This window comes from Lysinibacillus sp. ZYM-1 (assembly GCF_001308875.1).
Taxonomy (GTDB): domain Bacteria; phylum Bacillota; class Bacilli; order Bacillales_A; family Planococcaceae; genus Lysinibacillus.
In genome coordinates this window covers 115343-173013 of the sequence record NZ_KQ465112.1, presented here as the reverse complement: position 1 = coordinate 173013, position 57671 = coordinate 115343, and the positions used below count along the sequence as shown (strand labels likewise).

General features: G+C 38.0%; 53 protein-coding genes and 1 pseudogene (2 of these 54 running past the window's edge). 12 read left to right on the top strand and 42 right to left on the bottom strand.

Annotation, left to right across the window (positions count from 1 at the left end; all coding sequences use genetic code 11):
* The 4 genes from AO843_RS08060 to AO843_RS08045 all read right to left on the bottom strand — a co-directional run.
* On the bottom strand, positions 1-517 hold the 5' portion of the coding sequence (locus tag AO843_RS08060) for an ABC transporter ATP-binding protein (RefSeq protein ID WP_054610604.1). 173 nt of this gene lie to the left of the window's left edge; 517 of the gene's 690 nt are visible here — the first part of the coding sequence; its start codon is at positions 515-517; its stop codon lies beyond the left edge, outside the window.
* The gene (locus tag AO843_RS08055) at positions 514-903 is read right to left on the bottom strand and encodes a GntR family transcriptional regulator (protein ID WP_054610603.1); all 390 of its coding nucleotides are present in this window, start codon (positions 901-903) and stop codon (positions 514-516) included. The genes AO843_RS08060 and AO843_RS08055 overlap by 4 nt, the downstream gene beginning before the upstream one ends.
* A 662-nt stretch (positions 904-1565) precedes the next feature.
* Positions 1566-2558, bottom strand: a complete 993-nt coding sequence (locus AO843_RS08050) for an LLM class flavin-dependent oxidoreductase (RefSeq protein WP_054610602.1) — start codon at positions 2556-2558, stop codon at positions 1566-1568.
* Positions 2559-2633: 75 nt separating this feature from the next.
* Positions 2634-3059 (bottom strand): hypothetical protein, encoded by a 426-nt coding sequence (locus AO843_RS08045; protein ID WP_054610601.1) that lies wholly within the window; start codon positions 3057-3059, stop codon positions 2634-2636.
* 215 nt (positions 3060-3274) lie between these two features.
* On the opposite strand from AO843_RS08045, the pseudogene AO843_RS08040 reads away from it, so the two are divergent.
* The 5 genes and pseudogenes from AO843_RS08040 (at position 3275) to AO843_RS08020 (ending at position 8352) form a co-directional block, all read left to right on the top strand.
* Positions 3275-4041 (top strand): annotated as a pseudogene (locus tag AO843_RS08040) (TSUP family transporter).
* Between the two features lie 155 nt (positions 4042-4196).
* The gene (locus tag AO843_RS08035) at positions 4197-4715 is read left to right on the top strand and encodes a sigma-70 family RNA polymerase sigma factor (RefSeq protein ID WP_054610600.1); all 519 of its coding nucleotides are present in this window, start codon (positions 4197-4199) and stop codon (positions 4713-4715) included.
* Positions 4708-5601, top strand: a complete 894-nt coding sequence (locus AO843_RS08030) for an anti-sigma-V factor RsiV (RefSeq protein ID WP_054610599.1) — start codon at positions 4708-4710, stop codon at positions 5599-5601. Before AO843_RS08035 ends, AO843_RS08030 begins: the two co-directional genes overlap by 8 nt.
* 145 nt (positions 5602-5746) lie before the next feature.
* Entirely contained in the window at positions 5747-6871 is a 1125-nt protein-coding gene (locus tag AO843_RS08025; protein ID WP_054610598.1) for a GerAB/ArcD/ProY family transporter, read from the top strand.
* Entirely contained in the window at positions 6871-8352 is a 1482-nt protein-coding gene (locus AO843_RS08020; RefSeq protein ID WP_054610597.1) for a spore germination protein, read from the top strand. Before AO843_RS08025 ends, AO843_RS08020 begins: the two co-directional genes overlap by 1 nt.
* A gap of 38 nt (positions 8353-8390) precedes the next feature.
* On the opposite strand, the gene AO843_RS08015 is transcribed toward AO843_RS08020, so the two are convergent.
* Together AO843_RS08015 and AO843_RS08010 are read right to left on the bottom strand one after the other, a co-directional pair.
* Complete coding sequence (locus AO843_RS08015; RefSeq protein WP_054610596.1) at positions 8391-8810, bottom strand: SRPBCC family protein; 420 nt, start codon at positions 8808-8810, stop codon at positions 8391-8393.
* A gap of 172 nt (positions 8811-8982) precedes the next feature.
* Complete coding sequence (locus AO843_RS08010; protein WP_054610595.1) at positions 8983-10743, bottom strand: ABC transporter ATP-binding protein; 1761 nt, start codon at positions 10741-10743, stop codon at positions 8983-8985.
* Positions 10744-11158: 415 nt separating this feature from the next.
* Here AO843_RS08010 and AO843_RS08005 point away from each other — a divergent pair, with 415 nt between their 5' ends.
* A complete protein-coding gene (locus AO843_RS08005; RefSeq protein ID WP_054610594.1) occupies positions 11159-11920 on the top strand; it encodes a TerC family protein in 762 nt (253 codons plus the stop codon).
* Positions 11921-12475: 555 nt separating this feature from the next.
* A complete protein-coding gene (locus AO843_RS08000; RefSeq protein ID WP_054610593.1) occupies positions 12476-12985 on the top strand; it encodes a ferritin in 510 nt (169 codons plus the stop codon).
* A gap of 111 nt (positions 12986-13096) precedes the next feature.
* Here the strand turns inward: AO843_RS08000 and AO843_RS24505 are convergent, their stop codons facing one another.
* The 18 genes from AO843_RS24505 to AO843_RS07915 all read right to left on the bottom strand — a co-directional run bounded on the left by AO843_RS24505 (position 13097) and on the right by AO843_RS07915 (position 35976).
* A complete protein-coding gene (locus tag AO843_RS24505; protein ID WP_156313944.1) occupies positions 13097-13243 on the bottom strand; it encodes an RNA polymerase sigma factor in 147 nt (48 codons plus the stop codon).
* Between the two features lie 114 nt (positions 13244-13357).
* Positions 13358-14530, bottom strand: coding sequence for an iron-containing alcohol dehydrogenase (locus AO843_RS07995; RefSeq protein WP_054610592.1), 1173 nt, complete (start codon positions 14528-14530; stop codon positions 13358-13360).
* A gap of 17 nt (positions 14531-14547) precedes the next feature.
* Positions 14548-15393 carry an AhlS family quorum-quenching N-acyl homoserine lactonase gene (locus tag AO843_RS07990; RefSeq protein WP_054610591.1) on the bottom strand — a complete coding sequence of 282 codons (846 nt, stop codon included), beginning with the start codon at positions 15391-15393 and terminating at the stop codon, positions 14548-14550.
* A 21-nt stretch (positions 15394-15414) separates the two neighbouring features.
* Positions 15415-16836 (bottom strand): aldehyde dehydrogenase family protein, encoded by a 1422-nt coding sequence (locus AO843_RS07985; protein WP_054610590.1) that lies wholly within the window; start codon positions 16834-16836, stop codon positions 15415-15417.
* Positions 16837-16930: 94 nt separating this feature from the next.
* A complete protein-coding gene (locus AO843_RS07980) occupies positions 16931-17929 on the bottom strand; it encodes a LacI family DNA-binding transcriptional regulator (protein ID WP_054610589.1) in 999 nt (332 codons plus the stop codon).
* A gap of 56 nt (positions 17930-17985) precedes the next feature.
* Positions 17986-19221, bottom strand: a complete 1236-nt coding sequence (locus AO843_RS07975) for an RtcB family protein (protein WP_054610588.1) — start codon at positions 19219-19221, stop codon at positions 17986-17988.
* Positions 19222-19323: 102 nt separating this feature from the next.
* A complete protein-coding gene (locus AO843_RS07970; protein ID WP_054610587.1) occupies positions 19324-21174 on the bottom strand; it encodes a dynamin family protein in 1851 nt (616 codons plus the stop codon).
* A 286-nt stretch (positions 21175-21460) separates the two neighbouring features.
* Positions 21461-22345, bottom strand: coding sequence for a ribokinase (gene rbsK, locus AO843_RS07965; RefSeq protein WP_054610586.1), 885 nt, complete (start codon positions 22343-22345; stop codon positions 21461-21463).
* A gap of 435 nt (positions 22346-22780) precedes the next feature.
* A complete protein-coding gene (gene leuD, locus AO843_RS07960) occupies positions 22781-23371 on the bottom strand; it encodes a 3-isopropylmalate dehydratase small subunit (protein ID WP_054610585.1) in 591 nt (196 codons plus the stop codon).
* A 35-nt stretch (positions 23372-23406) separates the two neighbouring features.
* Positions 23407-24816 (bottom strand): 3-isopropylmalate dehydratase large subunit, encoded by a 1410-nt coding sequence (leuC, locus tag AO843_RS07955; RefSeq protein WP_054610584.1) that lies wholly within the window; start codon positions 24814-24816, stop codon positions 23407-23409.
* A 17-nt stretch (positions 24817-24833) separates the two neighbouring features.
* Complete coding sequence (leuB, locus tag AO843_RS07950) at positions 24834-25934, bottom strand: 3-isopropylmalate dehydrogenase (protein ID WP_054610583.1); 1101 nt, start codon at positions 25932-25934, stop codon at positions 24834-24836.
* A 177-nt stretch (positions 25935-26111) separates the two neighbouring features.
* Positions 26112-27650 (bottom strand): 2-isopropylmalate synthase, encoded by a 1539-nt coding sequence (locus AO843_RS07945; RefSeq protein ID WP_054610582.1) that lies wholly within the window; start codon positions 27648-27650, stop codon positions 26112-26114.
* The gene (ilvC, locus tag AO843_RS07940; protein ID WP_054610581.1) at positions 27637-28671 is read right to left on the bottom strand and encodes a ketol-acid reductoisomerase; all 1035 of its coding nucleotides are present in this window, start codon (positions 28669-28671) and stop codon (positions 27637-27639) included. The genes AO843_RS07945 and ilvC overlap by 14 nt, the downstream gene beginning before the upstream one ends.
* Positions 28672-28714: 43 nt before the next feature.
* Complete coding sequence (gene ilvN, locus AO843_RS07935; RefSeq protein ID WP_036123293.1) at positions 28715-29230, bottom strand: acetolactate synthase small subunit; 516 nt, start codon at positions 29228-29230, stop codon at positions 28715-28717.
* Entirely contained in the window at positions 29227-30993 is a 1767-nt protein-coding gene (gene ilvB / locus AO843_RS07930) for a biosynthetic-type acetolactate synthase large subunit (protein WP_054610580.1), read from the bottom strand. The genes ilvN and ilvB overlap by 4 nt, the downstream gene beginning before the upstream one ends.
* Positions 30994-31455: 462 nt before the next feature.
* Complete coding sequence (gene ilvD / locus AO843_RS07925; protein ID WP_054610579.1) at positions 31456-33126, bottom strand: dihydroxy-acid dehydratase; 1671 nt, start codon at positions 33124-33126, stop codon at positions 31456-31458.
* Between the two features lie 364 nt (positions 33127-33490).
* Positions 33491-34813, bottom strand: coding sequence for a D-arabinono-1,4-lactone oxidase (locus AO843_RS07920; protein ID WP_054610578.1), 1323 nt, complete (start codon positions 34811-34813; stop codon positions 33491-33493).
* Positions 34801-35976 (bottom strand): amino acid deaminase/aldolase, encoded by a 1176-nt coding sequence (locus AO843_RS07915; protein ID WP_054610577.1) that lies wholly within the window; start codon positions 35974-35976, stop codon positions 34801-34803. Before AO843_RS07915 ends, AO843_RS07920 begins: the two co-directional genes overlap by 13 nt.
* Before the next feature lie 801 nt (positions 35977-36777).
* Between AO843_RS07915 and AO843_RS07910 the strand changes: the two genes are divergently transcribed.
* A complete protein-coding gene (locus AO843_RS07910; RefSeq protein WP_036123271.1) occupies positions 36778-37035 on the top strand; it encodes a GlsB/YeaQ/YmgE family stress response membrane protein in 258 nt (85 codons plus the stop codon).
* Between the two features lie 35 nt (positions 37036-37070).
* Here the strand turns inward: AO843_RS07910 and AO843_RS07905 are convergent, their stop codons facing one another.
* Positions 37071-37769 (bottom strand): lytic transglycosylase domain-containing protein, encoded by a 699-nt coding sequence (locus tag AO843_RS07905; protein WP_054610576.1) that lies wholly within the window; start codon positions 37767-37769, stop codon positions 37071-37073.
* A 193-nt stretch (positions 37770-37962) separates the two neighbouring features.
* On the opposite strand from AO843_RS07905, the gene mscL reads away from it, so the two are divergent.
* The 3 genes from mscL to AO843_RS07890 all read left to right on the top strand — a co-directional run bounded on the left by mscL (position 37963) and on the right by AO843_RS07890 (position 40979).
* On the top strand, positions 37963-38352 hold the full coding sequence (mscL, locus tag AO843_RS07900) for a large conductance mechanosensitive channel protein MscL (RefSeq protein ID WP_054610575.1): 390 nt from the start codon (positions 37963-37965) through the stop codon (positions 38350-38352).
* Positions 38353-38699: 347 nt separating this feature from the next.
* Positions 38700-39815 carry a methionine biosynthesis PLP-dependent protein gene (locus tag AO843_RS07895; RefSeq protein WP_054610574.1) on the top strand — a complete coding sequence of 372 codons (1116 nt, stop codon included), beginning with the start codon at positions 38700-38702 and terminating at the stop codon, positions 39813-39815.
* A gap of 3 nt (positions 39816-39818) precedes the next feature.
* Positions 39819-40979 carry an aminotransferase class I/II-fold pyridoxal phosphate-dependent enzyme gene (locus AO843_RS07890; RefSeq protein WP_054610573.1) on the top strand — a complete coding sequence of 387 codons (1161 nt, stop codon included), beginning with the start codon at positions 39819-39821 and terminating at the stop codon, positions 40977-40979.
* Positions 40980-41031: 52 nt separating this feature from the next.
* Here the strand turns inward: AO843_RS07890 and AO843_RS07885 are convergent, their stop codons facing one another.
* A complete protein-coding gene (locus AO843_RS07885) occupies positions 41032-41460 on the bottom strand; it encodes an NUDIX hydrolase (RefSeq protein WP_054610572.1) in 429 nt (142 codons plus the stop codon).
* 66 nt (positions 41461-41526) lie between these two features.
* On the opposite strand from AO843_RS07885, the gene AO843_RS07880 reads away from it, so the two are divergent.
* Positions 41527-42018 (top strand): GNAT family N-acetyltransferase, encoded by a 492-nt coding sequence (locus tag AO843_RS07880; RefSeq protein ID WP_054610571.1) that lies wholly within the window; start codon positions 41527-41529, stop codon positions 42016-42018.
* Between the two features lie 30 nt (positions 42019-42048).
* Here the strand turns inward: AO843_RS07880 and AO843_RS07875 are convergent, their stop codons facing one another.
* The 16 genes from AO843_RS07875 to AO843_RS07805 form a co-directional block, all read right to left on the bottom strand.
* Complete coding sequence (locus AO843_RS07875; protein ID WP_054610570.1) at positions 42049-42918, bottom strand: YwqG family protein; 870 nt, start codon at positions 42916-42918, stop codon at positions 42049-42051.
* A gap of 121 nt (positions 42919-43039) precedes the next feature.
* Positions 43040-43378 carry a cupin domain-containing protein gene (locus tag AO843_RS07870; RefSeq protein ID WP_054610569.1) on the bottom strand — a complete coding sequence of 113 codons (339 nt, stop codon included), beginning with the start codon at positions 43376-43378 and terminating at the stop codon, positions 43040-43042.
* Positions 43379-43398: 20 nt separating this feature from the next.
* Positions 43399-43935, bottom strand: coding sequence for a hypothetical protein (locus tag AO843_RS07865; RefSeq protein ID WP_054610568.1), 537 nt, complete (start codon positions 43933-43935; stop codon positions 43399-43401).
* A 142-nt stretch (positions 43936-44077) separates the two neighbouring features.
* Complete coding sequence (locus AO843_RS23950) at positions 44078-44230, bottom strand: YpzG family protein (protein WP_082389415.1); 153 nt, start codon at positions 44228-44230, stop codon at positions 44078-44080.
* A gap of 113 nt (positions 44231-44343) precedes the next feature.
* Positions 44344-45519, bottom strand: a complete 1176-nt coding sequence (locus tag AO843_RS07860; protein WP_054610567.1) for an amidohydrolase — start codon at positions 45517-45519, stop codon at positions 44344-44346.
* 16 nt (positions 45520-45535) lie between these two features.
* A complete protein-coding gene (locus AO843_RS07855) occupies positions 45536-46723 on the bottom strand; it encodes a hypothetical protein (protein ID WP_054610566.1) in 1188 nt (395 codons plus the stop codon).
* A gap of 365 nt (positions 46724-47088) precedes the next feature.
* Positions 47089-49071, bottom strand: a complete 1983-nt coding sequence (locus AO843_RS07850) for an ABC transporter substrate-binding protein (protein ID WP_054610565.1) — start codon at positions 49069-49071, stop codon at positions 47089-47091.
* A gap of 135 nt (positions 49072-49206) precedes the next feature.
* Complete coding sequence (locus AO843_RS07845) at positions 49207-49521, bottom strand: DUF3784 domain-containing protein (RefSeq protein ID WP_082389414.1); 315 nt, start codon at positions 49519-49521, stop codon at positions 49207-49209.
* A gap of 11 nt (positions 49522-49532) precedes the next feature.
* Positions 49533-50822 carry an alpha/beta hydrolase gene (locus AO843_RS07840; protein ID WP_197278890.1) on the bottom strand — a complete coding sequence of 430 codons (1290 nt, stop codon included), beginning with the start codon at positions 50820-50822 and terminating at the stop codon, positions 49533-49535.
* A 13-nt stretch (positions 50823-50835) separates the two neighbouring features.
* Positions 50836-51915: a DUF1648 domain-containing protein gene (locus AO843_RS07835; RefSeq protein WP_054610564.1), complete on the bottom strand. Its 1080-nt coding sequence runs from the start codon at positions 51913-51915 to the stop codon at positions 50836-50838.
* A gap of 7 nt (positions 51916-51922) precedes the next feature.
* Positions 51923-52300, bottom strand: a complete 378-nt coding sequence (locus AO843_RS07830) for a GntR family transcriptional regulator (protein ID WP_054610563.1) — start codon at positions 52298-52300, stop codon at positions 51923-51925.
* A 458-nt stretch (positions 52301-52758) separates the two neighbouring features.
* A complete protein-coding gene (locus tag AO843_RS07825) occupies positions 52759-53136 on the bottom strand; it encodes a carboxymuconolactone decarboxylase family protein (RefSeq protein ID WP_054610562.1) in 378 nt (125 codons plus the stop codon).
* Positions 53137-53340: 204 nt separating this feature from the next.
* Positions 53341-54723, bottom strand: coding sequence for an argininosuccinate lyase (gene argH, locus AO843_RS07820; RefSeq protein WP_054610561.1), 1383 nt, complete (start codon positions 54721-54723; stop codon positions 53341-53343).
* 80 nt (positions 54724-54803) lie between these two features.
* Positions 54804-55997 carry an argininosuccinate synthase gene (locus tag AO843_RS07815; RefSeq protein WP_054610560.1) on the bottom strand — a complete coding sequence of 398 codons (1194 nt, stop codon included), beginning with the start codon at positions 55995-55997 and terminating at the stop codon, positions 54804-54806.
* Positions 55998-56271: 274 nt separating this feature from the next.
* Entirely contained in the window at positions 56272-57093 is an 822-nt protein-coding gene (locus AO843_RS07810) for a CPBP family intramembrane glutamic endopeptidase (protein WP_054610559.1), read from the bottom strand.
* 83 nt (positions 57094-57176) lie between these two features.
* A protein-coding gene (locus tag AO843_RS07805) for a MerR family transcriptional regulator (protein ID WP_054610558.1) crosses the window boundary here: on the bottom strand, positions 57177-57671 show its 3' portion. 300 nt of this gene lie beyond the right edge of the window; the window shows 495 of its 795 coding nt (coding positions 301-795); its start codon lies beyond the right edge, outside the window — the gene reads right to left on this strand; the stop codon is at positions 57177-57179.

Below are 57671 nucleotides of genomic sequence, written 5' to 3'. Positions count from 1 at the left end.
CAATTAAATGGCTTGTAAACACTTCTGTAATTTGTTCACGAGAAAAAATATCGATACCAGAAAAAGGTTCATCCATCAGTAAATAATCTGCATCCAGTGCCAAACCTAATAGCATATTTACTTTAGCAGTATTCCCTTTGGATAAGTTGGCAATCCGTTCCGTTGGATCTAGTTTAAAAAATTGCAGTAACTCTTCTGCCCTTTGAAAATTCCAGTTTTTATAAAAATCCGCCATGAACGCAAAAGCTTCACAAATTTTCATCTGCGGCAACATCGTAATCGTATCTGGGATAAAGGTAATTTTCTCAAAGCTTTCTTTTCGGATCTTTTCCCCATCAATCAAAATTTCGCCACTATTAATCGGAGTAAGCGCCATAATAGCTTTCATGATTGTCGTTTTCCCCACTCCATTTACCCCAATTAAACAAGTAATTTCACCTTTCTCCGCCGTAAAAGAAAGTCCTTTTAAAACCTGTTTCCTGCCGTAGTTTTTCTTGACATTTTTTACTTCGATCATTTCGAATCCTCCGCTTCTCCGCTTTTGACCTCATGTTTTTTCTTAACTAGCTCCAACACTTCTTCTAACGGCACATTGATGGATTGAATCGAACCTAAAAATAAGTCAACTGCTTCCATAATCAACTCCTCGCGGACACTTTTGAGAACCGCTTCATCTTTCGTAATGCAACTTGGCATATTTCCTTCAGTAAAAATCAATCCTTGTTCCTCCATTTCCTTATAAGCTCTTTGTGCTGTATTGGGGTTAATTTTCAGCTGATTGGCCAGCTCTCTCCTTGATGGCGTCTCCTGACCAGGCTCAAAATACCCTTTTGCGATTTGTTCTTTAAAATGCCGGATCACCTGAACATAAACTGGATCCCTATTATTAAACTTTACCGTCAATTAACTCAACTCCTAGAAAATCATATTTTGTGTATTAAACACTTAATACACAATAAGCAAAATGATGGATTTACCTAAAACATCTATAATTGTGACTAGTCATTCTATCGCTAAACCCATCTAGTGTATTAATACCTTAATACACTATTTTCAAAAAAATGTATTGAACAGTTAATAAGCTTCTTGAAATGTATTATATGTTTAATACACATTTTAAGTCAATCAATTCCATGGAAATAAATATAAAAAATTAAAATCGTAACCAATTTTTAACTTAACTTTTTCTTTATGTACATAAAAAAGAGCTATCTGGCAGCAATAAAATTTATTTTTTTATAAGACGTATAAAAATTTTTCACTGGTCTATACTATTAAAGATTTCACTTCCAAATCCAATGACTAGGAGGGTTAACCCGATGAGTGCGATTGATCGATAACTCAGAAGGACCATCAAAGCAAAGCTAAAGTACAGAATTCTTAGGAATATCTTAAGATCCTATGCGGAAGCGAGGCAATGTGTCATGGAGTATTTAATGTAAGTGGTAATCGAACCCGGAAAATTATTTCCGGGTTTTCTTATTTTGTGTACAATAAAACAAAGAAAAAACAGTAAGGCCTCATAAAAAATCACCTCGAAGAATAACAACGAGGTGATTTTCGTTCTATAATAATTCCTTCGCTAGGAATTTATAGGTATTTAAACGACTTGCTAATTCATATTGATTACAGTTCAGCATGACTTCATCAAAGCCATAGTGCTCTTGTTCTTTCATTAAAAATGCTGCAATATCCTTTGGTGTACCGACAAGGTTTGCTTTGCGATTATTGTCAATCGTCATTTTATCCATTTCTGTTAATGGATAATCCTTTGCTTCTTCTGGTGAAATCGTTTGAATGATTTGCCCCTTCATAAGCTGAAGACGAGAAATATCAATTGGTTTTGCCAAATATTCCGCTTCTTCTAAAGTTGGTGCAACCGTTGCTGCATAGGTCACAATGATTTGTGGTTTTTCCATATAATAAGAAGGCGTAAAATAAGATTTATAGGCATCAAAAATATCCTTCGACATATTGCCAGTGAAAAATTGCGCATATGAATAGCCTACGCCAAGCTGCCCTGCCTGCATAGCACTTTGACCACTCGAACCTAGTAACCACGCCTCAGGTAATGAAATATGAACAGGTGCTGCAACGACTTGATCATAGACATGTTCTCCTGTTTTTTGATTATTCATCAGCTTTAAAATAATTTCGAGCTTATCGTATTGCTCTGTGAAGCGTTGTCTTCTTCCCTCTGCTAGCGCATAAATAGAGGCATGATCACCACCTGGCGCTCTCCCTACTCCGAAGTCAATACGATTAGGTGCTAAACCTGACAATGTCTTAAAAACCTCTGCTATCTTATAAGGTGAATAATGCATCATCATAACGCCACCTGTTCCAATGCGAAGTCGTTTCGTTTTCGCAGCTAAAAATGCAGCGGTTACTTCGGGAGCCGAACTTGCCAGCGACTGACTATTATGGTGTTCAGCTAGCCACATACGATGATAGCCTAGTTCTTCCCCCAGCAATGCTAGTTGTTCTGTACGTTGGAAGGCTTCCTCTGCCGAATGACCTTTTGGTATAGGCATTTGATCTAAAATACTTAACTTCATTCAAAACATCCTCTCTGTCTGTAAGCTCCCCCTTTTACTGTAATATAGTTCGGCTAAATTACAAAGCAAAAAACCTTACTCATAAGCTAGTTGTTTCATTTCCCATGTATGATAGACCATGCCAACCAGCTTCTGTTTTTGTTCGGCATTTAAGACGACCTCATTAAATTTCATCGCTCGAAGGGAAAATTGCTTCGTTTGTTCGTCAACGACAAATTGTAAAATGGCATGTCCTTTTTCACCTTGAAACGTAATATCACCTGATAATTCTACAACTTGCTCCTTTGTTTTCGCTTGATAATATCGCCAATAGGGTTCAAAAAATGCGTAGTTAAACGCATTACGAACTGTGACATCTGAAAAATTCTCCAAATAGCCTTCTTTTACGATATCTATATACTCATGATCTGTTATATCTTTTTTTGCATTATAGACATAGCCTACAAGCACCCCCATAAATACAACACAAAGAAATACACGTATATGATTTCCTAAACTCATGTCATCACGTCCCCTTTACGTAAAAACACCATCAATTACATAATACATCAAAATACTAACCCCAAGTAGAAAATATTTGATTAATGTAGAAATTATACGAATATCCTATCCGCTTCAACTAAACTCAAGAGTCACAAAATTATTTGTAGAGTATTTACAGCCTATCTTCAGTTCGCTACTATCAGATTATTACAATAGAAAAGAGATGACCTGTTGTGCCTTTTGATTTAGATCTAAATATACTAGTAATTCTTATTCTTTTTGGTTTTTTAGCAGCATTTATTGATTCGGTTGTTGGCGGAGGTGGGCTTATTTCTTTACCAGCACTCATGTTTGTAGGTCTCCCTCCTTCTACAGCTGTAGCAACCAATAAATTAGCAGGTACGATGGGGTCGTTCACGAGCACTTTGACATTTTATCGCTCTGGCAAGCTTGATATTAAAGCCGTCTATAAGCTATTTCCATTAATCTTTTTGGGCTCCATGCTCGGAGCGTGGATGTCCACTTAATGGACCCTAGTGTCCTAAAGCCACTGATGCTGATAATGCTTGCTGCCGTAGCTATCTATACGATCTTCAAAAAAGATTGGGGAAGCATCACTACCTATAAAAAGTTAACACCAAAACGTTATCTATTTTTTGTGGTGGCCATCACACTCATTGGTTTTTATGATGGTTTCTTAGGTCCAGGTACAGGTTCATTTTTACTCTTTGCTTTTCTTATGGTTGGTTTCGATTTTTTACAATCGGCAGGTAATGCGAAATTTTTAAATTTCGGTAGTAATATTGCCGCCCTTATTATGTTTATATACTTAGGGCAAATCAATTATGCCTATGGTTTATCAATGGGAATTGCCCAAATTGCGGGGGCCATTGTGGGCTCAAAATTTGCGATTAAACGTGGTAGCAGTTATGTACGTAAATTATTTATCATTGTGACCATTCTATTACTCTTGAAAAATACATATGACTATTTCTCCTAATCATCTGTTATTCTGACGTATGCTAACACTATAGAAGGATAAAACTTATCTCATATTGGGGTAAGTTTTTTTAATAGCATCAACTTTTTCCCTCTCTTCGTACGTCTAGTAAGTGTATACAATTTGACAATGTAAAAAAAGGAGCTTCTTTGGACATGAAAACAAGAAATGCATTTCAACATGAAGAGGTGTTTGTCCAATTCATTCGGGAACAAAAAGAGCGTTTTTATTTGCTCGCGTATAGCTATACAAAAAATGAACAGGACGCACTAGATGTTGTACAGGACAGTATTCAAAAAGCCATGCTGTCATTAGATCGACTTGAAAATGTTGACTATATGAAAAGCTGGTTTTACAAAATAGTCGTTCGTACAGCCATTGATTTTTTACGAAAACACAAACGATTACAAGTAACTGATGATGATACTTTGCAATATTTAACCCCTGCTCAAGAGGATGTCTATGAAAACGTCGACTTAGAGCATGCATTGGATGAACTCCCGCAAATGTATCGAGAGGTTGTGATTCTCCATTATTTTGAGGACTTAAAGCTCGCAGATGTTGCGAATATCCTCGATATTAAGTTAAGTACAGCCAAATCGCGTCTTTATAAAGCATTAAAACTATTGAAAATACAATTGGAAGATGTGAAGGGAGAATCTGCACATGGATAAAAAATTACAAGATTTAGAAAAACAATATACGGAAGTTTCGATTCCTAAGGAATTAGACTTTGTGGTAGAACGCGCATTGAAGCAAGGTCGAAAAAAGAGAAAAAACCGTGCGCCTCAATGGTTGCTTGGTTCGGCAGCTGCAGCTATTCTATTTACTGCTAGTTTAAATGTGAGCCCAGCAATGGCTCGAACACTGTCAGACATTCCTGTTGTAGGAAGTGTTGTCAAAGTATTAACTTGGACAGAATATGAGGTTGCAGAAGATAATTATGATGCCAACATTAAAGTGCCTTCTATTGAAAATTTAGACAATCAAGATCTTGCGAATACATTAAATGATAAGTATCGTGCGGAAGGGAAAGCCCTCTACGATGAATTTATCACTGAAGTGGGTGATTTAAAGGCTAATGGTATTGGTGGTCATTTAGGTGTTGATAGTGGCTTTGAAATTAAAACAGATAATGACCAAATCTTATCGATTGGTCGTTATGTGGTGAATACTGTCGGTTCTTCCTCCACTGTAATGGAATACGATACCATTGATAAAGAAAACGAAATTTTAATTACATTACCTATGCTCTTTAAAGATAAGCATTATATTGAAGCCATTAGTGAAAATATTAAGGAGCAAATGCGTACGCAAATTGCCGAATCCAATCAGGATAAAGTCTATTGGGTGAAAGGTGCTGGCATGGCTGATGAAGATTTGATGGAAGAATTTACAGCCATTCAACCTGATCAGCAATTCTATATTTCAGATAAAGGTAAGCTTGTGATTTCTTTTGATAAATATGAAGTAGCACCAGGTTTTATGGGCGTTGTGGAATTTGAAATCCCAACTGATGTCTTAAAAGAGGATCTTGTTAGCACGAAATATATTCATTAAATAAATTTCAAATAACGAGGTATTTGACGATTGAATCATCAAATACCTCGTTTTTTTTCGTGGAGGTCATACCATTTTCTGCTTATAAAGCTAATCTTTTTTGTCTAAGCTAATATGTATCAATCAATGTTAGAGGGTTTTCATCATGAAAGGTGTAGGATCAATCAGTATTTTACATGTAATCTTCCTATCAATGACCGTTATTGGCTTAAAAAACCATGTAACTATTATTCCTCCTCTGCTAGATGCAGCCAAAAGAGATGGTTGGCTATCTGTACTATTTGCTGGGGGTATTATTTTCTTTTGGTTGTTTCTGTTAGTTTACATTCAAAAGAAGTCGAAACAGGAACCCATTCGAGACTGGTTACACGAAAAAATGGGGAAAATCGGCTCTTCTATCGTCATCTATATCATCGCTATTTTTTTAATGATCATAGCAGCTTTTACCATGGTTGAAACATTACAATGGGTAAATAGCACATTTTTACCACAAACGCCCGTCCTTATATTGTTATTTATTTATACCATCCTTTGCATTTTACTAGTGACAACTAGCTTACAGACCATTGTAATAGTCAATGTTTTTGTGTTATTCGGTGTTGTGATCCTTGGCTTTTTTGTCGCTTTTACCAATTTACAAGTAAAAGATTACAATTTGTTGCGCCCTTTTTTTGAGCATGGTTTTCAGCCCATCATACATGGTATGATTTTTCCAGCATCAGGGTTTATAGAGCTATTGTTGCTGTTATTTTTGCAGCATCAATTTAAAGAACGACTTCGTTGGTATCATTTTGCAATTATGCTGGCCATCTTAATTGGCCTTACATTAGGTCCGTTAATAGGGGCCATTACAGAATTCGGGCCAAGTGAAGCGTCTAAACAACGTTATCCTGCTTATGAAGAATGGGGATTAGTGACAATCGGACGCTATATTGAGCATCTTGACTTCTTCTCTATTTACCAATGGTTAACAGGAACTTTCGTTCGCGTTAGTTTCCTACTATATATTGTGGCAGATTTATTAAAAATGACGGGAGATCCGAAACGTATATGGCAAATGCTAGCTCCTCCCTTCTTCTTCATTTGTTTACCGTTAATTATGTTAAATGAAAGCTTATTTTTAAAGGTGAAAGGACATTATATATTAACTGCTTCTTTTGTTTTTTTATTAGCATTATCAATTTTTTTCATTGTCGTGGCTTTCTTATCGGATAAATCTTCTAAAAAGGGGAAAACTGAAAAACAAGACATGAAAAGTGGTGAATCATAATGTCTCAGCAGGAGCAGTCGATAGATCTAAATACAATAAAAAAACTATTTCAAAAATCCGCAGATATACAATTTCAGGAATTTACCTTTAACGAACAGAAAGTACAATTTATTACTTGTGATGCCATGATTGATCAACAAATGCTGAATGGAGTCATTATTCAGCGTATTCAGTATTTATATGATCATTTAGATGAAGTTCCGTTTGAAGAAAATATGATGAGGCATCTCCATATTCCAAGCCTTCAAAAGATTCAAGACAAGGAACAGCTGATTTCATCCGTCTATAGTGGTTTCCTGTTACTTTATTTTGAACAAAGTAATCTTTTATATGCTAGCAATATCGCTAAAAAACCTAATCGCAAGCCTGAAGAAACTCGTATGGAGGTTCTTGTTAAAGGGCCAAGGGATAACTTTATTGAAGATATTCGCGTCAATATCGCTTTAATTCGAAAACGTTTGCCGACGAATTCATTTTGTGTTGAAAAGGTGGAGCTTGGGAAACGATCGAAAACAACTGTAGCTATCCTGTATTTTGATGATATTGTGGACATGGACATTTTGCATGGTATAAAGAAGCAACTAGCAGCAGTCGATACAGATATCGTTTTTAGTGGGGATTTACTGATGGAACGCGTCAATAAAAATTCGAAGTTATTTCCAAAGTTCGATTATACAGGGCGACCCGATTATGCCGTTCAAGCATTAGCAAGGGGACGATTTGTTATTTTTGTAGATGGTGTCGCTTATGGCATTGTCACACCTGTGAATCTGTTCTTATTATTGAAATCTGCCGAAGATAATGAATATCCAATCATTTTTAGCTCTGTGGAACGAATATTACGGATAATCGGTATTCTTATAGGATTACTACTGCCTGCCTTTTGGCTTGCTTTAACGACCTATCATCAAAATCAATTACCATTACAGTTACTGGCGACCGTTGTGCAGGCCAAAGCTGGATTACCCCTCCCTTCTTCACTTGAAATGTTACTGATGCTTCTGATGTTTGAATTGTTCCGCGAAGCAGGCTTACGCCTTCCTTCTGTCATTGGTGGAACCATCAGTGTTGTAGGTGGAATCATTATCGGAGATGCTGCCATTCGAGCAGGTGTAACAAGCCCTGAAATGATTGTTGTCATCGCCATTTCTACCATTGCTTCATTTACATTGGTCAATCAATCGCTCGTTACATCGGTCAGTATATTACGCATTGCCTTTATCCTAGCTAGTGCCTTTTTGGGCTTGTTTGGCTTCTTTGTTTCTTTATATCTGACACTTCTTTACTTAAGTAATATTCGCATTTACGGTTATTCTTACCTGATCCTTGCGACAGATTTAAACTGGTCCACCATCAAAAAATCTATTTTCCGTCTATCACCCAAAGGTTATACGGAGCGCAATAAAGCCCTTGCTCCTCAGGATTCAACCCGTTCCGCCGATGCCCATAAAGATGAATATAATGAGCAAAAAAATAACTAGCATCCCCTCAACCGTTGAGGAGATGCTAATTTTTTTTGTTACAATTTTTGTATGCTATCCTTAATGGTCTCTAAAATATTTTCCCAATATCGTTTCATTTCTTCTCGATCTTGCTGATTGGCAAGATGTTCTTGATGAAAACTAATGGTCGTTTTATTATTTTCTTTGGATAGGATACGAATTTGTACGGTAGAAGGTCGTTGCCATTCTTCTTTATGCCAAGTAAGGCGAAGTTGATGCAGCGGTTTAACAATCCGAATTTCTCCAGTTCCAGTCATTGTATGGTACTGATGACCAGGCTCAAGAATAATATTGGCGCCTCCACCTAACCATACATTCAAACCTTCCTCAGCCGTAATAAGTGACCAAGCCTGTTGTTGTGATATTGCATACGTTCTTCTAACCCCTACTTGGTAACCAACTGTTTTCGTTTGTCCAATACTTTTTTGCTTGTCCATGCCTCAACCTCCATCTTTAATATGTAAATGTGATTTCTATTTCAATACTAATAATTCCTGCCTATTTAATAAATCCTTGTCATTCTTTCCATTTTTATAAGTATATGAAAATAGTAAAAGGCAGAAATGCTGTCACACATTTCTGCCTTTTGCTGATTCAAATGAACCTATTTTACGTTAGTTCAACATAATCATTTTGAATGCTTTCTTCGGTTTGTCCCTTACGAAATTGAATGTGATGGAGCTTCGCAAAGATACCGTTATGAGCCACTAACTCATCATAAGTCCCATCTTCCTCAATACCTTTTGGCGTCACCACCATTACACGGTCTGCGTTACGAATGGTTGCCAGTCGGTGGGCAATGACTAAAGTAGTACGATTTTCAGCTAGCTCTGTTAAAGATTGCTGAATGATCATCTCTGTTTCCGTATCTAAAGCAGAAGTCGCTTCGTCTAAAATTAAAATCGGCGGGTTTTTCAGGAACATACGAGCAATAGCTAATCGTTGTTTTTGACCACCTGATAATTTTAAGCCGCGTTCCCCAATTTGTGTATCATAACCATCAGGTAGCTCTGCGATAAATGCCTCTAAGTGGGCCTTTTTCGCTGCTTCTCGAATTTCCTCTTCACTTGCGTGTAGCTTTCCATAGGCAATGTTTTCACGAATTGTCCCTGTAAATAAAAAGACGTCTTGCTGTACGATACCGATTTGAGCACGTAATGAAGCCTGGGTCATATTACGAATATCAATACCATCAATAGAAATAGCACCTTCTGAAACCTCATAAAAGCGAGGAATTAACGAACAAATTGTCGTTTTACCAGCCCCCGAAGGACCAACAAAAGCAATGGTTTGTCCAGCTTTTACATCAAAGGAAATATCATTTAAAACCCGTTTCGATGAATCGTAATTAAAATGAACCTTATTGAAGGAAATATCACCATCTAAATGTTTAATAATCTTCGCATCCTCACGATCTTGAATTTCAGGTTCCTGCTCAATTAGTTCACGGAATCGCTTAAAGCCAGCCATTCCCTTTGGATAAAGCTCTAATAAAGCACTAATTTTATCAATAGGTTTAATGAGGACATTTGTATATAAGACAAAGCTCACAAGTTCCCCGTAAGATAATTTTCCATTAAAACTTAGCCATGCACCAACAACTAACACCATTAATGTGAGGAGACGTGTCATCATATAAATACTAGAGTGGGTACCAGCCATAATTTTATAGGCATATAATTTAGCAGTACGGAAAAATCCATTCTGCTCCTTAAAGCGTTTGATTTCAAAATCCTCATTTGTAAATGATTTCACGACGCGTACACCAGACACACTATCCTCTACACGTCCATTAACATCAGCAATTTTACCGTACATCGTTTTCCAAGCCTTGTTCATTTTAATATTACTAAATGTCACAAGCCATGTTAAAAATGGCACCATAATTGCTGAAATTAAAGCTAATGTTGGGTTCACATTAAACATAATGGCAAAGGCCCCAACAAAGGTCATAATCGCAATAAATAGATCCTCTGGTCCGTGATGGGCAAACTCACCAATATCAAATAAATCATTGGTGATGCGGCTCATAATATGACCAGTTTTAGTATTATCAAAGAAACGGAATGATTGCCTTTGTACATGCGTAAATAATTCTTGACGCATATCTGTCTCAATATTAATCCCCAATTTATGCCCTAAATAGTTCACGATAAAGTTCAAAAATGTACTTATTGCATAAACTAGCAGCAATAATACACTTACTTTCACAATCATACCCCAGTCACCTGTTGGTAATAGCTCATCGATAAACCACTGAACGGCTAATGGAAATGCGAGCTCTAAAACGGCTACAATGATTGCACTCGAAAAATCGATGACAAACAATCGTTTATGTGGTTTATAATAGGAAAAAAATTTTCTATACATGTTTGTCTCCTTTCTAAGTTGTAAAAATTTCGCCTATCTTTTAATAGTACCATTTGTGCAAACGTAACGGAAAAGTATTTTTTCTCCATAGTAGTATATTTTTATTTACTTTCATTTTGCCACATGCTATTATGGGTGTAAGAATTGAATAGCTTTTGACTTTATTGTCAAAGGGGAGTAGCTAGCAGATGCGACCGATGCATCTGATTCACATTCGTCATTACATGGTATTCTACCATCGGGTGTGATGGCATTTTTGTCTCACAGAATACTTCTGTGCAACGAACAGTAAATTGCTTAGCAAGACCTTTGCCTATTTTTTAGGCAGGGGTCTTTTTCTTTTGCTTAAAATTGGGAAGAATATGTTAGAAGCAAACCATTCATTTCTGTTCAACAATTAAAGGAGGAAATAAATTTGGAGGCAATTTTTTTAGAATACGCATGGGTACTCGTCGTATTAATCGTACTAGAAGGTTTGTTGGCAGCTGACAACGCAGTCGTAATGGCAGTTATGGTTAAGCATTTACCAAAAACGCAACAACAAAAAGCTTTATTGTATGGATTAGTGGGGGCATTTGTTTTCCGCTTTGCAGCACTATTCCTTATTACAACGCTCGTTAATTTCTGGCAAATTCAAGCAATAGGTGCTGCTTATCTATTGTTTATGTCTATTAAGCATATTTATGATTCACGGAAAGCATCGCAAAACTCCGAAGAAATTCAAGAGCCAAAAAAGCAATCAGGCTTCTGGATGACGGTTGTAAAAGTGGAACTAGCTGATATCGCGTTCGCGGTAGATTCTATTCTTGCAGCGGTTGCCATAGCAGTAACGCTACCACATATCGGCGATTTTGATATCGGTGGCATTAACGGAGGACAATTCGCGGTTATGTTCTTAGGTGGTATTATCGGTGTCATCATGATGCGATTCGCGGCTCGTTGGTTTGTGAAAGTCCTTGATAAATTCCCTTCACTTGAAACAGCTGCCTTCCTGATCGTTGGTTGGGTTGGTGTAAAATTAGCAGTGTTAACATTGGCACATGAAAAATTAGGGGTCATCCCACACGAGTTTCCACACTCAACTATTTGGAAAGCTACATTCTGGATTGTCTTAGTGGCAATTGCACTGGGTGGCTACTTAGTTGGCGTTAAAAATCAAAAAACTCAGGAACAATAATAATGAGGAAAAAAATCGCTACGACCTATGTCGAAGCGATTTTTTCTAATCATGGAAGCTCTGTTGCTAATGTAAGAATTCATTTCACAAGAAAACCGAACTAACCAACGAACATTGCTTTAGATTTTCTTTGAAAAGGTCGATTTCGAACCCATTATTACAGGTGCAAAGTTAGGCCACTTTTAAAATTGAGTTAGCACATCATAACCAATGATTTACATAAGCAACTAATCCTACAAACGCTCCTACTCCCATACCAATAAAAACAGGCAAAACAAAACTTGATTTCTTTGCTATCTCCCTAGTTTGTCCCATCAACATCCTCCTATCTAAGCACTTGTCTATAAACTATACGGAAAAAATAGGAAAATGTTTCAAAATTCTTATTTTTTCAGTTGTCGAGACTAACTACTAAAAGTATAAATTTTCTAATTGAGAACGAATATCAATTATTTTTTGCGCATTTTACCCTGAAATTTAAAATTTTTGTATGAAGAACCTTTAACACTGTATACTAGTGAGGAAGGTATTTACTGCAAAAGGAGGAAAACTTTTATGTTATCTGAAAAACTACACACAGCACTCAACGACCAAATGAATTTTGAATTTTACTCGGCTCATGCTTACATGGCAATGGCGGCCTATTGCACTGATCAAGATTATGATGGCTTCGCTAACTTCTTTTTAGTCCAAGCTGAAGAAGAACGCTTCCACGCTATGAAATTTTATAATTTCTTAAGTGATATGGGCTACCGTGCAACAATCCAAGGCTTTGAAAGCCCAGGCAATCATTTTGAATCGATTTTAGATGCCTTTAAAACGGCCCTATCGCATGAAAAAGAAGTAACACGACGCATCTACAATTTATCAGACATTGCTTTAGATGAGCGTGAGCATGCGACAATGGCATTCTTAAAATGGTTTATTGATGAGCAAGTAGAGGAAGAATCAACTTTCGATACATTAATCCGTAAAATTGAACGTATTGAAAATGACTCCAACGCTATCTTTATGCTAGATGCAGAATTAGCTACGCGTACATTTACGCCTGATGCTGAAGCATAAAACATAGTTTTAAATTATATCATGACAAAAGCAACGAAGTTTCATCATAGAAGCTTCGTTGCTTTATTTTTAAAATTCGAACAAGCTACAATCCAAAATAAGCTGGTTCTTTTAAAGAATATTTCTTTTTAAACTTCGATAGGTAGCTTCTTGTACTGCTTCAATAGCATCATGCTCATTTTTTAAATAGGCAAAGGCCATTCGATACATGGTCTGTTCATAATGCTTAAGTAAATGTAAAAAGTCTTGTTCATCCATCTTTCTCGCTCCTTCTACATATTAGACTGTTGAAATGACAGTATCGTTCATTTTAATTTTAGATTCCTTCATAAAAAAAAGAGAAACGTTAAAAATCAACGTTTCTCATCTCACTTAAGGTTCACGGACCTCGCCATCAAAGGCAGCTTGATATATTTGATAAATATCATCTCGCTCTAATGGCATTGGACTACGAGCTAAAATTCTTGTTTGCTTTGTTGCATCATCTGTTAATTGTTCCAAGGCTTCTTCTCGTATATTAAATCCCTTTAATGTTGAAGGAATATTAACATCTTGAACGAGTTGTTGTAATGCGTCAACACATTTATAGGAAGCCTCCTCTTGCGATAAATAAACAGATGATATACCCATTGCATCTAAAATATCTTTCATACGTTTTTCACAGCTTTGACGAATATACCCCATGACATATGGTAATAACACTGCGTTGGAATCGCCATGCGCTATATGGAATTGACCTCCCAATGGATAGGCTAGAGCATGAACACCTGCTACGCCAGCATTAAAGAAGGCCAAGCCAGCTAAATAACTACCATAGCTCATATCTGAACGGGCTTGCTTATTTTGCCCTTCCTGCACAGCTGTGCGAATAGAGCCACTGATTAAGCGAATTGCCTGTAGTGCAAGGGCATCGGTTACTTCATTTGCATTGATTGAAACATATGCCTCAATTGCATGTGTTAAGGCATCTACGCCCGTTGCAGCTGTTATTTTTGGTGGTAATGAAATTGTTAGCTCTGGGTCTACAATAGCAATATCCGCCAATAAGTAGTCATGTGTCACAACGTCTTTTGTTGTTTCGAGTGATAGCACAGAAATATTTGTCACTTCTGAGCCTGTTCCAGATGTAGTGGGGATTAAAATTTTGGGTAATCCTTTTTGTTCAAGTGTTTTTGTACCTGTTAAATTTAAGTAATCCGCTACCTTCCCATCATGTACTGCTAAAACGGCAGCAAGCTTTGCTAAATCTAGAGCACTTCCGCCACCTAAGCCGATGACTAGATCAAAGTGATACTTTCTAGTAAAGTCAACTAGCTTTTCACCAATAGCAAGTGGTGGCTCTGGGGCAATATCTGTATAAATCGTAGTCGCATATCCTTTTGAAAGCAAGGGTTGTTGAATTTTATCTGTTAACCCTAATTCTTTTAAAAATGGATCTGTGACAATTAAAATATTTGTAGCTTTCAATCTTTCTACTTCAGGTAGAAGCTGATTTAAACATCCCCAGCCAGTATAACTTGCAGGCGTAAAGGTTAATTTATGCATGGCTTCTCTACTCCTATCTATTCATAATAACCTTCTGTTGATTTTCTAAATGATTTAAACTGGACAGGATCATGACCAAACCAAACCTGTGAATTCGTTTCATTGGCAAATCGGCGAATTCGTTCAACAGTAGAATTATAGCCTACTGAATCATAAATAATGCCTGGTGGCTTGACAGGTGGGCCAAAGCTTTCTGCAGTGTAAATGGCGTCTGAAGCTAAAATAATACCACCCGTTTCAGGCATGTTAATATGCAGACCGAGCATACCCCAAGCATGGCCACTGCCAAAGTTTAATACTTGAATTCCATCTGCAAGCTTCACGTTATCTTCACCGCGTTTAATGAGGCGCCATTGTAGATTATTTTTAATCCACATATCAATGTCTCCCCAAATATAGGCACCATCTTTCACATTTCTTGCATAGGTTTGTAATGTTCCATTAAACTCATCTTCTTGCACAATAATCGTCGCATTAGTAAACAGTTCTAAGCAGCCTGCATGGTCGAGATGCAAATGGGAAGCCACTACATATTTGATATCTTCAGGACGAACATTTAATTCTTCTAATCGATGATGTAAATAGCATTCTTCTGGCATATTAATAGGGAACGCTTTTTGTGTAAATTCCCCCCAACGTCCATCAGGTCCCATAGCGTTTGGATTACACGCGGTATCAAATAGAATTTTACCCTCTGGATGATCAATTAGTACTGTATATACAGGGAATTCTACAAATTCATTTGGTTGATTTGGATGATCGATGGTAGCTGGATTATGCATGGCAATCATATAGTTTTTATCCATTCGCATCGTACCATTGTCCATCACATACAATTTTGGGTGTTGTTTGATGATCTTCATTTTTCCCATCTCCATTCATGATTATTGGTTATTCCAAATAACTAGCTTCATTTCCGTCATTTCTTCTACAGCGTATTTAATCCCCTCACGACCCGTACCACTTTCCTTCACACCGCCATAAGGCATATGATCTACTCGATAAGTAGGTACATCATTAATAATGACACCACCAACCTGTAAAGCTTTCGTAGCCTGAAAAGCTGTCTGAATAGAGGGTGTAAAAATGCCAGCCTGTAAGCCATAATGGGAATCATTAACGGCTTCAATTGCCTCCTGTATAGTTGATACTGAATTCACAAAAACCACTGGTGCAAAAATTTCTTCACATGATACTCTGCTATGTGATGATACGTTAGATAACACAGTTGGCAGTAAAACATGATGATCAATATGACCACCTGTAATTATTTTTGCCCCTTCAGCAATCGCTTCTTCAATCCATTGCTGGGCACGTTGTTGTTCTACTTCTGAAATCATCATTGCTATATCCGTTGTTTGCTCAAGAGGATCGCCAATGATAAGCTGTGCAACTTTTGCACTTAACTTTTCTAAAAACTCATTCAAAATACTTTCCATTACATAGATCCGTTGCAGGGAGATGCATACCTGACCTTGATTTGAAAATGCCCCCATCACAATTCGGTCCATAATCTGATCAAGTTGAACCCCTTCGTCAACAATTACCCCAGCATTTGAGCCTAATTCTAACGTTACCTTTTTTAAACCAGCACGATTTCGTAGTGAGATACCTACAGCAGGGCTTCCCGTAAATGTGATCATTTTTACATGAGGATGCGCTAAAAATACATCCCCTACTAATTTCCCTTGTCCAGTCACTAGATTAAATGCGCCTGCTGGTAAATTAGTTTGTGCCAATAATTTTGCTAGAAAATGAGCGGATAAAGCCGTTTGAGTAGCTGGCTTTAACACAATTGTATTGCCTGCAGCTAAAGCTGGGCCCACCTTATGCGCTACAAGATTTTGTGGAAAGTTAAATGGTGTAATAGCTGCAATAACACCAATTGGTTCTCGAATCGTATAGGCAAAGCGTCCTTCCCCATTTTTTGAAGCGTCCATCGGAATCATTTCGCCAGACAATCGTTTTGCTTCCTCTGCTGCAAATTTATAAGTTTCAATCGTACGATCAATTTCAGCATAGGAATACTTTAATGGTTTTGCTGATTCTAGTGAAATAATGCTAGCTGCTTCCTCACGATTTTCCAAAAACAATCTGGCTAGATGCTCCAATATTTCTGCCCGTTGAAAAGCGGTTAAGTTTGCCATACTCGCTGCAGCTGCATGTGCACTTTCAATGGCTTCTTGTACATCTTGTTCAGTGGCCATTGCAAAATGTGCAATCACCTCTTGTGAATACGGGGCTTGAACCTCCATATATTCAGCAGTCATCTTCCATTCTCCGTGAATCCATAAGCCCCTTTTCAAGACCTATCTCACTCCTTTCTTAATGGTTACGTATTCATTTCTGAAAATAAAGAAATGAATACGTAACCATTTTGGTGTAAAAAACAAACTGATGTTAAATCAGTTCATTTTTACACGTTGTATTTCTTGGGAAAAGTTTAACAGACTCTGTTTGCTGGATGCAAGTACTTTTTTTCTCCATGACCTCAAATAATTTTTCAATCGCTAAAAATCCCAAGTTTTCTTCTGCTGTTATACCTACTGTTGTCAAAGAAATGGAATGATGTTTACTAAGCTCAACATTATCAATGCCGATCACATTAAAATCCCTAGGAACTTGAAAGCCTCTCTCTAAACAAAGGTTCAATATTTCTATAGCGATTGCATCTGTTGCTGCACAAATTGCTGTAGGTCTTTTGTCAAGTTTTAGTAGTTCCTCAAAAGCACTTTCAATATCTTGCTTATTCGTATTGGTAAAAAAAGTAGGAACGGATTTAGCGTCTATTCCTTGTTCTTTTAATGCCCTTGCAAAACCCTGGTAGCGTCCATAAAATGTACTCATTTGATGTGGACCACCAATCCAGCATAGTGATTGATGCCCTAGAGACAAAACATGATTGGTCGCAAGATAACCTGCTTGCACATTATCAATTTCTACAAAGTGTCTATTTTCTTGATGCTTACGATTAAACATAATAAATGGGATTCCCAGTTTTTCTAATTTAAAAAATAAATCATCTTGATAGAGCATGGAAGATAAAATAATGGCATCTGCCTTCGTTTCTAGAACTGCATTATAGATCGAATGTAAATTATCTTCTGTGCCAAAATAGACGTTGACTTTATAGCCACGAGCATTGACATAATTAACAATTGCTGTTGTTGTATCAACAAAGAAAGGATTGTGTAAAGGCCCTGATATCAATGTGATAATGCCTGTTTTTTTCTGAACAAGCGATCTTGCTATATCATTAGGAATATAATTTAGTTCCTCAATCGCTTTCATCACTTTTTCAACTGTTTTTGGCTTTACTAACTCTGGTGTATTCAACACTCTTGACACGGTTGTTTGAGATACACCAGCATGTTTCGCCACGTCTTTCGAAGAGACCAAAAAACCACCCATTTCATCATTGTAAAGCTATATTATACCATTAATTGCATGAATGGTTATAGTGAGTTGGTTGATCCCCTTTTCTCATAGGGCTTTGCCGCTTCACTCGCTTTAAAATTGTAGACAGGTTTAATAACTTTTACAATATCCACCGTTTCTCCAATAACAGATGTAATTTCCGCCATTGGCTTATAGGCCATTGGTGCCTCGTCTAATGTTTCTTCATTGACTGATGTTGACCAAATCCCTTGCATTGTCTCTTTAAAATCTTCCATTTTCAATGCTTCTTTAGCGGCACGGCGTGAGAACATACGCCCTGCTCCATGTGGGGCAGAATAATTCCATTCAGCATTGCCTTTTCCTATACAAATAAGTGATCCATCTCGCATATTCAAAGGAATGACAAGCTTTTCTCCTTTATTGGCGCGAACTGCTCCCTTGCGAAGCGTCATTGTCTCTGTCTCAATATAGTTATGGATTGTATCAAATGTATCTGTCAGCTGCCAATCCATATGGTTTGCAATTGTTTCAGCAATCATCCAACGATTCATCTGCGCAAACTGCTGTGCAATTTTCATGTCATGAATATAGTCATGGAAATATTCACCCTCTAAATAGGCTAACGCTTTCGGAACCACCGGATGTTGTTCTTTATAGGCATGGATCATCGCTTGGATTTCCTTTTCTCGCCCTTGCTGTTTATAGTCCTCTATTTTTCTAGTCAAATCTTGCTGACGTAAATTTTCATATGCTCTTTTCTGGTGCCAATTAGCTACTTTTGCCCCTACATAACGTGAACCAGTATGAATCAGTAAATAGTGCTGATTTTCCTCATCTTTAGCCAATTCGATAAAATGATTGCCACCTCCAAGTGTCCCTAATGATAAATTAGTATACTCATCCTTGAAGCCACTTGCTCGAAACTGTTTACCTTCAAACGCTAAAAAATGTCGATCTGGCGATAGTTCCTTATGAATCTCTTGTCCGCTTGGTACATACGTTCGAATGATGGTATCGAGTTTCTCATAATCAACTGTCGAAACATCTAATTGCGCTACAAATACACCACATCCCACATCCACACCGACTAGGTTAGGTACAACCCGCTCCTGTAGATGAATGGTCGTGCCAATAACACAGCCTTTCCCCGCATGATAATCAGGCATTATACGTACCTTTGTACCTGCCATAAAGGCTTGATTGGTCAGTTCTTGAATTTGATCGATGGCTGATTGTAAGGCTGTTTCGGCATAAATTTTAGCATCCGTGTACTGTCCCTTAATTTCAATCATTTCTATCCCTCCTTACCATTTATACGTACAAATGGAATGATATGTTTCAGTCATTAAAAAAACGCCCTAAAAGATTCATTCTTTTAGAACGTTTTGTGAAGTCTATTCTTCGTATTGTATAGCTAATTTATTTTGAATTTCTGGAATGTCGTTCGATTTGACATCTTCTTCTTTCAAGGTAAGCATTTGTTTCGGATACATTTCTTGTACATCAAAAGGAATAGCAATACTCTCCATTTTATTATTCATTTGACTTCTTGCTAGTAAGCCATTGTTAGAAAGGTCGATGTTAAGAATAGCCTGTATCGTTTCATTAAGCATTTCCAGGTCCTTCGTTTTCAAAGGCATTTGCTCATGCATTAAGAAAGGTTGAAGATGGTCTTTAATATAACCCTGTGCTTCAATTAAACATGAAAATTCATTTAGTTTTTCTGCATAGCGCTTTAATTGTCGCTTCTCTTTCGCACGTTGTTGATTTAATTCCTGTACTTTTTGTTCAATACGACTTAAACGTTCCTTTACTAAATTGACTAAATATGGTTGAATACCTTGAAGTGCTTGCAACATAGAAGCTTCTGCATGCAGTACTTTGTCGTATTGAGCAACACAAACTACTTGCTGCTCATTTAATTTTTGCACACGCTCTTTGAAAAATTCATTTTGGGTATGTTGTCCAAAGATGGCTTTCATGAGTCCTTTGCCATGAATTTTTTTATGCTGCGCATCTAATCGCTCATATTCTCGTGAATATTCACTGTGCATATTACGATATTCACGCAACATTTGTTGATAGTAAACAGCTATTTCGGTAAATTCCTCCACCTTGTCATCTTGTAAATAATCATGTTGCGAAATAGTTTGTAATAGCTGATACAGTGTTTGAACATGTTTAAATGTATTTGCCACCTGTTCGTATTCTTGCTCATACTCCTTGACTATAGCTAAGTCACGCTGATAGCGAGAAAATTCATATTGGGTATCGCCTGCATATTTTTCAATATTCTCAACAGCAGATTGAAATGGATCACGTCGTGGAATAACAGTTAATTCGAAGCGGAATCGTTCAAGCCATTGTAAGAAGCGAATTAATATGGCATAGGTTTTTTTTTCACTATTTTCTGCAACACGATGTATGTTGGCAATTAAATGGTCGTATTGACTTTTTTGCCAAAGCTCATGGTTGTCTGTTTGCTTAGCTGCCAATGCATTTGTTGCGGAAATAGCTACAAAATCACTCATCAAGTGACCAATACGTTGTCGTTCTGAGGTAATAAATGCCTCTGCATCGTCATGGGCATCAATTCCATTAATAATACATAAAGGTTCGACTCCTTTATGTTTTAACGCATCTATTAATAATAGCTCAGCATCAATCGCCATTGATCCAGCACGTAAAACCCAGAATATTTCATCTACTCGATTCATAAGTGCTTCTGAGAAATAGGCCATTTCACCTCCCCCTGCTTCTAATGAAACCGAGTCAATGATTGTCACCGATTTTAATAAATCACTTTTTAAATATACTTCTAGGTAATCCAAATGTTCACGTAAAATCTGAGAAGCAAACGTATCACCAGTTGTTAGCAACTCTAATTTACTAAGATCAAATATGGCCACAACGCCATCTAAAAAATAGGCTTTAATCTCTTCATGTTCGCCATATCGAATAAATGTATTGACACTAGTTGGATGTTGATCATTTACAGATAAAACCTCACGTCCAAGGAGTCCATTGACAAGTGTCGTTTTACCCACTCGTTCTTTTCCGACGATTAAAATCATCGTTTGGTTATTAGCATCTTGAATAATACGATTTAAATGTTTTGCCGTATCTTTCACATATGTATTTTGGACAATAATACCGTACAATTGTCGCAGTTGATCAACAAATTGTGGCAATATATTATTCGCTGAGGTTGTATATTCGATTGGCGTGTTGTCAATGTTCGTCATCCTCAAAACCTCTTTTCGTATGTATCTATAAGACCATTATAAATGAAACTAATGCTTTACTAATACATGGAATGACGAAAAGAGGACAATATACTTATGCATTTATTCGGTAAATAGGAATTCATCCTTACACTTATTCAATGTTCATTTCACATATCATTCACAATTCAGACTAAAAGGAATAGCTAATTCTATGAATTTTACTAAAATTCTAGAATAATTTGCGATGTCATAACTACTCAGACCAGCTACTCAAATGAAAATGACCTTTCTCCTATATAGCATACTATGCCTCTGTGCCAGCCATACGCGCGTAAACCTCTCCAAGTGTAGGCATGCCTCCCTGTGCACTAAATTTTTCAACAGACAATGAGGCAGCAATATTAGCAAAGTAAACTGCCTCATCCAACGATTGACCCTCTACTAAGGCATGAGCTAATGCACCATTAAAAGTATCGCCAGCACCAGTCGTATCCACCGCTGTCGTCATATAGCCTGGGATATGAATCGGAAATGTACCATCAAAATAGCGTGCACCATTACTACCCAGTGTTATGATTAGTTTATTAGGATACTTTTCTAATAGCTGATCGAAGGGCTCATTAAAAATTTCTGCACATTCTGTTTCATTTGGCGTTAAATAGGTGATATCCTCCATCCACTGTCTATCAAAATTTGACGCTGGTGCTGGGTTTAACAATACTGGCACACCCACCTCTTTACATAGCTGAATGGCATATGCTGTTGTCTCTTTTGGAATTTCCAGTTGTATGATCACCATTTGGCTTTTTTGTATCAACGCCTTGGATGCTTCAAGATGTGAAGATGCCAACTCGTAGTTTGCACCAGGCACCACTACAATTCGATTATCTTGATCGTAAATAAGAATATTGGCAATGCCAGTTGGAGCTGAAGCGCTACAAACAATGGTATCTGTGGCTACTTGCTCTTGCTGTAAACCTGCACGTAATGTTTCACCAAAGCTATCTTGACCGACACAGCCAACCATTGTTACGTCACTGCCAAGTCGAGCCGCAGCAATTGCCTGATTTGCCCCTTTTCCTCCTGGTACTGTTTGAAATGCATGACCTAGAATCGTTTCCCCTTGCTTTGGAAAAGCATTCATTTGTACAACTAAATCCATATTTAAACTTCCTATTACTGTAATCATTGATTTCCCTACCTTTCTTCTAAGCTCTATTTTAATGGAGAAAAAAAGGACAGGATGTTTTCAAAGCCTTTTTAGAGTTTACCTAATAACCCTTTTCTAGCCTCAAGTTCAATTCTGCTATCACAATTTTCGCAGGAGAATTTTCCTTTCATATTTCTTTTATACAAGTTGTATTTCTTTGTCCCTTCAACTACTTCAAACGTCTTTTTACAAAAAATACAGGAAACCGAATAAGTAATCATCATCTATTCTCCTTTCAGTTAACTTACTACTTTCACATTATCAAAATATTCCATTTATTCATAGTGCTTATATTCAGAACATTCATATTCAAATTCCTTCTATTCACATTCTATACATAATTTTAGGAATGAATATTTGCCAAAGAAAAAAACTGAAGACAACTTTAAGTTTGTCTTCAGTCTACAAAAATATTTAATAGGCTACTCGCTTCGCTTCATATGCAGCAATATGATCTTCATATTTAAAGGTTAAGGCAATTTCATCCCAACCATTTAGCAATGTTTCCTTGTAGTACGGATCAATTGCGAAATGATAGACAGTTCCGTCACTACCTGAAACCGTTTGTGCTGCAAGATTCACTTCCATGGAATACGGATTTGCCATACCCTTTGCTAGGATTCCATCACATTCAGCTTCTGTTAGCTTAATGGGTAGAATCCCATTTTTAAAACAATTGTTATGGAAAATATCCGCAAATGACGGTGCGATGACGACATTAAATCCATAATCCAATATGGCCCACGGTGCGTGTTCTCTGGACGAACCACAGCCGAAATTATCCTGTGCTACTAGAATTTTTGACTCTTTAAATTCTGGTTTGTTTAATATAAAGTCATTTATTTCATTGCCCTCTGCATCAAAGCGCCAATGATAAAATAAAAATTGTCCAAAGCCTGTGCGCTCAATTCGCTTTAAAAACTCTTTTGAAATAATTTGATCCGTATCAACATTTTTACGATCAAGAGGTGTGATGACACTATTTACGATATTAATTGGTTCCATTTTCAATCATCCCTTCCGTGTAAAAACAACAAGCCCTACACAGTTTCCTTCACAAATTCACGTACATCTACAAAGTGACCCGCGATGGCAGCAGCGGCTGCCATTGGTGGAGATACTAAATGTGTACGAGAACCTGCGCCCTGACGTCCTTCAAAGTTCCGGTTGGATGTAGAGGCACAGCGTTCACCAGCTGGTACTACATCATCATTCATGGCTAAACACATGGAGCAACCCGACTCCCGCCATTCAAAGCCAGCAGCTATAAAAACTTTATCCAAGCCTTCTGCCTCTGCTTGCTTTTTCGTCGAATGGGAGCCTGGCACAACGATTGCTGTAACATTACCATGCACCTTCCGCCCTTTGATAACATCAGCAGCTGCACGTAAGTCGCTAATACGGGAGTTCGTACAGGAGCCAATAAATACATGCTGGATGTCAATAGACGTTAATGGTTGCCCTTCCTCTAAGCCCATATAAGCAAGTGCATTTTGGAGCGCAGCCTTATCGGATTCATCCTTATAGTCTTCTTGTGTTGGGACATGACCAGAAACACCCGTACCCATCGATGGATTTGTTCCCCATGTAATAATGGGTTCAATTTCTTCCGCATGAATAATACGAACTGTATCGTAAGTAGCATCCTCATCAGAAGCTAAACTTAACCAGTAGTCGGCTGCTTCCTCAAATTTTTCACTTTGTGGTGCATATTTACGACCACGAATATAGTCTACAGTTGTTTGATCCGGTGAAATAAGCCCTGCCTTGGCACCTGCCTCAATCGACATATTACAAATCGTCATTCTTTCTTCCATAGACAGTTTGTGGATAGCCTCTCCAGTGAATTCCACAATATATCCTGTGCCAACACCAATTCCGAACTTTGCGATGATGGCTAGAATAATATCCTTAGCTGCTACTCCGATTGATAGCTCGCCTTCAACACGAATCTCCATTGTCTTTGGCTTATTTTGCCATAGTGTTTGCGTCGATAATACATGCTCTACCTCTGATGTTCCAATACCGAAGGCAATCGCCCCAAAGGCACCGTGCGTAGATGTATGAGAGTCACCACAGACAATGGTTTTACCAGGCTGTGTTAGTCCTAACTCTGGTCCAATGACGTGGACAATCCCTTGATCGGGATGACCCATACCTGCAAGCTCAACACCAAACTCTTCAGCATTTTTAGCCAACGTTTCAATTTGGTTACGTGCGATTGGATCATGGATAGTTGGTAAATTTTTTGTTGGGACATTATGGTCCATTGTTGCAAAGCTTAAATCTGGACGACGTACTTGACGTCCATTCAATCGAAGCCCTTCAAAAGCTTGCGGAGAAGTTACTTCATGAATTAAATGAAGATCAATATATAACAGGTCCGGTTTGCCCTCTTCCTGATAAACAACATGTTTATCCCAAATCTTTTCAATTATATTTTTGCCCATTGTCTTCACCTATTTCTTTAAATATATGTTGTCATAATGCTTTGTGAAACAAAACTAGTATCAATTTCGTTAATTATCTTATCTGTCCATTCATTAGTTGATAATATACGACTGCCATCACGGGCAAGATCTGCTGTAAAATAACCATCATCAAATACTGCACTTACAGCACGTTCAATTTCCGCTGCCTCTTCCTTCAAGCCAAATGAGTATTGAAGCATCATCGCTACAGAAAGAATAGTTGCTGCAGGATTCGCCACTCCTTGCCCTGCAATCTCAGGTGCTGATCCATGTACTGGTTCATATAAGCCAAAATTATCCCCACGAATAGATGCAGATGGTAATACACCTAGAGAACCCGTAATCACTGATGCTTCATCACTTAAAATATCCCCAAACATGTTTTCTGTAACTACTACATCATAGTGTCCTGGATTTGTAATAAGTTTCATAGCTACAGAATCCACTAAGTTATGCTCTACCAATACATCTGGATATTCTTTTTTCTTTGCTTCTACAACTTCACGCCACAAACGACTTGTTTCAAGAACATTCGCCTTGTCAACAGAGCATAATTTGCCTCCACGTAAACGTGCTAACTCAAAGGCATTTTCAACGATACGTTCTACTTCTGCTTTCGAGTAAACAGTTGTATCAATTGCGCCATTTTCAGTACGCATACGTGGTTCCCCGAAGTATACGCCACCTGTTAGTTCTCGAACAATCATTAAATCAACGTTTTCAGCTACTTCACGCTTTAATGGTGAAGCATCTAGTAAACTCGGGAACGCCTTTACTGGACGTAGATTTGCAAATAGGTCAAAGTGTTTGCGAATTCGCAATAATCCCTTTTCTGGGCGTAATTCAGGTGGATTCTGATCCCACTTTGGTCCACCAACAGCTCCTAGTAAAATCGCATCACTCTTCTCACACATCTCAATTGTCTCATCTGGTAGTGGATTATTGTGTTGGTCGATGGCAGCGCCCCCGATTGTTCCATATCCTAAATGGAAAGTATGATTAAATCGCTTACCAATCACTTGTAATACACGCACAGCAGAAGCAACAACCTCTGGCCCAATTCCGTCACCAGGAAGTACTGTAATTTTTTTCTCCATCGTCAAAACACCTTTCTTTGTATAGCGCATTCGCTAATTTAGTAAAGACACTCACCTAAATCATAGATTGGTGAGCGTATTCAATTTTTCTTCATCGACCCAATACGCCATGATTATTGCATCCGACTTGTGAATGGTACCTCACACATTCCACTACCTCTAAAACTGGACGATCATTTAACAAACTGGATGTGCGCGAAGGCTGGCTTGTATTAAATGACGGTTAATAGCATTTAAATAAGCTTTCGCCGATGCTTCCAAAACATCCTGAGAGGAGTTGCGGCCTGTCGTCGATACATCATCATAACGAATATTAATAACAGCTTCACCAAGTGCATCTCGGCCTTTGCCCACCGATGTCACACGATAATCAATCACATGAACAGCGCTTGGTACAAGCTGCTCTAGCGTGTTAAAAATGGCTTCTACTGAACCAGAGCCAGTGGCAACTACCGTTTTCTCTAATCCCTCTGGTGTCAGCACAATGGCTGTAGCCGTCGGAATATTTTCTGTTCCGTATTGCACCTGCACCATTTTTAATTCAAAAAGTGGCACATCTTCTAATTGAATTTGCTGTTCTGTAAGAAGCGTTAGTAAATCTTCCTCTGTAATTTCTTTTTTACGATCAGCCAATTTTTTAAATTCCACAAACGCTTTATTCAGCTTCTCGTCCGAAAGCTCAAAGCCCATTGTTTCGGCCCGATCACGGAAGGCTGCACGACCAGAGTGTTTCCCAAGAACTAAAGGTATTGCTCCCTCACCAATTAGCGCCGGAGAAATAATTTCATAGGTTTCTGGATTTTTTAAGACACCATCCTGATGGATACCAGATTCGTGGGCAAATGCATTTTTCCCAACAATCGCTTTGTTTGGTTGAATCACGACGTTTGTCAATTTACTGACTAATTGCGACGTACGTTTAATTTCATGTAGCTGTATCCCTGTTTCCACCTCATAAATATCCTTGCGAATATGAAGTGCCACGGCTATTTCTTCTAACGCTACATTGCCTGCCCGCTCACCAATGCCATTAATCGTGCCCTCCACTTGTGCAGCACCATTTTCGATAGCCGCAATTGTATTGGCTGTCGCCATTCCTAAGTCGTCATGACAATGTGCAGAAAATTTGACTTTGTCAGCACCTTTTACGTTTTCCAATAGAAACTTAAATAAAGCACCATATTCTTGAGGAGAGGCATACCCGACAGTGTCAGGAACGTTAATCGTTGTAGCACCAGCGGCAATCACTTCATTCATAATCCGTACTAAAAATTCACGATCTGAACGGAACGCATCCTCAGCGGACCATTGCACAAGGGGAAAGTATTTTTTCGCGTATTTAACGGCTTCAACCGCTTGCTCAACCACTTGCTCTGGGGACTTTTTCAACTTGTATTTCATATGAATTGGTGATGTAGCTAGAAAAATATGAATATGTGGTTGTTGGGCTACTTTAATAGCTTCCCATGTCGTATCAATATCCTTTTGGATACAACGAGCAAGACCCGTTACGACTGAATTTTTTACTATATCCGCAATGCGATGGACTGCATCAAAGTCACCGGGTGACGAAGCAGGAAACCCTGCTTCAATAATTGTCACACCAAGGCGCTCTAACTGTTTGGCTATTTCTATTTTCTCTGCTGTATTTAAGTTGATTCCAGCGGATTGTTCACCATCGCGAAGCGTAGTATCAAAAATATCAATTTTTCGCACTTGTAGCCACTTCTCTTACCACTTTTTCTTTACCTTCGTTGATGAATGGCATCATTGCACGTAGTTTTGTGCCCACTTCTTCGATTTGATGGTTTGCACCAGCCTCTTTGAATTTTGTATATTCAGGGCGACCATTTTCATTTTCTTGAATCCAGCGACGAGCAAACGTACCATCTTGGATATCCGTTAACACGTCTTTCATACGAGCCTTTACAGACTCATCGATAATGCGTGGTCCTGCCACATAATCGCCCCACTCAGCTGTATCTGATACTGAGTAACGCATTGTTGCCATACCACCTTCAAACATTAGGTCAACAATTAATTTAAGTTCATGTAGCGTTTCAAAGTATGCTAATTCTGGTTGGTAACCTGCTTCCACTAGCGTTTCGAATCCTGCTCTTACTAGTTGCGTTGCACCACCACAAAGTACTGCTTGTTCGCCAAATAGATCTGTTTCAGTTTCTTCTTTAAATGTTGTTTCAAGAAGGCCACCACGTGCAGCACCAATTCCTTTACCATAAGCAAGTGCTAAATCTTTTGCTTGGCCAGTTGCATCTTGATGGATAGCGAATAAACCTGGTACACCAGCACCTTCTTGAAATTGACGACGAACTAAATGCCCTGGACCCTTTGGTGCTACTAAAAATACATCCACGTCTGCTGGTGGTGTAATTTGCCCAAAGTGAATATTGAAGCCGTGTGCAAACATTAAGGTTTTCCCTGCTTGTAGATATGGAGCAATTTCTGCTTCATAAACAGCTTTTTGTCGCTCATCTGGTAGTAGAATTTGGATAACATCTGCTTCTTGTGCTGCTTCAGCCACTGTTTTTACGTCAATACCATCTGCTTTTGCTGCATCGAAAGATCCACCTGGGCGAACCCCTACTACTACGTCAAAGCCTGATTCTTTAAGATTTAGTGCATGTGCATGACCTTGTGAGCCATAACCGATGATAGCAATTTTCTTTCCTTTTAATACGTCCTCGTTGATATTTTGTTCATAGTACATTGTAGCCATAGTTAATTTCCTCCTAGAATTTGGTTTAATTTTTATATGCAAACTATTTTAAAATAGAGAGCTGCGGATTTGAGATTTTTTGTGTTTCACGAACAGAGGCAGTTGCTCCTGTACGCGTCAGTTCTTTAATGCCATACGGTCGAATGAGTTCGATAAAGGCATCAATCTTTTCTGGGTGTCCTACGACTTGATATGTCACAACATTTTTAGCTGTGTCAATGATTTGAGCACGGAACGGTTCGACAATTGAATTCATTTCCAATCGTAAATTTGGCGGTGAGATAACCTTTACTAGTGCTAGTTCTCTCAGGACAATCGATTTATCAGTAATATCATTTACCTTTAATACATCAATTTGTTTGGATAATTGCTTCACCAGCTGTTCTATTTTGCGTTCATCCTCTACGTTGACAACAAAGGTCATTTTTGAAAAATTCGGTTGCTCTGTATGACCAACTGTAATGGATTCAATATTAAACTGACGTTTCATCAGTAATCCTGTTAATCGGTTTAACACACCACTTTGATTAATCACAGTTACGGTAATTACTCGTTTCAATTCTTTTTCACCCCAATCATTTCATGTAAGCCTTTGCCTGGTGCTACCATTGGGTATACACATTCAAGCTGTTTCACACGACAATCAATTAATACTGGCTCGTCAGAAAGTAGTGCCTCACGGAAAATTGTCTCTGCCTCATCAATTGTGTTAATGCGATAACCTTTAATGCTATATGCATCCGCTAATTTAACAAAATCTGGTTGGATCGGCATAAGCGAGGATGAATAACGCTCTTCATAGAACGTTTCTTGCCATTGACGGACCATTCCTAGACAGCTGTTATTCAAGATCACTATTTTTACTGGTAAGTTAAATTCCTGTAGAATGGAAAGCTCCTGTGCAGTCATTTGGAATCCAGCATCTCCTACAATTGAAATAACTTTTTTGTCTGGCTTCGCAAATTGAGCACCAATTGCGGCTGGGAAGCCGAAGCCCATCGTACCAAGTCCACCAGACGTTACCCAAGCATGATCGTTATTTAAGTGATAGTACTGCGCCGTCCACATCTGATGCTGACCAACATCTGTTGTAACAATGGCATCACCCTCTGTAATCTTGTGTACTAATCGCAATGCCTCTTGTGGTAAAATTTCTTGATCATCTGCATTTTTGCAATACCATAATGGATATTCATTGGCATGATTTCTTAAATATGCTAGCCATTCTGTTGTATCAGGACCTTCAAAATCCTTTTTCAGTATTGCTTTTAATGCTTCTTTTGCATCTGCCACAATCGGAATATCTGTCGGTACATTTTTACCAATTTCAGCTGGATCAATATCGATATGGACAATCGTCGCATTTGGTGCAAACGTAGCTAAATTACCTGTTAAACGATCGTCAAAACGAGCACCAATATTGAGTAATAGATCTGCTTTTGTTATAGCTGTGTTTGCTGTTGCCGTACCATGCATACCGGCCATCCCGAGGAATAATTCATGCTCACCATGAATGGACCCTAAACCTAGTAAAGTATTCGTTACTGGGATCCGATATTTTTCTGCGAATGCCGTTAATTCTTCACGTGCATCGGCAAAGAGAACACCAGCACCAGCTAAGATGACTGGATTTTTTGCCAAAGAAATTGCTTGAATGGCCTTTTGAATTTGTAAATAGTTAGGTTTATAGGTTGGTTGATAGCCTGGCAAATAAATTTCATCTGGTGCCTCGGGTGGATTCTCTACATCAAACAACATTTGTGAAACGTCCTTAGGGAAGTCCACTACAACTGGCCCCTTACGACCTGTGCTGGCAATATGGAAAGCTTCTTTAACAATACGCGGGATGTCATTCACATCTTGTACTTGGTAATTGTGTTTCGTGATTGGTGTCGTAATCCCCATAATATCTGCTTCTTGGAAAGCATCTGTGCCAATAACAGATGTAGCAACCTGGCCAGTGAATACCACTAATGGAATGGAATCAATCATGGCATCCGCTATACCCGTTACAAGATTTGTTGCTCCCGGTCCACTTGTGGCAATGACAACGCCCGTATTCCCTGAAACACGAGCATATCCTTCCGCTGCATGAATGGCACCCTGTTCATGTCTTGTTAAAATATGGCGGATCGGATTTTTATACATCGCATCATAGATAGGTAATACTGCACCACCTGGATAGCCAAAGATGATTTCAACACCCTGATCGTGCAATGCCTGCACTAATACATCGGCCCCGTCCTTTGCTTGATAGGTTTGTTCAACTGTTGTAGTTGTTGCTAATTGTTCTTTTTCATTGATTGAAACATTCGCACTCATCAAAATATGCCTCCTTCATTTCTTTCAAACTCACACATCAGTGTTGTAGATTAGTGAAGTGTCACTAGCTGGATTGCCTATGCCCTCCTCCTTTAGAAGGAGAGTTTGCTAATTACATTGTGAAAATAATAAAAAGCCTTTTTCTCCACACGCAAAGAACTACCTTACGTAGGGATGAAAAAGACTTTCCATGGTACCACCCTTTTTTATAGCAAATAATTGCTACCTCGCGAATAAAAGACAGCATTTATGCAACCAATAGGGTGACATAAAACTTTTATTCATTAATAACGAGCACTTTCGAATATGCCCGGAGCTATCTAATGGTGTAAACACGTTTAATAGCTCACTCCGAGGGGATGTCGGATCTAGTTGTATCGCCGGCTTCCAGCACGACCGGCTCTCTGGTAGATACAAGGCTCTAGAACCTTTAACCTCATCAACGTTTTCAATTATCTAGTTTTAAATCTTCATGACGCCTCCAGTAGAAGCGTTTGTCACTAATTTTGAATATCTTGCGAGCCAACCACGTTTAATTTTAGGCTCAAAGACTGGTAATTTTGCACGACGTTCAGCTAAAACTTCCTCTGAAACTTGTAAATTAATCGTACGGTTCGGTAGATCAATTTCAATAATATCTCCGTTTTCTACTAAAGCAATTGGACCTCCTTCAGCAGCTTCTGGTGAAATATGTCCGATTGAAATACCGCGTGATGCCCCTGAGAAACGACCATCCGTGATTAATGCCACTTTTGTGCCAAGGCCACGACCTTGAATCGCAGATGTTGGTGCAAGCATTTCTGGCATCCCTGGGCCACCCTTAGGACCTTCGTAGCGAATGACGACTACATGGCCCTCTTGCACTGTTCCATTATCAATATTTTCTTGTGCTGCTTCTTGTGATTCAAAGACAATTGCCTCACCTTTGAATACTTTGATGGAAGGATCTACAGCGCCTACTTTAATAACCGAGCCTTCTGGTGCGATATTACCGAATAATACCGATAAACCACCTACAGCACTATATGGATTTTCTTTCGTTCGAATGACTTGATCATTTGTGATGTAATGATCTTTGACTAACTCACCCATTGTTACTCCTGCCACTGTTGGACGATTTGGGTGTATAGCGCCTGGGATAGACACTAATTCATTAATAATGGCACTAACACCACCGGCTTTATTGATATCATCCATTGAAATATCTGAAGCAGGCATGATTTTCGCTAAATATGGTACTCGTTCTGCTACTTTATTAATATCTTCAATGTTGTAATCTATTTCTGCTTCATTGGCAATGGCTAATGTATGTAGAACTGTGTTGGTAGAGCCACCCATAGCCATATCCAGTGCAAATGCATCATCAATTGCCTCTTTTGTGATAATATCGCGTGGCTTAATATCTTCTTTTACCATACGAACTAATTGTTTAGCAGCTTCTTTAATCAGCTTATGACGCTCTTCAGAAGTGGCTACGATTGTTCCATTCCCTGGTAAAGCAACACCGAGCATTTCCATTAAGCAGTTCATGGAGTTTGCGGTAAACATCCCTGAACATGAACCACAAGTTGGACACGCATTATTTTCAATATCTAATAGCTCTTCAGCTGACATTTTTCCTGATTTATGTGCCCCTACACCTTCAAAAACTGATGTTAATGAAAGCTGTTTGCCTGTGGCAGATGTCCCCGCCTCCATTGGACCACCAGAAACAAAAATCGATGGTACGTTGGTACGTACTGCTGCCATTAGCATACCGGGTGTAATTTTGTCACAGTTTGGAATATAAAATACGCCATCAAACCAGTGTGCATTAATAACCGTCTCAGCTGAGTCTGCTATAATTTCACGACTTGGTAATGAATAGCGCATACCAATATGCCCCATTGCAATACCATCATCGACACCAATTGTATTAAATTCGAATGGAATACCACCCGCTTCAATAATGGCTTCTTTCACAACATCAGCGAACGTACGTAAATGAACGTGACCTGGTATTATGTCGATGTAAGAGTTACAAACCCCAATAAATGGCTTGCCTAAATCTTTTGCTTTTACTTTGCCTGTTGCATATAAAAGACTTCGATGTGGCGCTCGATCTACGCCTACTTTTATCATGTCACTTCTCATTTTAAACGCCCCTCATTTAATGCTTTCCATACCATGTTCGTTGCTATATACAAAATCTTCTGTCTATTTCATTTTTGTTTATAGATTAACAGCTTTCTAGAGTGCAACTGCTGTAACGAACGTGTTAAATTGTTGTAATCATAGTACGAAAAAAAGGTCCCGTCAACACTATTTTTTGAATTGTTCAAACAATTAAAAAAATCTGTCAAAATTGAAATCGTTTACATGCTGATTAAGCATCAGTTTTATCTCGCTTTGATAAAAATTTTGACATTTCGTTCAAATTTTAATTTTTCAAAAATACAGAACAATAGTTTTCCTAATATTTATATAGACTCGGAAAGAATAGAAAATGAGATAACGCTTACAATAGAAATAATTTTTTTAAATACCCTGTGAAAAACACTTGATCGGGATCATATTGTTGTCGAATTTTTAAAAACTTTTCAATTTCGAGATACAATTCATAAACTGTTTGAGCCGTTAAATGATTTTGTTTTCCCCAATGAGGACGGCCTTCATATTTTTGCATCAACGTATGCACCCATTTAAAATAAGGCTCTTCCGACATCCCTTTATACATATGAAAGGCTATAAAAGCAGACTCTTGCCCCTGCGTAGGACTTAAAAAGCCTGCTTCCCCCGCAGTTGTCCGACATTCTAATGGAAAATGAACATTAAAAATGCCCTTTTTAAAGGTTGCATGAATTTCTTCCAAACAAGCTTCAAATTGAGATAACGGGATAGCATATTCACTTTCTTGGAACTTCACACTACGAGGAGAAGGATAAATTTCATAGCTTATGCCTACCTTTTCACTTTCCACAACATTAGCAGCCGCTATTTTACTCATAGTACCACTTAAAGCTGGTTTCCACTTACAAAGCTCAGACATCGCAAAAAAAGCACCATTTTCCACAATTTGCAGCTTTAACGTTTCGATTTTCTTATTCCATTCACTTTGATAAACCGGAGCAACAGCATTCATACGCTTTACTTGAATCGTCTCACTACCAGGGAAATAGAACCATTCCACATGGCGATGTTGTCGGATATCCTCCGCAAACCCCGTGAGCCCGCTGGCCAACGTATCTCTTGCTCCAACATAATGCAGACCATATAATGGCATAACCTTGATTGTTACTTTGACAAGAACACCAAGCATCCCTAGCGATATATGGAGCGCTTCAGATAAATCGTCTAGCCCTCGTCGATGCTCCTGATAAGTACCAGTCCCATCTACAAATCCCCATGTCATTACAGCTGATGACAAAGAACCAAGTGTAACTCCTGTGCCATGTGTCCCCGTTGAAACTGCTCCTGCAATAGTTTGCTCCTGAATATCTCCCATATTAATTAAAGCAAAACCATGCTTCGCTAACAGTGGTCCAATTTCATATAAATAGGTCCCAGCCCATAAAGTTGCCTCCTGCCTTTCCTCATTCACAGCGATTAAACCGCGCATATTATGTAAGGAAATAGCTATATGTTCTGGCATTGCCACAGCGCTAAATGAGTGTGCTGCACCCGTAACTCGAATCGTCTTTGCTGATTCACGTGCATGCTTAACGATCATTGAAACCTCTTCAATGGAATGAGGTAAGTACATTTCACTTGGATAGGAAATAACATTCCCAGCCCAATTTGTCCATTTTTCCCCATTTCGCCATTTTTCTACAGAAAACATTGTCCATCCCCCCTGTATGTTGTATAAGGTCCTACATACTTGTCCCCTCGAACACCATGTAATACTTGGAAACGTTCACAGAGCTCTCCAGCCTTTGCATGTCGAAAATAAATTGTATCGCCAATATTAACGTTTTCCCCCTTGACCTTTATAGGTGTTTGTACCTCTCCTGCTCCCTCTAAGCTAAGATATGCATAATTAGTAGGCTCATAGAATACAGGTAAACGATCACTACCAATCGCCCCAGAAGCTGTATAACCTCCACCATGACAAACAACGATATTTTTATCAGGCTTCCTCGTGACACTTAAGGCAAATCCAGCTGCCTTTTCAAGCTGTAAATGTGTAAATTGATCAAACAGTGCAGGAGCATAAAATGCAGAGCCAACCGTAATTTCAGTGACTTCTTTCTGTTGAGTAGTATATGTCATACTACCTGAACCCCCTCCATTGACAAAACGCAAAGTTGGAAAATAGGCCTTGATATGAGCTATAGCTAATCGACGAAATTGGGTAACTTGCTTTTTCGCCTGTGTTTGCATGGCTTCTATAACTCTACCTTTTAAAATATTTGCTGGACGGTTGCCAACGCCTGCAATTTGTGCCTCATAGCCCATAGCCCCTACTACTTCAATAGAAGGATTCTTTCTAATTGCTAGTAAAAAAGGAGTCAACGTCTCAAGAGAGTATAAGGATGAACGCTTCGTTCCGAAGTACAATAATTTAAAATCATTTGAAACATTGATATCAATGCAAACCTGAACACGCACACCCATTTCATCCCCTATCTCCGCCAATAGTTGGATATGCTCTTGTCGATCAACCATAAACGTAACCGTTTTTCCCTCTTTCACATAATGCAATAATCGACGTATAGCTCCCTCTTCCATCACTGGATAGCCTAGTAGTAAATCATCAAATTGCTGCTGTAAGAGAAAAATCGTCTCTGCTGCTGTGAAAGTCATAAACCCTACAACATTCTGGAGGTTTTTTTGAACATAACGAAGCACCTCCACTGAACGAATCGATTTTGTCGCTATACGAATTGGTTTTTCTCCACATGCATGTTGCACAGTTTGCATGTTTTTATCTAGTGCATCTAAATCCAACCAAGCAAATGGCCGTTCCAAATGACAAAACGTTTGATTCCATCCTGTTGTCATTGAATCCCTCCCTTTATGTACTATGTATTTGACATTTGACAGAATAATCCCTTTATTCAAAATAAAAACAACCGTGAGCAGTTACCTAAATATGCCTACACGGTTGTTTTAAAATGGGACAAACATTTCATTCACCTTTCTATTAAATTGGTTACGATGCGTATACGAAATCCGCTGCTAGATTTAACATAACTAACAAATGTAAGCCTGCAATTAGTAAACCTTGACGATTCAAACGTTTCATTACAGCCATATTCATATAAAACACGCTCCTTTTCAACATTATAATCCTTTTAAGCCTAATTTTCAAACTATTCAAATAATGGAAATCACCCATTTTTCATGCTAATAATGAAAAACTACTTACTAAGAAATGTGAGAAATAAAATAGTGAATGGGCAATTAAAATCCTGCATTAAAAAAGTTTGCTTTTTTGTGAATGAATAGGCTGTTCTTGCAAATAATTTTAGAAAAGGCTAATTTCTTTCGAAAGTTGATGAATGTATTTTAGGTACGAATTGATGGCGCGAACATACTATAGAAGTAAGCGATAAAATCGGTGTATGTACAATATAAAACCTGTTGTATCTAATGTAGGCATTTTCCCGACAATTTATGCAGATGGATTGGCTGTCACTCCTGCAGATGATCGATTGGGCATTGTGAAATAGCTGCGAGGTTAACTACAGCCTGATAAAAGCATGTAATTATTACTAAAAAAGATGGCAGCGTTTAATCTGCTTCATTCAGGGTATAACTAAGTAATCGCCATTATATCTTAACTTTAAGGAGATGAAAATAATGATTAGTTTCATTTGGTATTTAATCATCGGAGGGATCCTTGGATGGTTAGCGGGTGTAATTTTAGGTAAGGATGTACCTGGTGGTATCATCGGAAATATTATTGCGGGAATTGTCGGTTCTTGGATCGGTAGTATGGTTTTAGGGAATTGGGGTTGGAGAGTAAGTGATTTTTACGTATTCCCTGCGTTAATCGGTGCTGTCGTGCTGATCTTTATCGTAAGCCTTATTCTAAAAGGTATGCGTAAAGCGACTTAAATATGCAATGAAGAGCCATCCATTGTGATGGCTCTTTATTTTTCTCGATTTAAAAGAACTGCCGCTTTTAACTCATCATGATAAGCATTGTACAATTGGTAGTAATGTAGCACATTTTCCACATATTTTTCACTGTGATTGTATTGAAAAATGGCCTTTTTAATCTCACCTTTTGCGGCACCGTATTTCGACAAGTAATTAGCTGCACTAAAAACTGCATCTTCTATATCATATGGATCTGCAATCCCATCTCCATTTGCATCTACACCATACCCTCCATATTTGGCAATGGTCTCTGGGCTCATTAACTCTGCCTTTGAAATGCTTCCCTTTCCTAAACCTGAGCAAGTGGGATGCCTCCAACCAACAAATGTGCAAGGCATGAATTGCATATGACCCTCGGCACCTGCTGACGATACCATGGTTTTCACCGTCGAAAAACGAGTTTCAATGCGATGATGCGCAGCAAGTAAGGTCCATGGTACACCATACTTTTCCTCTGCCGCTATGTAAACTGGAATAAATTTCTCAGGAATGCTTATATCAAACTGTTCCTGAATTTCTTCTATTGCTTTTTGTTGTGCAAGCTTTTCAAAAATCGGTAAGGTTTGGAGCTCCTTCCATGCAAAAAAAGTAAGAACATATACGGTTATTGCTATTGGGATTAATAATGCTATCATACCCAATTTTGTGGCGGGTGATAACATCGGTTTATTATTCTTTTTCTTAGCCATAAGTCACACCTAGTCTAGTAGTCTACTTCCATATTACCAAATTTTTCGATATATGTTGTAAAATTTTTTAAGCAATACAACCTAGTAACAGTAGGACATCATTTCCACTATGAAAGCAGTTGAAAGACTTGGGAAAAATATAGTAAAATACAAATTGATTAATTTTAAGGTTAATAATAGGGAGGAAATTATTTTGTGGAAAGACTTTAAAGAATTTGCGATGAAAGGCAATATTATCGATTTAGCAGTAGCAGTTGTCATTGGTGGTGCTTTCGGTAAAATTGTTACCTCCTTAGTTGAAAATATCATTATGCCTTTAGTGGGTGTGTTAACAGGTGGTATTGATTTAACAGCAAGCTTTGTCTATGGCTCAGGTGATGCCCAAGTCAAATTAGGTGTATTTTTACAATCAATCATTGATTTTTTAATTATTGCGTTTGCGATTTTTATGGCCTTACGAATTATGACGAAGCTTACAAATAAAAAGGAAGAAGCTGTCGTGGAAGACCCAGCTCCTGAATTGGATGCAAAAGAAGAGCTGCTAAAAGAAATTCGCGATTTATTAAAAAAAGAACAAGCCTAATCTATCGCTAGCAAGAATCTGTCTCATTCAAATGAGGCAGATTCTTTTCATTTGAATAAAGGTGCTCTCAATGGCTTCGTTTCAGCTTCCTTTAAACTCAATATTGCTCTCCTACTCTACATTAGAACTACATTAAGTCCATACTAATATAAATGGAAATTATCAACTTACCGCCATATCCTACTATTCTTACACGATTAACATAAAATAATCTAGCTAATTTTCTGAAATCGCCCTTGTTCTTCTTGAATATCCATGTTAAATTGGTAACAATTATTGAGATTACTACTATTAAATGAAAAGCGAATATTGTCGCTTTACATAATATTGGAGAAAAGAGTGACGTCATGACATTAAACAGAAGTATTGAAACAAAACTTGTACAACTAGGCAATTTAAGTGACCCAACAACGGGAGCTGTTAGTCCTCCTATTCATTTATCGACTGCTTATAAACATGCTGGGATTGGGGAATCTACAGGCTTTGACTATACACGTACAAAAAATCCAACTCGTGCTCTTTTAGAAGCAGGCATTGCTGATTTAGAGGGTGGCGATATGGGCTTTGCCTGTAGCTCTGGGATGGCTGCCATTCAATTGGTATTATCCATATTTAAACCAGGCGATGAATTAGTGGTGCCAGATGATTTATACGGCGGTACATATAGACTATTTAACTTCTTCCAAGAAACATATAATATCAAGCCTGTTTATTCAAAATTTGAATCTGTTGAACAGGTGGAAGCATTAATTAATGAAAATACACGTGCATTATTCATTGAAACACCAACTAATCCGCTTATGCAGGAATTTGATTTACAAATATATGCTGAGCTAGCCCATAAGCATGGTGCCTTGTTAATTGTTGATAATACATTCTATACTCCATACTTCCAACGTCCTATAGAATTAGGAGCAGACATTGTACTTCACTCTGCAACAAAATATATTGGTGGACATAATGATGTCTTAGCAGGGCTAGTAGTAGCTAAAGGCGAAAAATTAGCTGAACGTATTGGCTTTATTCATAATGGTAGCGGTATGGTGCTTGGGGCAATGGATTCTTGGTTACTTATTCGCGGCTTAAAAACAATGCATCTTCGCTTGAAACAACATGATGCGAATGCAAAAGCTATTGCTGCTTATTTAGAAGAAGAGGCATTAGTAACAGATGTCCTTTATACAGGAAAAGGTGGTATGCTGTCATTCCGATTGCAAAAACCTGAATGGATCGATCCATTCCTTCGTAACTTGAAGTTAATTACTTTTGCTGAAAGCCTTGGCGGTGTGGAAAGCTTTATTACATACCCTGCTACACAAACACATGCAGATATGCCTTATGAAGAGCGAGTTGAGCGTGGCGTTTGTGATCGTTTATTACGCTTCTCTGTTGGCATTGAAGAAGCCGAAGATTTAATTGCAGACTTACAACAAGTATTCGATATCCTTAGAAAAGAGGCATAATTTATGAAGCAACATATTGAAACTAGCCTCATTCACGCAGGTGTTCGCGATGGCTACGCAAATAAAAAAGGGGCAGTTAATGTCCCTATGTACCTTTCCTCCACTTTCCATCAAGAGAGTATTGATGAATTTGGAGAATATGATTATGCTCGTTCAGGTAACCCTACGCGCGATGCATTAGAAAAAGCTATGGCAGAGCTTGAAGGTGGAGTTCGTGCTCATGCCTTTTCTTCAGGGATTGCTGCTGTTTCAGCCGCTTTAATGCTGTTATCGCAAGGTGATCATATTGTTATGACTGAAGATGTTTATGGCGGAACATATCGTTTTGTGACAAAAGTATTACCACGCTTTGGGATTTCCCATACATTTGTAGATTTCACGGATTTAGCAGCCGTGGAAGCCGCTATAACACCGGCTACAAAACTGCTTTATATGGAAACACCATCTAACCCAACGTTAGGCATTACAGATATTCATGGTGTGGTTGAACTGGCGAAACAACACCAATGCCTCACATTTTTGGATAATACATTTATGACACCATTACATCAACGGCCGTTAGTACTTGGTGTGGATGTCGTCATTCATAGTGCGACGAAGTTTTTATCTGGTCATTCTGATATTATTGCAGGATTAACAGTAACAGCTGATGAAAAGCTAGGTCAGGACCTATACTTTATCCAAAATTCATTTGGCAATATTTTGGGTGTGCAAGATTCTTTCACTCTCTTGCAGAACATCAAAACGACAGATGTACGCTTTAGCCGTTCTGCGGAATCTGCACAAAAGATCGCAGAGTTTTTAACTACTCAACCACTAGTAGAACAGGTCTACTATCCTGGTCTCGCATCACATCCTGGTCATGATATCCATCAGCGTCAAAGTACAAGCCCTGGAGCTGTCTTATCCTTCCGTCTACCAAGCTATGCTGCCGCAAAGGCATTAGTCGAGGCGATGAAAATTCCAGTTTTCGCTGTCTCACTTGGTGGTGTGGAATCGATTCTCTCCTATCCGGCAAAGATGAGTCATGCTGCTATGGAGCCTGAAGAACGTGCCAAACGTGGTATCACAGATGGACTTTTACGTTTTTCTGTAGGACTTGAGCATGTAGAGGATTTATTAGCCGATTTTGCGCAAGCTTTAGAGATTGCTGCAAAAGCTTAATTGAATAAACGTTAAAACCGCGCCATTATGACGCGGTTTTATCTTTGAACGTTCAATTTTTCACCTTAGCTAACACGCGATATAAATAATCGCCATGCCCTTTTGCTAACATTGTGTCTTGCTCAGCTGAAATCCAGTAAAAAGAAAATAGTAAATCTGTTTCATTCATTCCTGTAGGATAATGTTGCCACGCTTCCCGTGTTTCATCGGATGTTAAATGATAAAAATAACGTTTCTGTAAAACACCTGATGGATGATTAAAGTAATCCTGCGCAATGAGCCCTTGGACGATAAGGGTTGTTAAGCCTGTCTCCTCCAACATCTCACGTTTAACAGCCTCTAATGGGGTTTCCCCTTCTTCAACCGTGCCTTTTGGAACTTGAATACCTGCCCCTACTGTATTTTGTTCAAATACGAGTACTTGCATTTGTTCCCCATGCTCTCTCGTAATATAGCCAAATGCTTTTTCAACTACTTGCATGAAGTCATCCCCTATCTGATTGTATGTTACAATAAAGATAAAAATTGGAATAGCAGGTGAAAAGTGTTGACACTTATTATACGACAGATGCAAGAAAATGACATTACTTTTGTACAAGAAATTGCTAGTAAAAGCTGGCATCATACATACGAAGGAATCATACCTCGCAAAATCCAAGATACCTTTATACAAATGGCCTATAGTAGTGACCAATTATCGGCACGTCTAGTCAACAGCCTATTTTTAGTTGCCTTCCAGGATGAATCATTAGTGGGTTTTGCCAATTTTTCAAATGTTACCAGTGGAGAAGCAGAGCTGTTCGCCATCTATCTACATCCAGATATGCAAGGTAAAGGAATCGGTTCAGTGCTTTTACAGAAGGGAATACAGATGCTACCAAACTTATCGTCATTATTTGTTTGTGTAGAGAAAGAAAATACGATTGGTATGCATTTTTATTTAGCAAAGGGCTTTGTAAAAATAGAAGAATTTGATGAGTTATTGGAAGGTCATCTGTTAAAAACAGTGAAATTGGTTAAACAAAACGAAAAAGTATAACGGATTTTTAAACTTTTTCGTTTTGAAGTTCTAATAGCATTGTAAGACAACCCAAGCTTGATCAAACCGTTTATTTTGACAATCTTCCTCTCGAATCCAAAAATACAATGTACCGCTATCTCCCCACATAAACCCGAGGTCTTCCTCAGAATCCAGTTGCAGCAATAATCGCCAGTCAGTTGCTCCAGCTTCCAATTCCTTTCGTAAAGGATCATTATATCCAGTTAAATCGCCACAATATAAGCCATTTGTCACTAGTTGACATTCTAAATACATATCTCCTTGAATAGCATCTGGAAAACCGTCAATGCGATGGATAGCCTGTTCCCCATCAACGCTTTCATAGCGAAGCTCGCTATAATTTTCTGCTTCCTTTTCATTTAAAATTTCATCAATTTCATGCGAGTATGGCGATTCCCATGGTGGCAGAGTCAATTCATTGTTAAATTGAAGACTCGCGCTTTCAATGCTCCCATGCGCATGTAAAACTGTAGGAGTGTTCATTCTAGAGAGTCTATCAATGGGGTGTGTGAAGTAGAAAACTTTAAAGCCATCACAATCTTTTGGATCATACCCCCATGGTTGTTCCACCGCGTCATAGAAAAAGGATAGTATACCATCTGAAGGCAATAAACTGTTTGTATCATATGGTTTGATATCGTTTACATTTAGCTGGCAAAGAAAGTACAATGGAGTATCTTCGTTTTTATAAGGCCATGAAAAATCAGTTGGTACGTCCGGACAGCCACCTATTTTTGAGTATCCCATAGGAATATCTTCATCAGAGCAGTGATTGACGTACATTTGAATTGAGTCTCTTGCGAAAGATAATAGTTGCTTAGTTTTGTGCTCTAGACCAAACTCTTTAAACAGTTTTTTAAAATTTTCTGCGTTGCTCATTGCTATCTCCTCCTAACCTATTATGATATTCACTATACCAAAAACACGAACACACATTCTATGTTTATAAATAATTTTCATTTCAAAAAGTGTAACGGAACGACAGCCGTTACACTTTTGTTTATGTAATATTTAATTGCTCGGCCTGGATCACAAGCGCTGTTAATCCTGTCGTACTGCCAGATTCATGTGCTTGTCCTTGTTGCCAAAGAACGCCCTCTCCTGTTTTCATTTCGACCCTTTTGCCATCCTCACCACAAACCCAACCTTCGCCCTGAATAACAACAAATAATTGTGGAACCGGAGCTTCATGCATACCTACTACACCATTAGGCTCAATATAGATAAATCCGATATTCGCTGGAACTTCTGTTTTCATGATTTTCTGATAAAACGAATTCATGGATTGATATGGATGAATTTGATTAGCTAAATCCTGAGTAAATTGAAATAGTTGCATCTGATTTGATTCCTTTCACACTATGCTAATTCTTCTTGGGCAAATGCTAGTAATGTGCCATCCTCTTTTTTGAAATAAAAAGCAAATGCATCATAGCCATTTCTTTTTATCGTCTCCCAATCTATTGATTCACCATTAATGAGCTGTACATTTCCTTGTTCATCTATTTCATAGTCATCCACTTCTTCATCATAATCAATATTGTAAAAAAATGATAAAACCACTTCAGTAGCGGGCATGTCATATTTCTGAAGAGGACGGTTGATTCGTTCTTCTTCTGTATATTCATCGCAAAACAATGCATTATAACCATGTAGAGTCCCATCAAAAAGCAAAATTTCTTCTGCAGTTAAAGGGTCCCTTGCAACAATTTTAGCAGTTGAACCTGAAATGAATGGTAAAACTTCTCCATCGAGGGATAGTAAATCACCATAATACCAAATTTCAAACTTTTTGTTATTTGTACTCGAGCGAAGCTGTAATTGCGAGTCAACTACTTCTGGCTGTTGTATATTTTTTGAAAATCGCTGTAAATATGTTGGAATAGGATAGATCAAGGCCTTCCCTCCCTTTTCTATTTTATAAAATACCAATACCATCCTTATACAGTATTATTATACATTGTATTTCATGTTTTTACTCAAAAAGAAAAACCCAGAATTTTTTCTGGGCTTGATGACACTTACTTTTCTAGCATGATTAAAACTGACGGGCCTTTGCTTCACTACGCAAGAGACGGTTATGAAGGGTAATCTCCGTTTCCCCGTTTACTTGCGATTTTGCTCGCTTAATCCTTGACCAGTTGCGGTGGATTTTTTGAGATTTGGGGTCTAATTGTTCGAACCTACTCATTTTTCATCCTCCTCATCATTATAGATTTCATAAGTGAAATCTTTTTTATTATGACCAGCTAGGATGTAATTATACAAAATATTATGAATGAAAAAGTCGCTCGCATTTTCACATTATTTGTTTTCTCTTAACCAAGTTAGCGCATATTGTACATATAATTCGGTTCCAATGCGCAAACCATCTTCGTCAATATCAAAATGACCATTATGATGTGCCCAACGTGTATCTTTCTCTGTATTTCCTGAGCCTACTAGTGCAAAGCAGCCAGGCACTTCATCTAAATAAAAGCTAAAGTCCTCACCACCCATTGTTGGGTCATCTAAATGATAAGCTTCGGTGCCAAAATGTTCAATTGTTAGGCGCTTAACTAGGTCTGCACTAGCTATATCGTTGTTGACAGCTTGTGTGCCATATTCATAAACAACTTCTGCTGTGCCACCATAAAGTGATGCTACTTGTTGCGCATAATGGCGAATTTGCGCTTCAATATGCCTACGAACATCTTGATCGAAGCAACGCACTGTACCTTCCAAAATAGCGTCTTCGGCAATAACATTGAAGCGGGTACCTACGTCCATTTTACCAATTGTTAAGACAGCTGGACGAAGTGGATTGACCGTACGTGATACAACCGTTTGGACATTCAACGCAAAGGTCGACGCGATCATTACCGCATCAATGGCATCATGTGGCCCTGCAGCATGCCCTCCGCGCCCTTTGAAGTTTACTTTAAAAATATCGGCAGAGGCAAATGCGGGTCCTTTATTGCACTGGATTTTTCCTGTGTCGATTTGTGACCAAATATGAATACCAAACGCGTTATCTACACCTTCCATAGCGCCTTGTTCGACCATCGCTTTTGCCCCTGTAGCTATTTCTTCAGCGGGTTGGAAGATAAATCGAACTGTCCCTTCTATTTCCTCACGTACTGTCTGTAAGGTTTTTGCGGCAATCAAAAGCATGGCAGTATGGGCGTCATGACCACAAGCATGCATCTTTCCATCTGTTTTAGAACGATATGGAATATTCTCTTTAATTTCATAAACTGGCAAGGCATCCATATCCGCACGTAGGGCAACTGTTTTTCCTTCCTTGTCCCCTTTTAACTCAGCAATAATACCTGTTGGCTCTGTTCGTCTATAAGGAATACCAAGCTTATCTAAATAAGCTGCTACATAATTCGTAGTTTCATATTCCTCCCAAGAAAGCTCTGGCTCACTATGTAATTTTTGACGAATCGCCACAAGCTCGTTATTACAATCTGCAATGATATGTTTAATCTTATTCATAATTACTCTCTCCTTTTTATAACCAATTTACGAAAATACCTGCTAAAATAACGGATGTTATTGTTACACTAATGAAACCACCAACAAGCATGGGTGGCAACATACGACCTAACAGCATTTCACGTTCTTTTTCATCCGTCGTGGATGATTTCACAACCTCATTTGTTAAAATATAATCTGCCGGGAAACCATATAGCGCTGTTAAGGATACCGCAAATGCTAAGTTCGGGCTTACTTTTAATATTTTCCCTGCAATGAAAGAGAAAATATACATACCGATTACAGCTAAGGCAATCGAAACAACTAATGGCACAATAATACGCATCAACATTTCAGGAGATGCCTGTTTTAAGCCATCAAATATAAAGAGCATTAATCCCATAATGGCAAAGCCGAAGCCATTAGCTTTTTGTAATGGCTGCTTTTCTAAAAAACCAATTGTTGAAGCAAGTACACCAAACACTAAGCACAGTACTAGCGCATTGACTGTCACTATGGGTGCCAATACAGTAGATGTACCATAGGCCAATAATCCAACAAACGCTATACGGAAAAATTTAAAGTATTCTGTATTATATTTTGCTGGTAACTTCCTAAATAATTTTGGCTGATCGGCGGCAGGTTCTTCTTCTTCCTGCACCTGCGTGATCGCATGTAGTTTTCCTTGTTGGTGTTCTTTTAATAAACGTTTTGCTTCACGTTTTAATACAATCGAAGTGATGGGATAACCTGCAAACCCTTGAATTACATAGATAACAATTGCAAAAACCGCTAAATCCTCCAAACCAGCTGCTGAAGCACCTTCTGACATGACTAACGCAGCTACAACCCCTCCAACTAATGGCGGAACTGCAACAATCATCGTTTTTAAATCAAAGATCATGGCACCAATGGTAAATAAAAAAGCAATAATTCCCACAATACCTGCCAATGAAATGACAATCGCTTTCCACTGGTTTTTCAATTCCTTGAGCGACAGAAGTGTGCCCATATTGGTGATTAATAAATACATTAACATCGTTGCAACGACTGGACCAATCCCTGCAATACTAACAATATCCTTCGGGAAGAAAGTCCAATACCCGACTAAAAATAATACTGCACAGACGAACACAGATGGAATCCACGCCTTTGTTCTTGTTGCGACGATATCCCCGATGTAAAGAATAGCAAGTACTATCGTCAGTGCTAACATTTGAGACATATTAAACCATTCTCCTAACTTATTAAATTTTTAATGTCCTCTATAATAATACTTATTATTCTAAAAATTCTATTTTTACAGAAAATAAGGAAAATAGTTCTTTTTCGAGCATATTCGTGACACTAATTTTACGGTTTTCTAAATATTTAAATTTTAAAGCATATCTATAAAAAAAAAGAACCAGCATTAAAGGGTTCTACTTCACTTAAGATATTCTATGCGATTACTATTTAAAAAATAGTCCTACAAAATACACAAATTATTAGCATTAGATCCAATTTCAACGCAAACCCTCCTCATTTGTCTAAAAACAAGCAAACAGGGAGGGTAAATGTTCATGTTAATACAAGTTCAAGTATTGTTGGTCACTGCTTTTTCTCTAATAAAACTTTGACAATTTTCTCAAGTTGAAGATCTAAAGAATACGGATCTTCCATCACAAATTCATCATCGAATTCACCATACATATAAACATGGCCATTTTTCACAGCAGGGGCTCCTTGCCAGATTGGGCTGTTCAAAATCTCTTCTGCATCTTCCTGCGAATTCACATAGACGAATACATGATCACCTAAATACTCTGGTAGCACCTCTAATGAGATATTTTCAAAGCCTTCTTTCATATTTAATGCTTGTTCTGTCGGAGGTAATTTCAACATCTGATAAATGGTATTACTACCATAATTCCCACCCTCAGCAGCTAACACAAACAAACCTGTAGGGCTTAATTGCACGATTGACACCGTTTCGCCTTCTTTAATGATGCCATCTATTTGTTTTCGAGCATCTTCTACCTTACGTTCATATTCTTCTATCCATTGCTCCGCTTCCTGCTCTTTTCCAAATACTTCAGCAATTCTTCTGAATTTTTCCAAAGGCCCTGCAGTTGAAAGTTCTTCCCAATAGGGGATAAAAACCGTTGTTCCAATTTTTTCATATTGTTCAATGTTTTTCTCAATCGACCCAATGATTAAATCTGGCTCTAACATAATTAATTTTTCGGGGTTCATTGGAAAGTTACCTAAATTTTCAATTTTATCTAGTGTTTCTTGAGGAATATCTGATTTTTCTATCCACCCTTCCGTTAACATTCCTTCACGGACACCGATTGGAATAATTCCTAGCTTTAAAAGTTGTCCCATATATTGGTCAGCTGCAACACGTTGTGGTTGTGCTGGAATTTCTACATCCCCTCTTGGCGTAGAAACAATTCTTGTTTTTCCTTCTTGCATCACTTCTTGCCCACTATTCGCCTTTGTTTCTACTTGATTTGCCGCTGGTGAGGCGCCGTTTGTATTTGTTGCATTTGTGCATGCTGCTAGTAACAATGATAGGCACATAAGCAACGTCATGGCCGTTACCTTCATGTTTTTAAACTTATACATTTCGCTTGCTCCCTTTCGTTGATAATGATTTTCAATTTCATCATCAATATACCACTCGATTTTATGAGGGAGAATAGCATATCTTCTTTTCCAAAGTGGCAATTCTTCATCTTCACCTTGGCGTTTTTGTCTCCACGCTACTTTAAATTGAACTGGAGATATGCCTTTATGTCGTTTAAAGCTTCGGCTTAATGAATAGCCGTCGGGATAGCCGACATGCTCGGCAATTTCCTGCAATGTCGCATCTGTTTGTACTAGTAATTTCGCTGCTTGTTTTATACGTATTGCACCCAAATAATGAATCGGGCTCGTATGCATTTTTTCTTTAAACAGCTTTGATAAATAACCAACACTACATGATAATTCCTGAGCCAATTTTTCAAGCGTCAAAGGCATATGATAATGTTCCTCTATGTAACGAGCTGCTTCTGTGACTAAATCTTGCTTTACTGGGTGAATCCCTTGTGTGTGCATTTGTCGGAATAATTCATAGACATATTGATAAAACAAAGATTTTATATGTAAATTTTTCAACTCTTTATCATCAGATTGCAACCAAACTATATTCATCTGCTCCGCTTTATCAAGTAGTGTAAGTGGGTTAGCTGGCGCAAAAGCATACTGATATCGGAACGGATTGTCGTTTTCCAATAAAGCTACAATTTCTTGCCGCTTTGGTAATGATAGCGTTGCTTTATAGAAAATCATATAATATTCAAATTCCTTCTCCGCTACAATCCGTATACACACCCCTTTTCCTGCATGCAGAACATGAAAGGTCTGTACCAAATAGCTATTTTTATCAATCCATATTTGAGCACCGCCTCTTTTAGTATAAAGAAAAGCATTTGCTGGCAATCGATACGGGCCAAAAGCTTCTCCTTGTTCCATCTTCATAAAACGTATATCCATTATTTTAATATACGCGTGATTCCATAAAAGTATATGATCGCTTAATTTCATTGAGCTCTAGCACTCCTTCTAGATTAACCATTGACATGCCTCTAGTTTAACAGAATTTTCGCTAGTTGATAATGATTCTCAAACAAAAAATACAAATGGACTTGTCATTATACTGATCAAGTCCATTTGTATTCTTTATCTTTTAAATCGATTGCCTGTGTTCATATAGATCATTAAAAATATCGTAAGTACTATGAAAAGAACAAGCCCTACACTAAATAACCATTGTGTATGAAATAATTCATTCAGCACCCATAGCAGTACACAAAAACAATAACCATACATCATTTTACCCATAAATTTTGCAAGTGCTATTTCGTTATACTTTTCTTTTTCTTCCTGTGACATTGTGTTAAAGCCAGCTATTAAAAATGTCCCTTTTCCTTGCGATAATACAATGGCAAAGATGAGAAATGGAAGCATGATGATTAAATATACAAATACACCCACGGTTAATTAGCCTACTTTCCATTGTCATTGTTAATAAATTGCTCAATTGCTGGTAGTAATTCATCATGTAGTGGCAATGTTGGATCTGCATAGGTTGCTAAGTTCTCGGCACGATCTGCTGGTGCGTTTTTTAATACATGGTTCATGCCCTCCATATAAAGAAGCTTTGCATCTTGATTACCTTTCTTTAAGGTTTCAGCATCGACTTCCTTCACTTGTAAATCAGTCGTTCCTTGTACAAGTAGTACACGACTTTTTACTTTCCCAAGCTCTGTTGCTGGATTATATTTTAGCATTGAAATTAGGAATGGTTGTACGGATGGACGGAAGATTGCTTGTAATTGTGGCGAAATATTTTTTATTTGCTCCCCTTGCTTTAGGGCTGTCAAAATGTCCGTCGATTCTTTGAAAAGATTTGGTGCTAGCTGACCTTTTAATTGCTCTAATAATACTTCATCCATTGGTCGCCCAGCACCTGCAATGGAAACAACGGACTCTACCCCTGTTTTTTGGGCTGCTAGCAATCCAATTAAAGAACCTTCGCTATGTCCAATTACATGAACACTTGTATAGGCTTTATCGGCTTGCAATGATTGAATGATTTGCACCGCATCCTCAACATATTGGTCAAAATTCACATCTTCTTCTTTTGTTAAAAGCCCACTATTATCACCAAGGCCTCGCTTATCATAGCGTACAGTAGCGATTCCCTCTTGTGCCAACCCTTCAGCAATCATTTTTAAGCTATTATTTTTACCAGCTATAGCTGAATTACCATCCTTATCAGTTGGTCCAGAACCAGCTATCATAACTGCGACTGGTGATGGCGTTGTACTAGCTTTTTGAAGTGCTACTATTAAGTCACCTTGTTGAACAGGAATTTTTAATGTTTCATAGGTTACAGGTTCTTCTTTATAAGCCTTTAATAGAAGTGGGAATTTTCCGCCATTTTGTTGGAATGTAGCCTCAATTTGTTCGTTTTTGAATGTACCATTGATAGCAATAACAGAGCCATTTAAATTGATGGATACTGTTACTTGATTACCTGTATATTTCACACTGTTAAATGGGAAATTGGATAAGCCTTGAGCTGGCACGGATAGTGTACCACTATCCTTCTGTAAATCAACAATAATTGGTAGTAGCCCATTCGGCGTTTCAATATTTCCTTCCCATTTTCCGATAAACTGTTCGTTCATAGTATTTTCCCTCTTTGCCTCATTATTTTCAGCAGTTGCTTCCTTTTGCCCGCAGGCAGCTAAGAGCAAAAGTGTACAGCATAACACCAACAACCTTTTCATTCAATCTTCCTCCCTATGTGAAAATCACCAATAGAATTGGTAGTAATGTAATACCGATCATGATGTAACACCATTTGTTTGCAAAATTGACAGTCCAGCCAATTCCGAACTTTTTCTGAACTAACAAGGATGGATCGTTTTTGTTGCAATAAAAAATGCCCCATGTCCAATATCGATCATCAGACACCGCTGATTCGTTTGTATGTACCTCATCAAAACGTTCATTACTTTTAGTAAATTTCCAAATTAATACTAATAAACCACCTAAAGTAACCACATTGAAGACAATAAAAAGTGGGAAAAAGTATGAAGCTGTCTGATCTTTTAAAATAACAGTTGTATAATGTAAAACCACAAAAAGAATAGTCATACTAAAGTTAATAGATGCTAAATACCAGCTACCATATTTACGTTGAGCCAGCTCTCGATGGATTGACGCTTCTTTAGCCTGTGCGCTCAATTGTATTTTGGCACTTTTCATGCCTCGGCTTATGATGAAAAAGCTAATTTGTATCGTCAATAAGATAAGCAGCATACTGATGACAGAGAGCCAAGACTTTTCGGTCCAGCCATCTATCTCGCCCACCGAATTCCAATGTGTTGCAAATACATCAGGAATCGAATCATAATTCATATACGTAAATGTTATCAATGCAAATGTCATCATCATTGGTAAGATAAAAAAAAGTGGTGGCAGCGTTTCATCTTTTTGGCGTATTGACAAATCAGTAACATACACTTTTTTAATCTGTATCTCCCACTGCTCCTGATCTTTTAATTTTTTTATTTTGACATGATAACTCAAGTAAAGAGCGGATGAAAAAAGGAGCATCACATATAAAAAAATAAAGGATACTAGAGCCACCTTATTTTCTTGCATAGCAGAAAGGTATAGTCCTATTTGCCCTAGTAAACAAACAGTTGCAATGCCTCCTACGATTTGGCTATAGCGTATTTTCCAGGACTGTAATTGCGGATGTTTAACATAGGGTTCTGGGATCGAAACACCAAAAACAGTTGTTTTTCTTGTTAAATGTGGTGTCATTGCTTCCAAAATTCCGACGAAGATAAAAATGCCTACCATTAAAAGCATAATACCCCTACTTCCATTGTTTTAAAATTCGCTGGAACAAATTTGTCATTTGCTCTTTTTCTAGCCCGCGTGCAAAAGCTTCCGCCATTATTGGCTTTAAAGCATTTTCTACCTTTTCAACCTCTGTTTCTTCCAGCTCCCGCTTTTGGCCACCTATAATGATGGCTTTTGCTTTTGGTTTTAATTCGATTAAGCCTTTTTCTTCAAGCTCATGATAACTCTTACTTACCGTACTGACATTAATCCCTAAATCTGTAGACATGGCACGTACAGATGGTAATGTATCCCCGTTTTTCAACTCACCTTTAGCGATCAATTCAATTAATTGATTGGCTAATTGTTTATAGAGCTGCAATTCATCACTTGGATCTAATTTTATTTGCATTTCGCCCCTCCAATCTGTAATACTAATAACCAAACAGAATCTGTTCTACTTACAGTAATACAGAATTTTTCTATTGTCAAATGTAGGTATTTTTGTCCTTGAGCGATATTTAGTTCATTCATCTCCATCTACATGAACACTTCAACATCCGACTAATAGAACCAAAAAAAGATCCAGAATAATAATTCTGGATCCATGGACACTTATTGCTTCTATTTGATTTTTTTTACTGGAACGGTTTACGCTTCACCTTAATCTACAGTAAAACAGACATTTCTGCTTCACCTTTAGGCTTAAGTTTTAAGAAGCTTCAACCTTCCTCAGCTGTGGCGGACTTTCCTGAGATTCCTGGTCTTTGGGTGTTTGACTATTACTCATTCTGCATCCTCCCCATCAATTTAGATTAATAAGTGTTTCCGCTATTATTATGAACCATTGCCCAATCGTTTATTCATGATTTAATTCTTTTCTGTAAAGACTTGCTGAGCAATCGTTAAGGCATTTTGTACGCTCGGGAAACCGATGTAAGGTACTAATTGTAAAAGTGCCTCTACAATCTCTGTTTGTGTTAAACCAGCATGCAAGCCACGTTGAATATGTGTTTTGGTTTGTGGAGCTGCTCCTTGTGTAACAACTGCTGTGATAACGACAAGTGCCCGACTTTTTGTATCAAGTCCAGGGCGTGCATAAACATCCCCATACGCAAATTCAATAATCATTTTACGTAAATCCGGCGCCACATCAGCTAATGCATCGGATCCGATCATCCTTGCTGCATCTTCCTCTGTGACATATTGTTTAATTGTTTCAATCCCCTTTGTAAAACGTTCATTCATACACTTTATCCCTCCCAACATTTTGTTATACAAAAAACCCAATTCCGCGTCTCCAGAATTGGGGATTGTCCTTCACGTATGTAAGGTTTCTCTTTTTCACATCACCCTCTGGCTTTGTTGAAAAAGGATAAGGTTTTCATAGTGCCTCACAGGACAGCTTTAATGAATATCTATGCAAAAGTCACATGGACATGCACGCAATAATTAATTTTGGACAACAACACAAGCTTTGGCTTTTTCAATTTGGATTTTGACTTGATCAAAGCCAGTTCCACCAAGGGAATGACGGCGTCGAACGGCCGCTTCTGGCGCTAATACATCATAAATATCCGATTCAATTAGCTCGCTTTCTTGCTTCATCTCTTCCAGTGATAAATCTAATAAGTAAATGCCTTTTTGAATACATGTGAAAACAAGTTTGCCTGTCACTTCATGTGCTTCACGGAATGCCATACCTTTTGTGGCAAGGTAATCAGCTAGCTCTGTAGCATTCGAGAAATCAGCATGAACAGCTTGATGCAACCGCTCCGTATTGACAGTCATCGTACGAACCATGCCTTCAAAGATTTTGAGTGAACCAAGAATGGTATGTACGGTATCGAACATCCCTTCTTTGTCTTCCTGCATATCTTTGTTGTACGTTAATGGTGTACCTTTTAAAACGGTTAACAAGCCCATCAGATTCCCATAAACGCGCCCTGTTTTGCCTCGGATTAACTCGGCCATATCAGGATTTTTCTTTTGTGGCATAATGGAAGAACCTGTTGAAAAGGCATCATCCAATTCGATAAATTTAAATTCATCAGTAGACCATAGAATGATTTCCTCAGCAAAACGTGATAAATGTGCCATTAACAAAGATGAATTACTTAAAAATTCAACAATAAAATCACGGTCACTTACTGCATCCATTGAGTTGGCATAAACCTCACTAAATCCAAGCAATTCTGCTGATTTTAAGCGGTCGATTGGGAAAGTTGTTCCTGCCATAGCTCCTGCCCCTAATGGCAATATATCAATGCGTTTAATGGATTCTGTAAAGCGCTGCTTATCACGCTCTAACATCCAAAAATAGGCCATTAAATGGTGGGCAAAAGAAATCGGCTGAGCTCGCTGTAAATGTGTATAGCCTGGCGCAATTGTTTCAATATGCTCCTCAGCTTTACCTAATAATGTTTGTTGGAATGTTGCGATTAAATCAATTGTTTCTTGGACACGCTTTTTCAAGAATAGATGCATATCTGTCGCAACTTGGTCATTGCGGCTACGTCCTGTATGTAGTTTGCCCCCAACAGGACCAATTAAATCAATTAGCATCTTTTCTAAATTTAAGTGTATATCTTCATTGGCAATGGTAAATTCAAGTTCACCTGCTATGGCCTTTTCTTTCAGTTGGGCAAGACCACCTAGTATGGACTCTACGTCAGCTGTTGGTAAAATCCCTGTTGCACCAAGCATTGTGACATGTGCAACACTACCTTCAAGATCCTCAAGGACAAGTTGTTGGTCAAAGCCAATGGATGCACCGAACTCATCTACCCATGCTTCTGCCGATTTTTGGAAACGTCCACCCCAAAGTTTTGTCATGTCAGCTCACCTTTTCCTTTATTACTTTTCAAAAGGTGTAGCTAAAGCACATATGCTTTACCACACCTTGCTTGTGAAAATTACTTTTTATTAACAGATGAGTTCACTACAGTTGGTAGACCCCATAACTCGATAAATCCTACTGCGGAAGCGTGGTTGAATTGGTCTTCCTTCGAATATGTGGCTAATTTTTCGTTGTATAGTGAATTTGGTGATTTACGTCCTTCCACAATGGCATGACCTTTGAATAATTTCACACGCACTGTACCGTTCACATATTGCTGTGATTGTGCAAGGAATGCTTCAAGTGCATCACGTAATGGTGAGAACCATAAACCATCGTAAATTAATTCAGATAGTTTTTTCTCAATCACTGGCTTGAAGTGTGCTAATTCTTTTACAAGCGTTAAATCTTCAAGCTCTTTATGAGCTGTTAACAGCACCTTAGCACCAGGAATTTCATAAACCTCACGAGATTTAATACCAACTAAACGATTTTCCACATGGTCGATACGTCCTACGCCATGTGCACCTGCAACTGCGTTTAATTCTTGAATTAAATCAGCAAGTTTCATTTCTTTTCCGTTTAAAGCAACTGGTTTACCAGCCACGAATTCAATTTCTACATATTCTGATTCATCTGGTGCATTTTCAACTGAAACAGTTAGACCGTATGCTTCTTCTGGTGGAGACACCCATGGATCTTCCATGATGCCTGCTTCATTCGCACGGCCCCATAAGTTTTGGTCAATTGAAAATGGTGAATCCAATGTTGCAGGAATTGGTACATTATGTTTCATCGCATATTCGATTTCCTCATCACGGCTCCAGCCCCACTCACGTACAGGTGCTAGTACCTCTAAATCAGGATTTAATGCTTTAATGGAAACTTCAAAACGAACTTGGTCATTTCCTTTTCCTGTGCAGCCATGAGCTACAGCGTCCGCCCCTACTTGGTTCGCAATCTCTACTAATTTTTTTGAGATTAGTGGACGAGAAAGAGCTGATACTAAAGGATACTTTTGCTCATACCATGTGTGAGCTTGTAATGAAATTAATGCATAGTTTTCAGCAAATTCATCCTTTGCATCCACCATATAAGACTCAATCGCTCCTACTTGAAGAGCTTTATTCTTCACGAACTCAAGATCTTTCCCTTCACCAACGTCTAGACATACCGCAATAACGTCCCAACCTTGTTCTTTTAACCATGGAATTGCTACCGAAGTATCAAGTCCGCCTGAATATGCTAGTACAACCTTTTTATTTGCCATCAAAAATGCGCCTCCATTGCTCTATAGATATGTATGTTTATACATTCATTTAAAAGTTTATACACGAATAGTATCATGTTATAAAAATAAAAACAAGTGTATTTTTATAAATTTATAGACTTTTATTTTTCTTATAAAAAGTCAGTTTATCTATACATCGTTCCCACGATAATCTATGATAGACACTCAAAAAAACACTTTTTTACTATAGACATAAATGTATATTATATAAATTACAACAAAAAAGAATCCAGTGTATAAACTGGATTCTTTTTTAATTTTTCATTGAATATGTAGTATATTTTTTATTAGACCATACATTCTTTGGATTCATTAGTATGAGTAGAATAGCCGCTGTTGAATAAAGAATAGCGTTATACATCATTAAATCGATGAAGTTCTCGTTTATGATACCAATAAAAAAGTTGAATAACTGATGGATCATAATAGGAATCATTAAATTTTGATTGATCGTATAGAAGGCTGTCATGATGATAGTGGTAGAGATGATGGATAGCATAAAGAATATGATGTATTTCATTAAATCCAACCCTGTAAATCCTGTTGTAAACCAAATAGGTAAATGCCAAATTCCCCACCAAAATCCTATAATAATCGCAGATTGTAATGGCGCATATTTCTTTTGAAGCTCAAGCAGTGCAAAGCCTCGCCACCCTAATTCTTCCCCTAAAGGTCCTGATAAAAGATTTTTAAAGAAAAAGTAACTTAACATTCCCCAAGAAGAAAAAGTAAAAATAGCATCTACTTTTTCATTATTCATAACAAAAAGTAAGATGATTATAAAGATGGTGGCTTGAACCAACAAGACAGAAAGAATCACAGAAAATCGAAGTGGATTCTTGAATTTTTGTTGCACAAAATGAAAAAAATGCTGCCCAGGATAAATTTTTGGAAATAGTATAGCAAAGGCAAAGGTAGATGACCAAGCTGAAAGACAGCGTACTACATCAAAAACCCATGTAGGAAACCCTAACATCTTGACGGCTCCTACAAGGCAAAAAAGTGGCCAAAAAATAACATTAGTTAGGACAATAAAACTCGCTACCGGTCTTTTTAGCTTCTTTTTTCTATTCATGTAAATTCCCCTTTTCGTTCTGAATACCTTCAGCTTAAACCTGGGGGTTACTCACAGGTCAATACATATTTCTATTCAAAAGACTATTTTATTGGTACATACATTTCTAAAAAAATACGTTCTAGTCCCTCTTCATAAGTAGCCAGTAATAAGTTAATATAAACAAGACCTAAGAGTTCATAACCATTCTCTTTGGCTACTTTTCTTATAGTCGCTTCCACTTTATCGTCCGTATTTTTGCCACCTGTTGACCATCTTCCATCTTCAATCACTGTATACAAACATTTAGGATGAAATAAAACTTGTTCGTCTAAGGCTTTCTCGTTTTCTTCTAGTTTTTTCACAATCATAAATTTATCTTCTTGCATGCCCTGTTCATTAAAGCGTATAACTCTTCTTAGTGATGTCAGAATTACCGCCTTTTTTAAACTATCGGTGTTTTCTTTCAGTGCGTCATATTCTTCATAAGCTGTATAATGGTCGATTGTTCCCATTATTGCTAGAGGCTTCATTTCTTTTATGGTATACGTTCCTAAATACTGTTGAATTTTTTGGCAATCTTCTTTGACAATTTGGAG

Bases quoted from the DNA above. Each gene is read 5' to 3' on its own strand.
- AO843_RS08050 (WP_054610602.1), bottom strand. From the start codon at position 2,558: ATGAAGTTAAGTATTTTAGATCAAATGCCTATACCAAAAGGTCATTCG.
- AO843_RS08045 (WP_054610601.1), bottom strand. From the start codon at position 3,059: ATGAGTTTAGGAAATCATATACGTGTATTTCTTTGTGTTGTATTTATG.
- AO843_RS08035 (WP_054610600.1), top strand. From the start codon at position 4,197: ATGAAAACAAGAAATGCATTTCAACATGAAGAGGTGTTTGTCCAATTC.
- AO843_RS08030 (WP_054610599.1), top strand. From the start codon at position 4,708: ATGGATAAAAAATTACAAGATTTAGAAAAACAATATACGGAAGTTTCG.
- AO843_RS08025 (WP_054610598.1), top strand. From the start codon at position 5,747: ATGAAAGGTGTAGGATCAATCAGTATTTTACATGTAATCTTCCTATCA.
- AO843_RS08020 (WP_054610597.1), top strand. From the start codon at position 6,871: ATGTCTCAGCAGGAGCAGTCGATAGATCTAAATACAATAAAAAAACTA.
- AO843_RS08015 (WP_054610596.1), bottom strand. From the start codon at position 8,810: ATGGACAAGCAAAAAAGTATTGGACAAACGAAAACAGTTGGTTACCAA.
- AO843_RS08010 (WP_054610595.1), bottom strand. From the start codon at position 10,743: ATGTATAGAAAATTTTTTTCCTATTATAAACCACATAAACGATTGTTT.
- AO843_RS08000 (WP_054610593.1), top strand. From the start codon at position 12,476: ATGTTATCTGAAAAACTACACACAGCACTCAACGACCAAATGAATTTT.
- AO843_RS24505 (WP_156313944.1), bottom strand. From the start codon at position 13,243: ATGGATGAACAAGACTTTTTACATTTACTTAAGCATTATGAACAGACC.
- AO843_RS07995 (WP_054610592.1), bottom strand. From the start codon at position 14,530: ATGCATAAATTAACCTTTACGCCTGCAAGTTATACTGGCTGGGGATGT.
- AO843_RS07990 (WP_054610591.1), bottom strand. From the start codon at position 15,393: ATGAAGATCATCAAACAACACCCAAAATTGTATGTGATGGACAATGGT.
- AO843_RS07975 (WP_054610588.1), bottom strand. From the start codon at position 19,221: ATGATTGAAATTAAGGGACAGTACACGGATGCTAAAATTTATGCCGAA.
- AO843_RS07970 (WP_054610587.1), bottom strand. From the start codon at position 21,174: ATGACGAACATTGACAACACGCCAATCGAATATACAACCTCAGCGAAT.
- rbsK (WP_054610586.1), bottom strand. From the start codon at position 22,345: ATGATTACAGTAATAGGAAGTTTAAATATGGATTTAGTTGTACAAATG.
- leuD (WP_054610585.1), bottom strand. From the start codon at position 23,371: ATGGAACCAATTAATATCGTAAATAGTGTCATCACACCTCTTGATCGT.
- leuC (WP_054610584.1), bottom strand. From the start codon at position 24,816: ATGGGCAAAAATATAATTGAAAAGATTTGGGATAAACATGTTGTTTAT.
- leuB (WP_054610583.1), bottom strand. From the start codon at position 25,934: ATGGAGAAAAAAATTACAGTACTTCCTGGTGACGGAATTGGGCCAGAG.
- ilvC (WP_054610581.1), bottom strand. From the start codon at position 28,671: ATGGCTACAATGTACTATGAACAAAATATCAACGAGGACGTATTAAAA.
- ilvB (WP_054610580.1), bottom strand. From the start codon at position 30,993: ATGAGTGCGAATGTTTCAATCAATGAAAAAGAACAATTAGCAACAACT.
- ilvD (WP_054610579.1), bottom strand. From the start codon at position 33,126: ATGAGAAGTGACATGATAAAAGTAGGCGTAGATCGAGCGCCACATCGA.
- AO843_RS07920 (WP_054610578.1), bottom strand. From the start codon at position 34,813: ATGTTTTCTGTAGAAAAATGGCGAAATGGGGAAAAATGGACAAATTGG.
- AO843_RS07915 (WP_054610577.1), bottom strand. From the start codon at position 35,976: ATGACAACAGGATGGAATCAAACGTTTTGTCATTTGGAACGGCCATTT.
- AO843_RS07910 (WP_036123271.1), top strand. From the start codon at position 36,778: ATGATTAGTTTCATTTGGTATTTAATCATCGGAGGGATCCTTGGATGG.
- AO843_RS07905 (WP_054610576.1), bottom strand. From the start codon at position 37,769: ATGGCTAAGAAAAAGAATAATAAACCGATGTTATCACCCGCCACAAAA.
- AO843_RS07895 (WP_054610574.1), top strand. From the start codon at position 38,700: ATGACATTAAACAGAAGTATTGAAACAAAACTTGTACAACTAGGCAAT.
- AO843_RS07890 (WP_054610573.1), top strand. From the start codon at position 39,819: ATGAAGCAACATATTGAAACTAGCCTCATTCACGCAGGTGTTCGCGAT.
- AO843_RS07885 (WP_054610572.1), bottom strand. From the start codon at position 41,460: ATGCAAGTAGTTGAAAAAGCATTTGGCTATATTACGAGAGAGCATGGG.
- AO843_RS07875 (WP_054610570.1), bottom strand. From the start codon at position 42,918: ATGAGCAACGCAGAAAATTTTAAAAAACTGTTTAAAGAGTTTGGTCTA.
- AO843_RS07870 (WP_054610569.1), bottom strand. From the start codon at position 43,378: ATGCAACTATTTCAATTTACTCAGGATTTAGCTAATCAAATTCATCCA.
- AO843_RS23950 (WP_082389415.1), bottom strand. From the start codon at position 44,230: ATGAGTAGGTTCGAACAATTAGACCCCAAATCTCAAAAAATCCACCGC.
- AO843_RS07860 (WP_054610567.1), bottom strand. From the start codon at position 45,519: ATGAATAAGATTAAACATATCATTGCAGATTGTAATAACGAGCTTGTG.
- AO843_RS07855 (WP_054610566.1), bottom strand. From the start codon at position 46,723: ATGTCTCAAATGTTAGCACTGACGATAGTACTTGCTATTCTTTACATC.
- AO843_RS07850 (WP_054610565.1), bottom strand. From the start codon at position 49,071: ATGAAATTAAGCGATCATATACTTTTATGGAATCACGCGTATATTAAA.
- AO843_RS07840 (WP_197278890.1), bottom strand. From the start codon at position 50,822: ATGAAAAGGTTGTTGGTGTTATGCTGTACACTTTTGCTCTTAGCTGCC.
- AO843_RS07835 (WP_054610564.1), bottom strand. From the start codon at position 51,915: ATGCTTTTAATGGTAGGCATTTTTATCTTCGTCGGAATTTTGGAAGCA.
- AO843_RS07830 (WP_054610563.1), bottom strand. From the start codon at position 52,300: ATGCAAATAAAATTAGATCCAAGTGATGAATTGCAGCTCTATAAACAA.
- AO843_RS07825 (WP_054610562.1), bottom strand. From the start codon at position 53,136: ATGAATGAACGTTTTACAAAGGGGATTGAAACAATTAAACAATATGTC.
- argH (WP_054610561.1), bottom strand. From the start codon at position 54,723: ATGACAAAACTTTGGGGTGGACGTTTCCAAAAATCGGCAGAAGCATGG.
- AO843_RS07815 (WP_054610560.1), bottom strand. From the start codon at position 55,997: ATGGCAAATAAAAAGGTTGTACTAGCATATTCAGGCGGACTTGATACT.
- AO843_RS07810 (WP_054610559.1), bottom strand. From the start codon at position 57,093: ATGAATAGAAAAAAGAAGCTAAAAAGACCGGTAGCGAGTTTTATTGTC.